We start from the raw sequence: 56,679 nt of genomic DNA on the forward strand, positions 1-56,679 counted from the left end.
TTCGAATTCACGTTGCAGGCCCGCTGCCAGTTGATTCTGCATTTCGGCTCGCAGACCGCGCAGTTCGCCGGCGATCTTGCCAACCATGGCGACACCATCTTCACGGCCACGCAAGTGATCTATGTCGCGCGCAATGGTTTGATAGTTCCGGTCCAGAGGCGGTGCCGGTTGTGGATTGCGAATCGGATCGTAGCTATGCGCTGGTGCCGCCGTTCGGGGCATCTCCAACGGCTTATCGCCATAGGGGCGCGCGCCGGGATAGTGCGGGGCGGCAGTTTTTGAACTGGTGGCGTTATGAGTAGCTGTTTCCTCGCGGCTCTGCTCCAGCCGTTCCTCGAGTGCCGAGAGCGAATGGTTAAGCTGTTCCAGCGTGGTGTGCGGTCGGCGCTGCCGGCCAGCATTGAGTGAATTGTGATAAGACCGTTTACTGCTCATCGCGACGCCCGCTTTCCGGAAGTGACTGGCCGTGGCCAGAATTTCCTCAAATTTTCAATCGGGATCGAAGGCGACCTGGCGCATGTGCCAGAACGGAAGACTGATTTCCGGGGTTTTCACCCACCTCCGAAAAACCGTGAACAATTCGATACAGGATAAACACGGATGACCGACATGCGCACATTTCCCCTAACGTGGTAAACAAGTTGTTAACCAACCTTAAGAACCTTCAATCTTTGTTCAGAAATGAACGAGAAAACGTCTGCGAGACCTTTTTACGCTGGCTCTTGAATTTTTCAACGGGCTGCTATATCTCTTACGTAAACGTAAGGAACATCACAATTTGTCCCTTGCAAACGAAACCAGTTCGGGAACTGCGTAATCGCTTCCCTTGCGTGACATAACTTTATGCTGCCACGCCTCCATCAGGAAATGTCCATGACCTTGAAATCAATCGTGGCCGCCAAAGCGGCGGCCAATACCAACGTTGTTGTTGACGAAACCGCCACCGAATTTACGCGAATTGGTGAAATGGCCAAAAATTTCGGCGTCACCTTGCGCACTCTGCGCTTCTATGAAGACAAAGGGCTTTTGAAGCCAATGCGTGATGGCGCGATGCGCCTTTACACACGCCGCGACAAGGCGCGTCTGAAATTGATCCTGCTTGGCCGCAAGGTTGGCTTCTCATTGCGCGACGTCAAGCAGATAATGGATCTTTATGACCCATCCGGCACCAATACCAAGCAGCTCAAGGTGACGCTCGGCAAATCCGAAAAGCAGCTTGCACGTCTGCAAAAGCAGCGCGAATTGATTGATGAAGCCATTGATGATCTAGGCACATTAATGACCAATGTTCGTGAGGCATTGACCGAGCCAGTCGCCAAGTTCAGCGCTGCCAACTGACGCCGTTTGCGCGGCGCATTGGCTTGAAGTTCACTGCATGAACCCCTTTAGACGCGATGTGTTTTGGAGCATCGCGTCATTGCGGTTGCAGAGAAAAATTGCCGGTTTAAAAAATTGACGTTTACGCAAACGTCAATTTTTGTTACTCGACTTTCCCAATGATGCCGTGTGCAATCTCGAATGAAACGCGGTGGGCGAAATGTGCAGGTGGAGGAAATATCAATGCCGATCTATACCGCGCCGATCCAGGACACGCTGTTCGTATTGAATGATCTCCTGGGCTATGAGCGCTATTCCAACCTGCCGGGCTTTGCCGACGCCTCGCCTGATGTTCTCGAGGCTATCCTTGCTGAAGGTGCCAAGCTGGCCGAAAATGTCATGCTGCCGCTAAATCGGGTGGGTGATATTGAAGGCTGCAAGCGCGGTGATGATGGATCGGTAACAACGCCTAAAGGCTTCAAGGAAGCGATTGGGCAATACCGCGAAGGCGGTTGGATGGGGTTGGCGGCACCCGCGGAATTCGGCGGTCAGGGCTTGCCCTATGTGCTCCACACCGCCATCGGCGAATATCTGTCCTCAGCCAATATGGCATTGATGATGTATCCTGGCCTCACTCAAGGCGCTATCGCTGCTATTGTGGCGCATGGCTCCGATGAGCAGAAGGCCACGTGGCTGCCAAAGATGATCGAGGGGGTATGGAACGGCACCATGAACCTCACCGAACCGCACTGCGGCACCGACCTTGGCCTGTTGCGGACCAAGGCTATCGCGAACGGTGATGGCACCTATAAGATTTCCGGCCAGAAAATTTTCATTTCGGCCGGCGAACACGACCTTGCCGATAATATCGTGCATCTGGTGCTGGCCCGCATTGAGGGCGCGCCAGAAGGTGTCAAAGGCATCTCCTTGTTCATCGTGCCGAAATTCGATTTGGACAGTGACGGCAATACCGGCAAACGCAATAATGTTTCCTGCGGCTCTCTCGAAGAGAAAATGGGCATTCATGGCAATGCCACCTGCGTCATGAATTATGACGAGGCCACAGGCACCCTGCTTGGTGAAGAAAACGGTGGTCTGAAGGCGATGTTCGTGATGATGAACGAAGCACGCCTCGCCGTTGGACTTCAAGGTCTTTCAATCGCCGAGGCCGCCTATCAGAATGCCGCAGCCTATGCGCGTGAGCGGCTTCAGGGGCGCTCACTTTCCGGGCCGAAAAACAAGGATGGCAAGGCCGATCCGATCATCGTCCATCCCGACATCCGTCGAAACCTGATGACCATGCGCGCATTCAATGAGGCAAGCCGGGCATTGCTATTATGGACGGCGCTGAAGTCCGATATCGCTCATCGCTCCAGTGATGAAAAAGAGCGGGGGGCGGCCGATGACTATCTTGGTTTGATGACACCGGTCATCAAGGGTGTGTTGACCGACAAGGGCTTTGATCATGCCGTGATGGCGCAGCAGGTCTATGGCGGCCACGGTTATATTGAAGAACACGGTATGAGCCAGTTCGTCCGCGATGCCCGTATCGCCATGATCTATGAGGGAGCCAACGGCATTCAGGCGCTTGATCTGGTTGGCCGTAAACTGGCTTTGAATGGTGGTCGTGCCGTACAGGTCTTTTTCAAGGAGGTGGACGAGTTCTGCGAAACGAACCGGGCAACCGAAGCAATGGCACCCTTCACCAAGGTGTTGAAAAAAGGCCTCAATGATCTGCAAACGGCAACCATGTGGCTTATGCAGAATGCCGTAAAGAAGCCTGATAATGCCGGTGCAGCTTCAACCGACTATTTGCATTTGTTCGGCTTGGTTGCGCTTGGCTATATGTGGGCGCAGATGGTGAAAGTATCGCAAGAAAAGCTGGATGAGGGGCTGGAAATGAACCATCCTTCTACGAAAACAAGATTGTCACGGGCCGTTATTTCATGGAACGTGTGATGCCGGAAACGGCCGCACACCTCGCCCGTATTTCTTCGGGAGCGGATACGATGATGGCGCTGCCGGCCGAGGCGTTCTGAGGAGGCTACCGGGCGCTGTTGCAGAGAAGGAATACGGCAAATGACTGCCTCTCCGTCAGATATCTTGTCCCTGCCCAAGCCTGCCTGGGCAAGTGAAGATGTGGCCATGTTGTATGACATGGCGCACCGGTTTATGGCCGACGAAATCGCGCCGCACTACGACGCCTATGAGAAGAACGAGATGGTCGATCGTGCGGCATGGGAAAAGGCCGGGCAAGCTGGGCTGTTGTGTGCCTCAATGCCGGAAGAATATGGCGGTTCGGGCGGTAGTTTTGCTCATGAGAGCGTCATTATTGAAGCGATTGCCCATGTTGGTGTGGACGGATTCGGCATCGGCCTGCACAACTCCATCGTCGCGCCCTACATTCTTCACTATGGCTCGAATGAGCAAAAGAAGAGATGGCTGCCGCGTCTGGCCAGTGGCGAACTGATCGGGGCTATCGCGATGACCGAACCCGGCGCGGGATCAGACCTTCAAGGGATAAGGACGCGCGCTAAAAAAGACGGCAATCACTATCTTATCAACGGATCCAAGACCTTTATCACCAATGGCCAGCTTGCCAATTTCGTCATCGTGGTGGCAAAGACCGATCCTGAAAAAGGTGCCAAGGGCACGTCGTTGATCGTGATTGAAACCGATGAGGTCGAAGGCTTCGAGCGCGGCCGTAACCTCGACAAGATCGGGCTGAAAGCCAACGATACCTCCGAACTGTTTTTCAACGACGTACGCGTGCCGACCGAAAACCTGCTCGGCCACGAAGAAGGCCAGGGCTTCGTCCACCTCATGCAACAATTGCCGCAAGAGCGCCTGCAAATCGGCACAACGGCAATCGCCGTGGCAGAGCGGGCACTGGCGCTCACCATAGATTACGTCAAACAGCGCAAGGCTTTTGGCAAAGCTATCATCGATTTTCAAAACACCCAGTTCAAACTGGCGGAACTGAAAACTGAAATCACCATTGGCCGTGTATTCTACAATGACTGCGTTTCGCGCCACATCGCTGGCGGTCTCGATCCGGTCACGGCGTCGATGGCAAAATACTGGCTTTCAGACCTGCAAGGAAAAGTCGTCGACGAATGCCTTCAATTGCATGGTGGCTATGGTTACATGAATGAGTATCCGATCGCCCGCATGTGGCGCGATGCCCGCGTCCAGCGCATCTATGGCGGTACCAACGAGATCATGAAGTTGCTGATCGGGCGCTCCTTGTGAGCAATCGATCACGAAAGCAAAGGAGTTAAAGATGGCTGACGCTTATGTCTATGACGCGGTGCGCACACCGCGTGGCAAGGGCAAGAAGGATGGGTCGCTGCACGAGGTGCCGGCGGTCAGGCTTGCGGCCAGAACACTTGAAGCAATCCGCGACCGCAACGGTTTGGATACCGGCAAGGTTGACGACATCATTTTCGGTTGCGTCGACCCGGTTGGCGAGGCAGGCGCTGTCATACCGCGTTCGGCAGCCTTCGAGGCCGGTTACGACGACAAGGCGCCGGGAATGCAGATCTCGCGGTTTTGCGCCTCGGGTCTCGATGCTGTCAATTTCGGCGCGGCCAAGATTGCGCAGGGTGCTGATGACATTGTCGTTGCAGGCGGCGTGGAATCCATGTCGCGGGTCGGCATGGGTGCTTCGGGTGGCGCCTGGTACATGGATCCATCTGTCGGCTTGCCGGGCTGGTTTGTCCCGCAAGGCATTTCGGCCGATCTGATCGCGACGAAGTACGGCTTTTCGCGGGACGATGTCGACGCTTATGCGGTAGAAAGCCAGAAGCGCGCCGCGCACGCCTGGGAAAAGGGGTATTTCAAGAACTCGGTCATTCCGATCAAGGACCAGAATGGGCTGACCATTCTCGACCATGACGAGCACATGCGACCCACCACCGACATGCAGTCGCTGGCGGCGCTCAATCCATCCTTCGTCATGCCGGGCGAGATGGGCGGGTTCGACGCGGTTGCCGTGCAAAAGCACCCCGAAGTGGAGGCGGTCAATCACGTTCACCATGCGGGTAATTCATCCGGCATTGTCGATGGTGCCGCGGCCATCCTCCTTGGCTCCAAGAAAGCCGGCAAGACACTTGGCATGAAACCACGCGCACGTATCAGAACATTTGCAAACATCGGCTCGGAACCGGTGCTGATGTTGACAGGCCCAGTCGACGTCACTGAGAAACTATTGAAGCGCGCCAAGATGAAACTGTCGGATATCGACCTGTTCGAACTGAACGAAGCATTCGCTTCCGTGGTGCTGCGCTATATGCAGGCGTTCGATATTCCTCACGACAAGATCAACGTCAATGGCGGAGCCATCGCCATGGGCCATCCACTTGGTGCAACCGGCGCAATGATTTTCGGCACCGTGCTGGACGAGTTGGAACGGCGAGACCTCAACACGGCATTGGTCACCTTGTGCATCGGCGCAGGCATGGGCACCGCCACCATTATCGAACGCGTCTGATCGGGAGGGCATGACAATGACCTACAAGAACTTCACGTTTGAGACCGACACCGATGGCATTGCGCTCATCACATGGGACATGCCGGACAGGTCGATGAATGTATTCACCGAAGAGGTGATGCGCGAGTTGGACAGCATCGTCGACAGGATCACCGGCGAAGCCGCGATCAAAGGCGCGGTCATAACGTCCGGCAAGGACACTTTTTCGGGAGGCGCCGACATTACGATGCTTCAGAAAACGCTGAAAGCCTTTGCCAAGGACAAGGTCGATAACGTCGAGAAAGCGACGCAAGCATTGTTCGAAACGGCAGGCTACATGACGGGTCTGTTTCGCAAGTTGGAGACATGCGGCAAGCCTTGGGTATCGGCAATAAATGGCACATGTATGGGCGGTGCATTCGAACTTTCGCTTGCGTGTCACGGCCGTGTAGCGGTCGACAATGGCAAGGTCAAAATGGCGCTGCCGGAGGTCAAGATCGGCATCTTCCCCGGTGCGGGAGGTACCCAGCGCGTGCCACGGTTGACTGATCAGCAGCAGGCTTTGCAAATGCTGACATCCGGCCAGATGCTCACCCCGCAAAAAGCCAAGGGCATGGGCCTGATCCATGAGATTGCCGAACCGGACAAGCTGGTTGAAACTGCAAAAGCCATGATCCGCAATGGCTTGAGCGCCGTTGCTCCGTGGGATCAAAAAGGCTTCAAGCTGCCTGGTGGACCGGTCTATTCAATGGCTGGTGCCAATCTGTGGCCAGCCGCAATCGCTATTTTGCGCCGCGAAACGCATGGCAATTATCCGGCAGCGAGCGCCATCCTCAAATGCGTCTATGAAGGTTTACTGGTGCCGTTCGATACCGCATTGCGCATTGAGCAACGCTATTTCACTGAAATCATGCAGACGAAAGAGGCGGCGGCGATGATCCGCTCGCTGTTCGTTTCGCTACAGGAACTGAACAAGGGTGCGCGTCGTCCCGAAGGCGTGCCGGAAACCAAGTTCAAAAAGATAGGTGTGCTCGGTGCAGGCTTCATGGGCGCAGGCATTGCCTATGTCACTGCCAAGGCTGGTATCCCGGTCGTGCTGCTTGATCGCGACATGGCGTCGGCCGAGAAAGGCAAGGCGCATTCTGCGGGCTTGATGGACACGCTTGTCAAGAAGGGCCGCGCCAAGGCAGACGACAAGGACAAGTTGCTGTCACTGATTACGCCAACAGCCGATTATGCGGAACTTACAGGCTGCGACCTCGTGGTCGAGGCCGTGTTTGAGGATTCAGGCGTCAAGAAAAGCGCCACCGAACAGGCTGAAGCCGTTTTGAAATCGTCGGCAATCTTTGCGTCGAACACATCGACAATTCCCATCACCGCCCTGGCCAAAAACTCGGCCCGCCCGAAGAATTTTATCGGTATCCATTTCTTCTCGCCGGTCGACAAGATGATGCTGGTGGAGATCATTCTCGGCAAGAAGACCGGCGACAAGGCGCTTGCCACCGCAATCGATTTCGTGCGCGCCATCAAGAAAACGCCAATCGTCGTCAACGACACGCGTGGCTTCTATGTCAACCGTTGCGTGCTGCGCTACATGTCGGAAGCCTACAAAATGCTGATCGAAGGTGTGCCGGCAGTGATGGTCGAGAACGCGGCCAAAGCTGCTGGAATGCCGGTTGGTCCACTGGCGCTCACCGATGAGACTGCGGTGGACCTTGCCCAGAAAATCATGAAGCAGACGATCCGCGATCTCGGCGAAAAGGCTGTCGATCCGAACCAGATGGCACTCATCGACACGCTGGTCGATACCCATCAGCGCTTCGGGCGCAAGAACGGCAAGGGCTTTTATGACTATCCGGCAAAACCGGCAAAAGAAGCTCTGGCCCGGCCTGAAAGACCTCTATCCGCAAAAGGCTGCCGATACCATCGACTTCGAAGAGCTGAAGCAACGCCTTCTGGTAACGATTGCCCTTGAAGCGGCGCGGGTAATGGAAGAACGAATTGTGACCGATCCGCGCGAGGCCGATGTCGGCTCGATCCTTGCATTCGGGTTTGCCCCTTATACGGGCGGTGCACTGTCATACATCGACGGCATCGGTGTCGCTGAGTTTGTTCAGCTATCCAAGCGTCTGCAGAAGAAATACGGAGCCGAGTTCAAGGTGCCGAAACTGCTGGTCGATATGGCTGCGAAAGGTGAAACCTTCTATCAGCGGTTCGATCCATATGGGGCAAAGCAAGCCATGAAAGCAGCCTGACCCGGTAAGATCAGACAATCGTCAAACCGGTGCAAAATTGTCCGTGGTGTCAAGCCTTGGATGGCGAGGCAGGGCGGATGACGTAGCATCGCCGTCAGGCAAGGATGGAAATTCGTGGAAAAGTGCGCTGCGGATTCTCGTCCGGGATCAAGTAAAACAAACACTTAATGCACGTCGCGTCTAAAGGGATTCATGCAGCGTGCTTTAAGCCATTGTTTTGTGCATGTCGTTGTCTGAAAAACCGCTGCACACTTTTGGGCGACATGCACTAGGCCTGAATATGCCATCGTCATGCTGCGCGTGCCAAACGCTCCGAACTCATGCGATAAGATATGGCTTCGGCAAGATGAATGCGCCCTACCGCCTCACTTGCGTCGAGATCGGCTAACGTCCTCGCCACCTTGAGGACTCGGTGGTAGGCGCGCGCCGAGAAATTCAACTTTTCACTGGCATCCCTGAGCAGGGCCAAACCAGCAGCGTCGGGTTTGGCTATTTCCTCGACGAGCGCCGGTGAACAATGCGCATTGGTCGTGGTGCCGGCAACTCCAAGCCACACGAACCGATCACGCTGAAGATTGCGCGCACGGGCCACGCGAATGGCAACGTCGGCGCTGGTCTCGGCCTTGTTCGGTTGAATCAGATCGCTTGCGGAAACGGCCGGAACCTCGACGCGAAGATCGATGCGATCTAGCAGTGGCCCTGAGATGCGCGCTTGATAGTCGCTTCTACAACGCTCACCACGCGCACAGCGATAGCCCGGCTCCCCCGCCATGCCACACCGACACGGGTTCATTGCAGCAACCAGTTGTATCCGGGCCGGATAGGTAACACGATGGTTCACGCGTGCGATCATGCATTCGCCCGTCTCAAGAGGCTGGCGTAACGCATCCAGTGTCTGCGGTGTGAATTCGGGAAACTCATCGAGAAACAAAACGCCATGATGGGCGAGGGAGACTTCACCCGGTCTGGCGCGTATCCCGCCGCCGACCATTGCCGCCATCGAAGCCGAATGATGAGGCTGGCGAAAAGGCCGGCGATCCGTCAGCTTTCCCTCGGCCAGTTCGCCAGCCACCGAGGCAATCATCGATACTTCCAAAAGCTCTTTCGGGTCCAGCGGTGGCAAGATCGAGGGCAGACGTTGTGCAAGCATCGATTTGCCTGAACCGGGAGGGCCGACCATCAGCAGATTGTGACCGCCAGCCGCAGCCACTTCCAATGCCCGCTTGGCACTTTCCTGTCCTTTGATGTCTGCGAGGTCAGGCAGATTGTTAGCATTTTCGCGGATGCCGGCCTCAGGTCGCGACAGGACTTGCGTGCCACGAAAATGATTGGCCACAGCGATAAGGCTGCGTGGTGCAAGAATGTCAATCTCGCTACCTGCCCAGGCGGCTTCCGGTCCGCAGCCGTGGGGGCAGATCAACCCCCTGCCGTCGGCATTTGCGCCAATGGCCGCCGGCAATGCACCGGCAACGGGTGCGATAGTTCCATCAAGTGACAATTCACCCAGTACGACATAGGACGCCAGCATATCGCCTGGAATGGCACCCAGCGCCGCCATCAAGCCAAGCGCTATTGGTAGATCGTAGTGGCTGCCCTCTTTTGGGAGGTCCGCCGGGGCTAGATTGATGGTGACTTTTTTGGCGGGCATCGAAAGCCCCGATGCGTGAAGTGCCGCCTGCACACGTTCACGGCTCTCGGCAACGGCCTTGTCAGGCAAACCGACGATCGACATACCGACCTTACCAGGTGCAACCATGATCTGGACATCAACAGGAATCGCCTCGATTCCTTGAAATGCCACCGTACGTACACGCGAAATCATTGTGCCCCATGCCCCCGGACGCAGGTGCCACCATCACCCGCTTGTTCATGTCAGTTTTACTGACAGGAAGAACACAACCACACATTGTCGATCAAATCAAGAACAATACAGGAACGAAATAAACGCAGTGGCTGTAATCCGGTTGTAGGTGGTTGTACGCACGGAACGCCAATCGAAATTTTGTCAGATAGACAGCACGAAACCTAGCTTCGTTTGCTTTCCACCGCATCCCAGAACAGCGCGGCAATATCGGCACCGCCGAAGCGGCTCACTTCCCGAATGCCCGTCGGAGAGGTGACATTAATCTCGGTCATGTAGTCACCGATAACGTCAATGCCGACGAGGGTGAAGCCACGTTCCTTCAATGAGGGGCCGATGGCACGACAAATTTCATGTTCACGTTTCGTCAGGTCCGATTTTTCGGCGCGGCCCCCGACATGCATGTTGGAACGCGACTCCGATGCCGCAGGAATACGGTTGATCGCGCCCACCGGTTCGCCATCGATCAGGATGATGCGTTTGTCGCCAGCGCGCACCTCTTTCAGATAGCGCTGCACGATAAAGGGCTCGCGAAACATCTGGGAAAACATTTCTAGCAATGAGGTCAGATTGCGATCCGCCTCGTGCAAATGGAAGATGCCTGCGCCGCCATTGCCGTAGAGCGGCTTGACAATAATGTCCCCAAACTCCTTGCGGAATGATGCGACTTCGAGAGGATCCTTCGTGATCAGTGTTTCCGGCATCAAATCCGCAAACTCGGTGACGAATATCTTTTCAGGACTGTTGCGTACCCACACCGGGTCGTTGACCACGAGTGTTTTAGGGTGGATGCGCTCAAGGATATGGGTTGTGGTGATATAATTCATGTCAAAGGGCGGATCCTGGCGCAGCAAGATGACGTCCATCTCGGCAAGATCGGTTCGCACGGGTTCCCCGAGAGAATAATGATTTCCCACCTCGTCGCGCAGGGTCATTTCTTCAATACACGCATAGACTTTCCCGTCCCGAAGTGAGAGGCGGTCAGGCGTATAGTGGAAGAGAGTGTGGCCGCGCCGTTGTGCTTCCAGAGAAAGCGCAAATGACGTGTCGCCGGCAATCGATACCGTAGAAACATGGTCCATCTGGACGGCAATTTTCATGGACATGGAAGTTCTCTTTCTTCGGCAAACGTCAACTTCTACCCAGATGACGTAGCCGTGTTACCCCTGTCAAGCTGGACTCAACAGACCCTGGCGGTCCCTGCAACAAAGATGCTTCAATTGGCGATTTAGAGTAGACCTGCCTGTTCGGCCTCGCGACGCAAATTCTGGCGCGGGCGCGGCCCCACTTGCTGAATCACCAGCCCCGCCGTCAGCGAGCCGAGATCGCCACAAGCCTTCAACTCCATGCCCTGCGTGTAGCCGTAGAGGAAGCCTGCCGCATAAAGGTCGCCTGCGCCGGTTGTATCGATCAGATCGCCGATCTCCGTTGCATCGATCACCACAGTCTCGTCACCACGCACGATAACCGAGCCTTTCTCGGAACGGGTGACCGCGGCAATGCGGCAATCCTTGCGGATTGCCTCGAGGGCGGCATCGAACGAAGCGGTTTGATAAAGTGCCTTGATTTCATGGCTGTTGGCAAAAACGATGTCGGCAGTGCCCGAACGCATCAGATCAAGAAACTCGTCACGATAGCGATCGACGCAAAAGGAATCCGACAGCGTCATAGAGACCTCGCGACCAGAGGCGTGAGCCAACCGGGCCGTTTGGCGGATTGCCTCCTTGGCACGTGGCGGGTCCCACAGATACCCCTCGAAATAGGTGACCTTGGCGCGGCTGGCCTTGTCGGCTTCGACATCTTCGGGTCCAAGTTCGACGCACGCTCCGAGATGGGTGTTCATCGAGCGTTCGCCGTCGGGGGTGACGAAGATCATCGACCGCGCGGTCGGCGGCTCTTTGTCAAGCGGCCTTGTATCGAAGGCAACACCTTGAGCGCGAATGTCGTGGGCATAGATGCGGCCCAACGGATCGTTCGCCACCTTGCCGAAGAAGGCCGCGCGACCGCCAAGACTGGCGATGCCGGCTGCGGTGTTGCCCGCACTGCCGCCGGAAGCTTCGATGGCCGGACCCATGCGGGAGTAAAGCAGTTCGGCGCGCTCGGCATCTATCAGGTTCATCGCCCCCTTGATGATGCCGTTGTCTTCCAAAAATGCTTCGTCGCATTGAGCAATGATATCGACAATGGCATTGCCAATGCACAGCACGTCATAGTCCGGCATTCATCTCTCCGCCTGTATTCCGGCGTCGTGGCATGCCGGTCCCAGATTGGGTCTAGTGTGGTGAATTTGAAGTTCGTTTCACTTGATTTTGAAACCCGCCTCGCAAACAGCGTGGCACTGGCTTCTGTTGAGAATTTCAGCGCAGCAGGAATCCCCGCCCCAACTCGTCGCCCGCTTCAAGCAGATATTCAGCCTTGCCGCAATAGAAGGCGCGGCCACCAACCCGCGCTATAACGGCGTCATGTGTGCCTGCCTTGCTCTGACGCGCAACAGCGCCAGCAAAATGGGAACCCGCAATACTCTCGAAACTGCGTGTCTGGCCAATGCCGATCTGGCCTTTGGCGTGCATTGCCGCCAACCGGGCGGTAACACCCGATCCCGTAGGTGAACGGTCAACTTCCGCATCGGCGAAGACGCAGATATTTCTTGTCGTTTCAGCCTCGAACGCATCCTTGCCGTCCGTCAAAATGGTTCCATAAAGAAAAGCCAGATCGTCATGATCGGGATGCGCCAAAGGCACTTCCGCTTTGAGCTTGTCGGTTAGTGCGGTTGCGGCATCGACAAAATCGCGTACCCGGCTCTTGCCGAATTCAAGCCCGAACTGATGACAGTCAGACAAAGCATAGAAGGCTCCACCGTAAGCGATGTCATAGGTCACGCTACCGAAATCCGGCAGGTCGACTGTATGATCATGGGTAAAAAGAAAAGCCGGAACGCTTTCAAAGGAAACAGCGCCCGCCTTGCCGTTCGTCACCTCGACAGAGGCTTTGACGAGGCCGCATGGCGCTTCGATGTTGACGATCGTCACCGGCTCCATTGCTGGAACCAGCCCTTCGTCCACCGCATAGCGGCCAAGCGCAATGACGGCATGGCCGCACATGGTCGAATAGCCTTCATTGTGCATGAACAGAACTGCGAGGTCCGCTCCGGGCAAATCAGGTTCAACCAACAGAGCGCCATACATGTCGTAATGGCCGCGCGGCTCGAAAATCAGCATCTTGCGCAAATGATCGAGATGATCGCGAACATAGGCGCGTTTCTCAAGAATAGTGCCCTTGGGTATCGGCGGGTAGCCGCCGGTAACGATGCGCACCGGTTCGCCGCCCGTATGCATGTCGGTGACGGTCAGCGCTTGCAAGGTCATTGCGGCGTCGAGAACATCTTTTGCAACCGGTCAAACGCCATCGCGTCATTACTGAAGCTGAAACTGCCGCCCTGCAGGATTTCATGCGACGCCCGTTCGAGCATGCCAAATGTGTAGTTCGTCAGCTTTGAGCCAAGCGAAATGCGTTTTGCGCCCGCTTCGGTCAGCTGCGAAACGGTGAAAGCAGGGGTTGCGAGAATGTTGACCGGCTTGCTAACCGAGTTACAGACGGTGCGCACAGTCTCGATATCGGCGAGACCCGGCGCATAGAGCACATCTGCACCAGCCTTTTCGAAAGCTTGAAGTCGCTTGATCGTGTCATCGAGATCGGGACGACCATGCAGGAAATTCTCAGCGCGCGCGGTGAAAACGAAATCGCGCTTCAGCGAACGTGTTGCTTCAACTGCGGCCGCCACGCGTTCGACCGCGTGCGAAAAGTCATAAATCGGCCGCTCGTCGTCTCCGGAAAAATCTTCGATGGAGCATCCGGCGAGACCTGCGGCTTCCGCCGCAAAAATTGTTTCGGCGGCACGCTCGGCACTGTCGCCCTTGCCCTTCTCAAGATCGGCGGCAACCGGCAGATCGGTTGCGGCGGCCATCTCCTTGCAATGAGCGATCATCGCTTCAAACGTCACGCCACCATCCGGCAGTCCGCGCGAAAAAGCGAAACCGGCGCTCGTCGTTGCCAATGCCTTGAAGCCAAATGAAGCCAACAGCTTCGCGGTGCCAATGTCCCAAGGATTCGGGATGACAAAAGTCGAAGCATGAAGATCACGAAAAACCTTGCCCGTATCCATCGCAGCCATCCTCTATGCGAAAATCACCGGAATGATCCTAGCCTTGTCACGAATAGCGGGCAAATGAATGCCATTGGGTCAGGCGCGGCTTTTTGCCTTACCAGAAACTTTCAGACTATGGGTGCCAACTTCGGCGGCTTCTCAGGCGGTGCCGGTAGAACCGAACCCGCCAGACCCGCGCGTCGTGTCACCGGCCAAGGCGCGCTCTTCGATCACCATTTGCGTGACTGGAGCAAAGACGATCTGAGCAATGCGCATACCACGACTTATCGAGAAATCCTCGTCGCCAAGATTGATCAGGAGAACATTGATCTCGCCGCGATAATCGCTGTCGATGGTTCCCGGCGTATTGAGGCAGGTGATGCCGTGTTTCAGCGCAAGACCGGAGCGCGGACGGACCTGGCCTTCCATACCTTCCGGAATTTCCATGACCAACCCGGTAGGCACCAACGCCCGCTTGCCCGGTAAAATGAGAAGCGCCCGGTCTTCGGGTATCGCTGCGCGCAAATCCATGCCTGCCGAACCGGCACTCTCATAGGCTGGCAACGGCAGATCGTGACTGTGGGGCAATCGAACGATGCCGACGGCCGGACCGATGACAGATGATTGGTGCTTTGTTGCTGGCATGAGTTGATCCTATCGACGTCGCAGTTGTGACCGTCAACCGCCACACCATTCTATCAACGGCTTTCTTTTGAGCGCAGCCTGCATCAACGCACCTCAACGGGAACAATCGTCGTTTCCTTTATTTCCTCCATGACGAAAGAAGCTGCGACATCCGAAAGCGCGACCTTGGCGATAAGCCGCTGATAGAGGCGGTCATACGCTTTCACATCGGCCACCCGGGCGCGTAGAACATAGTCGAGGTCACCCGACATGCGATAAACACCGGTGATCTCCGGAAGGCCGGATACTGCCGCGCGAAACTTTGCCAGCCAGTCCGGATCATGGTTGGAAGTGCGAACCAGAATGAATACGGAAAGACCGAGGCCAAGCTTGTCTGCGTCAACCAAGGCGACGCGCCCGAGGATGACGCCATCGTCTTCCAAGCGCTTGATGCGGCGCCAGCAGGCATTGCGTGAAAGCGCCACCCGAGCCGAGAGCTGATCGACTGAAAGCGTGCCGTCGCGTTGCAATTCAGCCAGGATTCTTCGATCTATTTCGTCTATTTCATTCATACAATGGGATATTTGTCCCAATAATAATGGATTTCAAGGGAATTTTGGGATCATCCACCCAATAGATCATGTCATTTTCCCGATTGGAGATCAGAATAACAGGGAGAACGGCTATGGCATCGCGCATGACGAGGATTTTCACCGAACATCCTGAAACGGTAGGCGAGACCTATCTTGGGCACATGGCGTTCGCGGGTTGGTTTTCTTCAAGGCTGTTCGCGGCCGCCTTCGCTGCCATCGTTCACGCATTCTTGCCTTTTATGTTTGAAACTACGGCAAGCAGAATAATCAAACAGCTTTACGAGCGGACACACAATCGAGGTCAACACGCATCCCTGCCCGATAAATCCGCTATCGTGACGGATCGCGCCTAGTGGTTCGATTCCGACATTTACATCCGCCTCGTGGACACGCCCGGGCAAATATCGGAATCAAAGAAACCACTAGCAACTTATTGACTCTCGTGGAACTTTTGAATTTGACATTTGAACGAGAGGCTGACGGAAGTGGGACTCAAATGTCATATTCGTTCCACTAGAAAAGCGAAACTCAATGTGCCGTTGGGCAGCCTATATTGGTGACACTGTTTTCCTTGAAGACATCGTGTCAGCGCCTTGCCACTCGCTTATTGCGCAAAGCCAATGCGCACATGAGGCCAAGACTGCAACCAATGCCGACGGTTTTGGTCTGGCCTGGTACGGGGAACGACCCGAACCGGGTTGCTATCGCGATATATTGCCCGCCTGGTCGGACCCCAATCTCAAGAGCTTGTGCCGGCAAATCAGGTCCGGTCTTTTCCTGGCCCATGTGCGCGCTTCGACCGGCGGCGCTACCAGCCGGGCAAACTGCCATCCCTTTGTCAATGGGCGCTGGTCATTCATGCATAATGGCCAGATTGGCGGCTTTGAGAAAGTTCGCCGCGCACTGGAAAGGGGGCTCTCCGACCCACTATACGACAGGCTTGAAGGTACGACAGATTCCGAACTCCTGTTCCTGCTGATGATCGAGAAGGGTCTTGCAGAAAACCCGCACGAAGCCGTCTCGCGTGCTATCACCCATGTTTTGCAAACGCAGCGTGAGGCAGGGATTTCACCAAATCTGAAGCTGACCGCCGCCTTTGCCGACGGCGAAGCGCTCCATGCGGTTCGTTACACCACCCACGACCACGCACCGACGCTCTACACGCGCGCATTCGGCTCCGGTCACTGTGTAGTTTCTGAACCGTTTGATGAAGAAAGTGAAGGCTGGCAGGCAATACCGCCTTCGAATTTCGTCTGCGTCACTCGAAATGACATTGTCATCAGACCACTTGCGACCAAGACGGATGAAATTGCGCTGGTCTGTTAGGCACAACCCGACATCAAGAGCGCCATTTCCATTCGACAGCTTTGCCTGCTGCTGCTAGTGGTTCGATTCTGACATTTGAACGAGAGGCTGACGGAAGTGGGACTCAAATGTCATATTCGTTCCACTAGAAGCCCGCGCACCACACAGGATTTCTGACATTGGCCGAGACAATCGAACATGCGGTGGCGCGACGCCGCACTTTCGCGATCATCGCGCATCCGGACGCGGGCAAGACGACGCTGACCGAAAAGTTGCTGCTTTTCGGCGGAGCCATACAACTTGCCGGTGAGGTAAAGGCCAAGAAAGATCGCATCCAGACCCGTTCGGACTGGATGAAGATCGAGCGCGAACGCGGTATTTCCGTTGTCACCTCGGTGATGACCTTCGAGTATGGCGACAATGTCTTCAATCTCCTCGATACGCCCGGCCATGAAGACTTTGCCGACGACACCTATCGGACCTTGTCGGCGGTCGATGCCGCCGTCATGGTCATTGATGCTGCCAAGGGCATCGAGCCGCGCACATTGAAATTGTTCGAGGTCTGCCGCCTGCGCGACATACCAATCGTGACTTTCATCAACAAAATGGACCGCGAGAGCCGCGACCCGTTCGAGATTCTCGATGAGATCGAACAGAAGCTGGCACTCGACACCGCTCCGATTACCTGGCCGATCGGGCGCGGCAAGACATTTTGCGGCACCTACAATCTGGCGCTGAACGCTGTGCGCAAGGGCGACGACGAGAAAGAACGGACGCCTGTCAACGGTCCCGATTCAAACCGTGTCGCCGGTCTGCTGCCCGAGAACGAACGCGAAGCATTTATCGAGGAACTGGAACTTGCCCGTGGAGCCTGCCGCCCATTCGACAAGGATGCGTTTCGCGAGGGTCATCTGACGCCGGTATATTTCGGTTCGGCGCTGCGTAATTTTGGCGTTCGCGACCTGATCGAGGCTCTGGGGGCCTTTGGACCTTCGCCGCGGGCGCAAGAAGCCGATACACGCACGGTCGAGGCGACGGAAAACAAGATGACGTCTTTCGTTTTCAAGATTCAGGCCAATATGGACCCCAATCATCGTGACCGCATCGCTTTTGTGCGGGTTTGTTCCGGCAAGCTGGAACGCGGCATGAAAGCCAAGCTGGTGCGAACCGGAAAACTCATGAGCCTGTCGGCACCGCAGTTTTTCTTCGCGCGCTCACGTATCACGGCTGATGAGGCGTTTGCCGGAGATGTCGTAGGGATTCCCAATCACGGGACGTTGCGCATTGGCGACACATTGACCGAAGGTGAGGAAGTCCTGTTTCGGGGCGTGCCGAATTTCGCACCGGAAATTCTGCGCCGCGTGCGCCTTGGAGACGCCATGAAGGCGAAAAAGCTGAAAGAAGCCCTGCAGCAAATGGCGGAAGAGGGCGTTGTGCAACTGTTCTCGCCGGAGGACGGCTCGCCGGCTATCGTCGGTGTGGTTGGCGCACTACAACTCGACGTTTTGAAGGAGCGGCTTAACGTCGAATATACGCTCCCCGTAGACTTTGAAATGGCGCGCTTTTCCATCTGTCGCTGGATCGCGGCGGACGACCGCGCAGAACTGGCGCGGTTTGTCGAGGCGCATCGCGGTGACATCGCCCGCGATCTCGACAATGATCCGGTTTTTCTTGCCCAAAACGAATTTTCCCTCAACTACGAAGCTGAGCGGTGGAAGGCGATCCGCTTTACCGCGCTGAAGGACTATCAGGTGCGCGCAGCCGCCTGAGCAGGTTAACTTGCGTTACGCTTCGCCTTTTGACGAATTTCACGAACCAGAGCGGTAATGCGGCGGATTCCATCCTCATCCAGCTTGTCGATGTTTTCGGCCAGAAGGTTCGCCAGTTCCGTGGCTGCTGGCGATAAACCCGATGTGTCCAGCTTGACCCGCGGTCTGGATGTTTCGGCAAGTTGTTGAAACTCTTCAGCCTCATCCCAGATGATGTTGAAGTAGCCGATGATTTTTTGAATGAGCGTCCAGGTCGGCACGCCGCGCCGACCATGCTCAAGGGCCGATAGATAGGCCGCACTGACGCCTATGGCCTCGGCCATGTCCTTTTGGTTCACGCCACGCTCTCGCCGGAGCGCGCGGATTTTTTCTCCAAGAGGGGTCATGACCAATTTCTCATTGGCGTACCCGGCGCAGCCGGATGTAAAGCGCGCCCGAACCACCGTGATGGCGGGCGGCGTGGTCATGGCTTGAAACGAGATGGCGGAAAGCTGGTGTCGACAGCCAGGCTGGAACCGAACGGCGCAGAATGCCATCCCCACCCGATGACGAACCCTTGCCAGTGATGACAAGAACATAGCGGACGCCGCCCGCATGGGCGCGATGAAGGAACGAGTAGAGCAGCGAATAGGCTTCATCCTGCCGCAAACCGTGCAGATCGACACGGCCTTCGATCGGCAGACGACCCTTCGACAACCGGTCCAGCGTCGGCCCGTCAAGAACTTGGGTTACATGCTGCGTTTTTGATTTTGGGGCTGCATGGCTTATCGCGGCTTGGGTGTTCATCCGTAGCGGCTCGTTTGCCACTTCGACGGTCGGAATTTCCACCGCCACCGTTCCTTTCAACGGTGTGGCGCTGCGCGCAACAAGGCTCCACAGTACGCGATCCTCATCGCTCAGCTTTTTTCAGGCATCCGGCTCATCGATTCACACCCGAAACGAGTTTACGCGGAACCAGAGCATAGAAGTCTGCTTCGTGACGAACGACCCCTGCGATCTCACCTGCTGTCGCGCCAGACCCGGCAAATAAATCGCCGCGCGCCGCTCCGGTTATCGCCGAGCCGGTGTCTTGCGCGATCATCAATCGATGGAATGATTCATTATCGAATGCCGTCAATTTCGGCGCGGTGACGTAAAACGGCGTGCCGAATGTGTGAAGCAAACGATCAACGGCGATGGATCGACCCGGTGTCAGCGGCACTTTTGCCGCGGCAATCGGGCCAAGTTGGGGATTGTCGACGGATGCTTCGCGAAAGAAGATATAGGAACGATTTTGCCAAAGAATTTCATCCACGCGCTGCGGATGATCTTTGAACCATGCGCGGATCGTCTGCATGGTCACGTCCTGTAGCGGTATCTCGCCGAGATCGGCCAGCAGTTTTCCAGGCCCGGTGAAACGCTGGCCGGATTTCGCCGCATAGGTGAGGCGAACGGTGTTGCGACCTTCCATCATGAGGCGCGCAGCACCCTGGACGTGGACAAAGAAGGCGTCGACCTTGTCCGCCAGCCAGGCGATTTCAAGGCCTTGTCCGTCCAACGCACCGCGCTCGATCTCACCACGGTCGAAATATTCGACGAGACCTGCCGCCGTTTCACGCGCGAAAGCAAGATAAGGGTCCATACCAGCGGGGCGGTTGTTGCCATCAATACCTACAAGGTCAGGCGGCTGGGACAGGAGCGGTACCGAAAACCGCTCTGTTCGTACCGGCGAAACTTCGACCTCCGGCTCATAAAAGCCGGTAACAAGACCCGCGCTACCTTGCTCGCCTGGAATATGGACAGGCGTAAAATGCCGCTCGAAAAACACCCGTGCCAGTGCTCGATTCGTTTCCGTAACGGATCTTGCCTCATCGTAGGCATCGGTAAAGGCAGCGAAATCTATTCCCAATGTGCCTGTGCGATAGGGTTTTGTCAGAACATGGAAAGCTGAGCGCCGAAAGGCTGCGAAAGCTGCCGCATGGTCGTCATCCTGCCAGCCGGGCAGGGCCGCGAAGTCACATTCGTTCGGTTGAAATGAAAGCGGCACGATCTCACGCGGCGTTCAGATTCAATCTTCTTCTTCGGTGGCAACCAGCTTCCAGTTCGGATCGCGTGATCGAGTGTCGCGCGCAAAAGTCCAGACATCCTTGACTTCGGCAACCGTCTCGGGATCACCATCGATGACAGTGCCAGCCATGTCGCGTGTCGCCGAAATCAACTCGCTGATGATGCGTAGGGTAAGATGAGCCTCGCCGTCTTTCATCTCCGCAGAGATAATGTCGGCCTTGTCGATGCCGACGAAGGACGACTGAATTTTCTCCGACCTCGCCTCCCTGTCGGCAATTGCGGCGACGAAACCGTCGTAAACTTCACGTGACAGAAGGTTCTTCAAGGTTTTCCGATCACCATCGGCATAGGCCATGACGATCATCTCGTAAGCCATCTTGGCACCGTCGGCGAAGGTCTTGGGATCGAAGGACGCATCGCTATCCTTGATCGAACGAAGCCCCTTGTTCAGATCGGTGTCGGGCTTCGCGTAGGCGTCGATGTCGGCGTAAATATCCGGTGGCGCCTCGCCGGGCGAACGCTTGCGGGGCAGTGAAACAACATTGTCGGGTGCATCGCCAGCATCCTTTTCGCTCGTGCGCTGGGCCGAGTAGGGGTCGACTGGCGGACGCTCGTTACCGGTGCGCCGGCCAAGCACATTGCGCAGCTGGAAGAAGATCACCACCGCCGCGACCAGGAAGAAAATCGTACCGAGGTCGAAAAATTCCATGTCTTGCGCCAACCAATCCCTGTCCTGGAACCGTTCCCTTTATCTTTGGACACGGTTCAACCTAATCTCTTTGCCCGCGGGTAACTCCGGTTGGAAATTCGATCTCCAAATTTCCTGGAATTACTTTACCGCCAGCCTTGCGGTCGCGCCATTTTCTGGCGCACCTTTATCAAAGCATATAGAACCCAAGATACAATCATTCAAATTAAAGGCACGCATACCTATCTGAAAGGCCTAGTGCCAGCGGCAAATGCGTGTCGAGGGCGAAACATCAAGCAAATGGTCCTGTTTTGCGTATTTCTTTCCTTCCTTTGTTGATTCTTGCACTTCCGCTTATGGAAATCGCAGGCTTTGTGGTCGTCGGGCAACAAATCGGCGCTCTTGCGACGATCGGGCTCGTTTTAGCGTCCGTCATTGCCGGAAGCCTCCTGTTACGGCACCAGGGTTTTGGCGTCATGGCCCGGGTGCGCAATGAATTGGATGCCGGGCGTGACCCAAGCAGGCAGCTTGCGCATGGGGTCATGATCCTGCTTGCTTCCATTTTACTCATCGCCCCCGGCTTCATCACCTCGTTTGTGGGGCTCTTGTTGTTCATACCGCCCGTGCGCGACCTGGCATGGCGATTTGTTAAAAATCGTGTCGGCGTCGTTTCCAGCTTCAGCATGGGCGGCTATCAACGCCGAGACCAAGGAACAACCATCGACCTCGACAGTGAAGACTACACCAAGAGCGATGACAATCCTCGAGGCGATAACAACAATTCGCCCTGGACGCGGTTGCCAAAAGAGTGAAACGCCGCAAACCTTGTCTTGTCATGCCTGCCATGATAGCGAACGCACGGATTTAATCGGGGCCATGTGGCCCGAATAAGGGAACAGGGCTCATGGCCGAGAAGAACGAGGCGCCAAGCGGCGCGGCAACGAACGGAACCGATGAGCATCCAACGCTCAACGTGCTTGCGCAATATGTGAAGGATCTTTCGTTTGAAAGTCCGGGCGCGCCTAACTCGCTGAAAGGCCGCGATCAGGCTCCAGGCATTGCCATTAATGTCAATGTCAACGCCAATCCGCTTTCGGACAACCAATATGACGTCAATCTGACGTTGAACGCGAAGGCCACTTTCGACAAGGAAGTTCTTTTCAACGTAGAACTCGTTTACGGCGGCGTTTTTAATATTAGCGGCTTTCCGCAGGAGCATATGCTTCCGGTGCTGTTTATCGAATGCCCCCGTCTGCTGTTCCCATTCGCGCGCCAGATTATTGCCGAAGCGACACGCAATGGCGGTTTCCCACCGCTTATGCTCGATCCCATCGATTTTGCGCAGATGTTCCAGCAAAAGATCGCGGAAGATCAGGCTGCATCCAAAGTTCAGGCGAGCTGAGGCTTTCTGAGCCGATTGCACTTTTTCAAAGATGCCATCCAGAGAAAACCCGGTTTGGACCGGGTTTTTTATTTGGCGAGAACGCTCAGCCAAATAGCCTTTTCGCCCAATGTCTCGACAAGGGCTGCATGTGCCTCGGTTTCGGTGACGCTCAGCCGTGGCGGCAATGGCGTCGGCCGCGCTCCTAGTGCCGGTTCAACTTGATCTGACCGCGTCGCTTTCACCGTTGCCGGAGCGCTGTCGAGAACAAGAGCAGATTGTTTGCCGCCAATAAGTTCAATATAGACCTCTGCCAGCAACTCCGAATCAAGCAATGCGCCATGCATGGTGCGGTGGCTGTTATCAATGCCGTAGCGGCGACATAAGGCATCAAGCGAATTGGGGCCCATCGGGTGCTTTCGCCGGGCAAGTGCCAATGTGTCGACAACACGATCCGGGTTGATGGCCGGTCGATCCAGCCGCGCGAATTCGGCATTAAGAAAACCGATATCGAATCCGGCATTGTGCGCCACCAGTTTTGCGTCATCGCTGAAGGCAAGAAATTCCTCGATGATGCCCGCAAAACCCGGCTTTTCAGCAAGATCGGCAGCACTGATACCATGAACGGCCTGCGCGTCGGGATGGATTTGGCGCCCTTGCGGATTGATATAGAAATGGAAGGTTCGCCCGGTCGCGAAGCGATTCACCAATTCGACGCCAGCAAGCTCGATGATGCGATCTTCGCGCGAATCAAGGCCAGTGGTTTCGGTGTCGAATATGATCTCACGCATCGATTCGCTCCATTTGGCGAACATGACAATGAGCAGCGAGGACAGCAAGTTTAGATGGGGCTGATGGCAGCTTTATCCCCCACGAGCTTGAAAATTATTTCGCTGACGGCGCGGCGCGCTTCATCCATGCCAAGGCCGGTATCAATTACAAAGTCGGCTGCCTGGCGTTTTTGCACATCCGCGACCTGCCTGGCCAAAATCGCTTCAAATTTTTCTTCTGTCATGCCGGGGCGGGCCAGCACACGGGCACGTTGAATCTCGCCAGAGGCGGTTACGACAACGATCTTGTCTACACGGTCACGTCCGCCGGTTTCAAACAGCAAAGGAATATCAAGAACGACAAGCGGTGTTTGTTCGGCCTTATGACGCGCCACAAAAGCATCGGCGTCGGCGCGCACCAGCGGGTGAATGATCGATTCCAGCTTCTTCAAGGCCGAAGGGTCGGCCAGAACATGTTTGCCCAAACGAGCGCGGTTGACCCCGCCTACAGATGTGGTGCCGGGGAAAGCGGCTTCGACCAGCGGCGCGGCCTTTCCCGCATAGAGGCGATGAACCGTTTCATCCGAATCGTGCACCGGTACGCCTGCGTCTGCAAACATGCGCGCCGTCGTCGATTTACCCATACCGATCGAGCCCGTCAGGCCAAGGACAATCATGTCCCGCTATCCAGATCAGCGACGACACGCGCGCGAAGATCGGGCGTAATTTTTGGCCGCACGCCAAACCAATGCTCGAAACCGGGCGCGGCCTGATTGAGCAACATGCCAAGCCCATCCACCGTTTTCAAACCACGTTGATGGGCCGCGGCCAGCAGGGGCGTTTGCAGCGGAACATATACAATGTCCGTAACAATGGCGCTATCTGGAAGCAGATTCGGATTAGCCGGCAAGCGCCCATTGCCATGCATACCAAGGGCGGTTGTGTTGATGAGCAGACCCGCATCGGCAAGCAACTCGTTTGTCGCCTCAAAGGGATGGGCCGAAACGCCTGTGCCAAAACGATCGCGAAGTTCCTTAGCCCGCGATAGTGTTCGATTGACCACGCGAATATCGCGAAGGCCCCGTTGTTTCAGCGCATGGATGACAGCGCGGCCCGCACCGCCCGCACCGAGCACCACAGCGGGAGCATTTTGTGCCCATCCCGGCGCATATTCATCCAGATTGGCGGCAAACCCGTAGGCATCGGTGTTTCCTCCGCACAGCACTCCGTCTTCAAACCAGAGTGTGTTGACCGCGCCTATCTCCTCGGCAGCCGCGTCACGCCGATTGATAAGCTTCGACACGGTTTCCTTATGCGGAATGGTGACATTGCCGCCGCACAGACCATTGCTTTCAAGGCAACCCAAGAAGCTGGAAAGCTCTTCCGATGCAACGTCGATGGCTTCGTAGCTGCCGGCAATGCCATAGATTTCCAGCCAAAAGCCGTGGATCATTGGTGAACGGGAATGGGTGATCGGGTGACCAATGACAAAAGCCTTCTTTTGAACCTCAACCATCAATCGCTCCAAGGCGGCGGAGTTCGCCAAGCACAGCCAGCAGCGGCAGGCCGACGATGGTGAAATAATCGCCATCAATCTTTTCGAATAGCTGGATGCCTTCCCCTTCGATCTGATACGCGCCGACGCTTGAAAGGGCTTTTTCACCGACACGGGCAAGGTGGTGTCCGATAAAGGCCGGTTCCAGCCTGCGCATTGTCAGATTGGCGATCCCGACATGACGCCAAAGAACCTTGTCGTCGCGGACAAGGACGGCAGCACTATTCAACTGGTGTGTTTTGCCTGACAGGGCAAGAAGGTGGCGACGTGCGCCTTCCATGTCAGCAGGCTTGTGAAAGACTTCATCGCCAAGTGACAAGGTCTGGTCGCAACCTAGCACCAGCAATCCCGATTGCTGCCCGCTGACATCCATGGCCTTTGCTTCGGCCAGAACCAGGGCAACATCTTCCGGTGAGACACCGCTGTCGTGGAGAGGAGCTTCAAGTGCCCGTTCATCAACCCTGGCAGGAACAGCATCGACATCAATTCCGGCATTGACGAGCATTGCCTTACGAAAAGGGCTGCCAGAGGCAAGCACGAGCTTTTCGGTCATCCACTTAAACTCCGTAGGATATTTAGGCACTTAGATCACGATGATTCAGGATCGAATCGATCCTAAATCATGAGCGTGATCGATTCCAATAAGTTAGAGCGGGATGCGGGCGGAAAATCCGGCCATTCTTCTGAATTTTCTCTATCTTGTCTTGCTTCTCAGGGCAACGATTGCTGCCGCTGTCTCTTCAATCGAGCGGCGGCTGACATCAATCATCGGCCACCCGTAGCGCGTACAGATCTGGCGGGCATAGGTGAGTTCCTCGGTTATCGAGGAGCGGTCGATATAGTCGTTTCCCTCATAACCGGCTGTGTTGCCAAGTATCCTGTTTTGCCGGACATGCGATATTCGCTCGGCTGTCGCGATCAACCCGACAACCAACGGTGTTTGTGCTTTGATCAGACTGTCGGGCATAGGCACACCGAGAACGACGGGAATGTTCGCCGTCTTGATGCCGCGGTTAGCAAGGTAAATGCTCGTCGGTGTCTTGGAAGTGCGTGAGATGCCAATCAGCACGATATCGGCATCTTCAATGTCGATGGGCAATTGGCCGTCGTCATGTTCCATCGTGAAATTGAGCGCATCAATGCGTCTGAAATATTCGGCGTCCAGCACATGTTGCGCGCCGACGCGGCGACCCGCAGGAGTACCCAGATAGGATTGGAATACAGTCAGCACAGGTTCCAGCACGGAGACACATGGCAAACCCATTGCCGTGCACCGGTTGTCAATCATGATGGCCAAGTTTTGATCAACAATGGTGTAGAGAACAATACCCGGCTCGGCGTCAATATCGTCGAACACTTTCAGCAACTGCTTTTCAGTGCGGATCAACGGGTAAATGTGTTCGATAGCGCGTGCGTCCTTGTACTGCGCGGAGGCTGCGCGACCGGCTGCCAGCAGCGTTTCACCGGTGGCATCGGAAATCAGGTGTAGATGAAAGAAGCTTTGGGGTTTGTTCACAGAGTTCGCCGCTTCATGTGGGATAATGTGGATAAGGTTGGACAAAGAGCGATGGTGCTGGCGGGGACTGTATCAGATGCTGACTTGTCCACAATTCGCCCTGATGTGAAGTCGGGAATCTGGCTGGGGACAAAAATGGGGATGGACAAATCAACTCATGAGTTTCTAGCAACGCAATTTCTATCAGTGTGTCGGGAAATAACTGAATCTATTCGTAATTTTATAGCTATCCCCATTATTCTCCCAATCACGAAACTCAACACGCGACAAATTGCTGGCTGGCTTTTTTTGCTGATGGGCGGGAGAGGTAGCAATCACCGATTCCCACAGACTCATAGAATCAAAAGATTCTTTTCAATAAGATATTTAATTATAGATAGACGTTTGAAAGTGAGTGCAGATGGCTGAAAACCGCACTGTGTTGAAGGCCTTGAAGGGAGAGACAGTCTTTCCGCCTCCCCTATGGATGATGCGCCAGGCTGGGCGATATCTGCCCGAATACCGGGAAACGAGAAAACGGGCAGGCTCTTTCCTCGACCTTTGCTACAATCCTGATCGGGCAGTCGAGGTAACGTTACAGCCCATTGAACGTTTTGGCTTTGATGCTTCGATCTTGTTTTCGGATATTCTGGTTGTTCCCCATGCGCTGGGGCGAGATCTTCGCTTCGAGGAGGGTCGCGGGCCTGTCTTGATGCCGATTACAGCTTCCGAGATTGCGGCGCTGGACACTGAATTGTTTCACGTGAATCTGGCACCGGTCTATGAAACTGTTCGTCAGTTGCGTGCCAAATTGCCGAGCGAGACGACACTTATCGGGTTTTGCGGAGCACCCTGGACGGTCGCAACCTATATGATCGCAGGTCATGGAACCCCGGATCAGGCGCCTGCGCGTTTGTTCGCCTATCGCGAGCCGAAGGCATTTGGTCAGCTTCTGAAAATTCTGGCGGATCAGTCTGCGGCTTATCTGATCAAGCAGATCGAGGCTGGTGCCGATGTGGTGCAGATATTTGATTCATGGTCCGGTGTTCTCGACGATGCTTCGTTCGAAGCGTTTTGTGTGGACCCTGTTGCCGAGATCGTCAGGCAGGTCAGGCGGGTTTATCCTGATGTTCCCATCATTGGGTTCCCGAAGGGTGCTGGCATGCGCTACGGGGCATACAGGGGAGCTACGGGCGTGACAGGACTTGGTCTGGACTGGACTGTGCCATTGATCGAGGCAAAAGCCCTGCAACACAGTGGTGCGGTGCAGGGCAATCTTGACCCGTTACGTTTGGCAGCAGGAGGAACCGCCTTGTTGGAGGGGGTGGATGCGATACTGAGCGCATTGAAGGATGGACCGTTTATCTTCAACCTCGGCCATGGAATTATTCCAGAAACACCGGTGGAGCATGTGAGTGCGATGATCAAGCAGGTTCGGAGCGCTGCTAGCTGATGTTTGGGTCAAGCAATGAACATAGTGGCCGCCATGCGTTGAAGCGGGCCGTTGTCTCGATCGTCGTTCTTATCGGTCTGGTTATTTGCGTGTTTTTGTTTGGGACTGAGGAATTCTACCCTTGGGCAAAAGCCATCCATGTGATCGCGGTCATCTCGTGGATGGCAGGCATGCTTTATCTGCCACGCCTGTTTGTCTATCACGTCGATGCTGAAAAAGGCTCGGTTCAGTCGGAGACCTTCAAGGTGATGGAGCGTCGTTTGCTGCGGGCGATCATCAATCCGGCGATGCTTGTCACATGGGCATTTGGCTTGTGGCTTGCCTGGAAAGGTTTCGGTTTTTCGGGTGGCTGGCTGCATGCAAAGATTGCGGCTGTGATTTTACTTTCCGGGGTGCATGGCTATCTGTCGGCAGGGGTTCGGAAATTCGCGGAAGACCGAAACGAGCGTTCGGCCCGTCATTGGCGTATGATCAATGAAGTTCCGACCGTGCTGATGGTTGTGATTGTCATACTGGTCATTGTGAAGCCGTTTTAATGGACCTGCGGGCGTAAAAGGCGTCTTGCTCTTTCTGTTGGCTGACGATAAAAGACAAGTCTTCCCTATCGCCATGCGTCGTCCACTTATGCTCGACCGCGCCAGGCAATCAGCAAATATGCCGATATATTCCCCCGCAAGCACAATCAGAGTCCGTTCATGCAGGAAATGAAACTCACAGAGTTCAAAAACAAGAAACCACCAGAGCTCATCGCTTATGCCGAAACGCTGGAGGTCGAAAACGCCAGTGTGATGCGCAAGCAGGAACTGATGTTCGCTATCCTGAAGAAGCTCGCGGCGCAGGATATCGAGATCATTGGTGATGGCGTGGTTGAAGTGTTGCAGGACGGATTTGGATTTCTGCGTTCCGCCAATGCAAATTATCTGCCCGGTCCGGATGATATCTACATTTCTCCGTCGCAGATCCGGCGATTCTCGTTGAAAACGGGCGATACGGTCGAAGGCCCAATCCGCAGCCCGAAAGAGGGAGAGCGGTATTTCGCATTGCTCAAGGTCAATACGATCAATTTCGATGATCCCGAGAAAATCCGACACAAGATTCATTTTGACAATCTGACGCCGCTTTATCCGACGTCGCGATTGAATATGGAAATGGAGGTTCCGACCTCCAAGGATATTTCACCGCGGGTGATCGACCTTGTGGCACCGCTTGGCAAGGGTCAACGCGCGTTGATCGTGGCGCAACCGCGCACCGGTAAAACAGTTCTTCTACAAAACATTGCGCATTCGATCACGACCAACCACCCCGAATGCTACCTGATCGTGCTGCTGATCGACGAACGTCCTGAAGAAGTCACGGACATGCAGCGCTCGGTCAAAGGCGAAGTTGTATCTTCGACATTCGATGAACCGGCTGTTCGACATGTGCAGGTTGCCGAGATGGTGATCGAGAAGGCCAAGCGCCTGGTTGAACATGGCCGTGATGTGGTCATCCTGCTCGATTCGATAACGCGCCTTGGCCGTGCCTACAACACGGTTGTCCCTTCATCGGGCAAGGTGCTTACTGGTGGCGTTGATGCCAATGCGCTGCAAAGGCCGAAGCGCTTCTTTGGCGCTGCGCGCAATATCGAGGAAGGCGGTTCGCTGACAATTATCGCGACGGCCCTGATCGACACCGGTAGCCGCATGGATGAAGTCATTTTTGAAGAGTTCAAGGGAACCGGTAATTCGGAAATCGTGCTGGACCGCAAGGTTGCCGACAAACGTATTTATCCTGCGATGGATATTCTGAAATCAGGTACGCGCAAGGAAGATCTTCTGGTGGCTAAAGCCGATCTTCAGAAGATCTTCGTGCTGCGCCGCATCCTCGCGCCCATGGGTACGACAGATGCGATTGAGTTCCTTATCGACAAACTCAAGCAGACCAAGACCAACGCAGACTTTTTCGATTCGATGAATACCTGATCGATGACGTTTATGTACGGCGCAGCATCCGCTCGAGTTCATCGGGATCGGTAACGCGCGGCCTGCAGGTCATGCCTGAACAATAATAGGCCCCAATCTGGTCCGTGGGGGTATTGTTCCATCGGGCAAAGCGGTCAACTTGCTCGGTTTCCCAAAGTCGATGACATGATCGACCCGGCGCGGGTCCGGTATTCGATTCGCCACCGGAACGAGACTCGGGTTTTCGAGATCATCGACAATTATCAGCTTTTGAGATTCGTTGACCAAGGCACATGCGTTGACGATTCCAGCTTGGCCATAAGCCTGCTGAGCGGCCCGGCCCGCAGCATGTTCGGCAACTGATATTGACGTTTCATGTAGAGTAATGCTTCCGGTAATCGCTGCCAGACGCGCAAAAGCTTCAATAATCTGGCTGGTTGCCGAAGGTATGGCTTCATCAACGTCCCCCCGGATACGGATCGGAATGTCGGTACTGTCGGATGCGGTGAGGTAGTAACCGGTGGCGACCGCATCGCAATGCCAGATATTTAATTGTTCAAGGAATTCTTCCGCATGGGCGATGTAGTTTGCATCTCTTGTGGCTTCATAGAGTGAGATCGCGGCGTTGATCATGGCCGCGTAGTCATTGGACAGTGCAGGGAACAGGCTTTTTTCGCCAAGCATTGAATGGGGCAATCTGCCGTCACGGCGCGATCTCAAAATATGGTCGAACGCATCGACAGCTGCGGTGACCCATTCAGGGTTGTCGAAGGCTCTCCCGCATTCAGCGAGGGCTGCAATAACAAGTCCATTCCAGTCGGTGAGAACCTTGTCATCACGGGCAGGCGCAATACGTGTGTCGCGCGCCATGCGTAGTCGATGCCGGATTGGAGTCAGGAGGTCATGGGCAATCGATGCTTGAGTAGATTGGGTGGCGGTTTGATGGACAATGGGGTTGCCTTCCCAGCTTGTTGGCTTGGTGAGCGTGAAATATTGGAAAAAGAGATCGCTATCGGCTTGAAGCGTTTCGTTTACCTGCTCGGCAGTCCAGGTATAGAAACTGCCCTCTTCACCGTTGCTGTCTGCATCCAGGCTTGAAGCGAAGGCACCTGACTTCGTGCGCATTTCTTTTAACAGCCACGCGACCGTCTCTTCGATTCGTATGCGAAACAATTCATTGTGGCTTTCAGCATGAGCCCAATTGCAGAGTCGCAAGAGCTGGGCATTGTCGTAGAGCATTTTTTCGAAGTGCGGCACTAGCCAGTCACTGTCAGTGGAATAGCGGCTGAGACCTCCACCGATATGATCGTAAATACCGCCTGACAGCATGCGTTCGAGGCTGGTGAGAACGTCCTGGCGATGATTTTCATTGCCGTCTCGTAGCCATGACAGCCAAAGGGTGTGCATGAACGGGGCATTCGGAAATTTTGGCGCTCCGCGAAGACCGCCAGTTTCCTTATCGACCATGTCATGAATGGCGCCGGCAAGCTTGGCCAATGCCGTGATATCCAACTGTCCGCTGGCATGAGCCCCGGCAAGGCGACTATGGACATGCGATGTAAGGGCGTCTGAACTTTGCATGAGGTCCTGTCTCTTCTCGCTCCATGCCTTGCCGACGGCTTCGAGAACCTGAACAAATCCCGGGCGGCCATATCTGGGGGTTGGCGGAAAGTAGGTTCCGCCCCAGAATGGCTTTGCATCTGGTGTCAGGAACATGGTCAACGGCCAGCCGCCCTGCTCTCCCATCGCCGACAATGCCGCCATGTAGATTTGGTCAATGTCTGGTCGCTCCTCCCGATCGACCTTGATATTGACGAAGAGACGGTTCATGACCGCAGCAATGGCTTCGTTTTCGAAACTTTCGTGCGCCATGACGTGGCACCAGTGGCATGCTGCGTAGCCAACTGATAGGAGGATCGGTCGATCCAGAGACTGAGCTTCCTCTAATGTCTGGGCCGACCAACCGCGCCAGTGGACCGGGTTCGTGCAATGCTGGCGAAGATAAGGGCTTGTTTCGTCGGCTAATAGATTTCGATTTGGCAAGATCATGTCGTGGCCTAAACTTGTGCGGCAGAATATGAGTTGAAGCTAAGGTGGTTCGCTCGATGGGGCAAACAATATTCCAGGATTCTGTGGTGGCGCTTTCCAGTGGCCGCTTGCCTACCGGTGTTGCGGTCGTGCGCATCTCGGGGCCGCATAGTCGTTACGTTCTTGAAATACTCACCGGCAGCGTGCCTCCAGAACGACGCGCCTGTTATCGAAAACTCACTGACCGGTCTGGTGATATACTCGACCGTGCGGTGGTGATTTTTTTGCCGGGCCAAACAGTTTTACAGGGGAGGATGTAGCGGAATTCCATCTGCACGGTGGCGTGGCGGTGGTGGCGGCTGTGTTGTCGGTACTGACGGGCGTTGATGGCGTGCGTCACGCAGAGGCTGGCGAGTTTACGCGACGAGCTTTCATTAATGGCAAGCTCGACCTCGTCGAGACAGAGGCGCTGTCCGATTTGATAAATGCGGAGACGGAGGGGCAGCGGCGGTTCGCGGTGATGAATGCCGGTGGTGCGCAAAGTGCGCTCTATATGCACTGGCGTGATCGGCTGACATATATTCGCGCCATGGTTGAGGCGCGGATTGACTTTGCTGATGAAGGCGATGTCCTGGAGACGATAGACGATAGTTTCGTCAACGGGATTAAAGATCTCGTTGAGGAGATCGGCTCTCATATAGGCGGATTTGGCGCGGCCGAGATTATCCGTGAGGGTTTTGAGATCGTTATCCTGGGGGCGCCAAATGCCGGTAAGTCCAGCCTGTTCAATGCTTTGGCACGCAGGGACGTTGCAATAGTAAATGAAGAGGCTGGGACTACGCGTGACCTCCTTCAGGTCAATCTGGATGTGAATGGCATAAAGATCAACATTACGGATACCGCTGGCATCCGTCATGGTGCCGGTGCTGTTGAGGCAATCGGAATAGCGAAAGCGAAGGATCGGGCCAAGGAGGCCGATCTTGTCCTTGTGTTGAAAGACCTTATAGATCCGGGAAGTGTTGAAATTGACTGGATATCTGCGCCAATTCTGATGATCGGGACAAAAAGTGATCTGGTCTCATCGTCTTCTACCCGAGACAGTGCATTGGAAAGCTATGACATCTGTGTCTCTGCGAAGAGCGGTGCGGGTCTGGCCCTGCTGATCGAAGAGATGGGGCGGCGAGCGGACACAAGCATCAAGTGTGTTGGCTCGGTTTTGCCGTTCCGGATGAGGCATGTTGAGTTTCTTGAGGACGCGAGAATGCATTTGATTGGAGCGGCCGATCTCGAAGGTAGCTCCGAGCCGGAATTGGTCGCAGAGGAACTTCGTCTCGCGGGTGACCGGTTGGGGCGGATTGTTGGGGCAGTTGATGTCGAGGATTTGCTCGATGTGGTCTTCTCGGAATTTTGCATCGGCAAATGATTCACGTGAAACGTCTGGAAGCGACCTGATATGATTCACGTGAAACGCCTACCACGGTTGGTCTTGACAGACGTATCATTGCGGCACATGTGTGCGGTTCCCAGCTATAGGAATGAAAATGAGTGATGGCTTTGATGTCATTGTTGTTGGTGGTGGCCATGCAGGCTGCGAGGCTGCCAGTGCGGCGGCTCGTTCGGGTGCTCGTACAGCTCTCGTAACAATTTCGGCGACCACAATCGGTGTGATGTCATGTAACCCGGCTATAGGTGGGTTAGGCAAAGGTCATCTCGTGCGTGAAATAGACGCGATGGATGGCTTGATGGGTCGTGTGGCTGACGCGTCCGGTATTCAATTTCGTATGTTGAACAGGCGCAAAGGTCCTGCAGTGCGCGGACCGCGTACACAGAGCGATCGTGCGCTGTATCGGCGTGCCATGCAGGATGCACTACGTGTCCAGTCCGATTTGACAATCGTTGAGGGTGAGGTCGCTGACTTTGGGCTTGTTGATGGCCGCTTGGCACACGTGGCGTTGACGGACGGACGACAGCTTGGTTGCGGCTCTGTGGTTTTGACAACCGGAACTTTCCTCAGGGGTCTTATCCACATTGGGGGGAAGACGATTGTCGCCGGGCGCATGAATGAACGCGCATCGCTGGAGCTCTCAAAGACTATAGCGCGGATCGGGTTTCAATTGGGACGATTGAAAACGGGGACGCCGCCGCGTTTGGATGGACGCACGATTGATTGGCAGTCTGTAGATAAGCAGGTTGCCGACGAACAACTGGTCCCGTTTTCATTAATGACCGATGAAATCAGCATACCCCAGGTCGCCTGTGGGATCACACGTACGACAGATGCGACACATCGTATTGTGCGCGAAAACCTTGGCCGTTCGGCGATGTATTCTGGTGCAATTGAAGGCGTGGGGCCAAGATATTGCCCATCAATTGAGGACAAGATCGTTAAATTTGGCGATCGAGACGGGCATCAAATTTTTTAGAGCCGGAAGGCTTGGACGACCATTCGGTTTACCCGAATGGTATTTCGACGTCCCTGCCGGAAGAGGTTCAACGTTCCATTCTTAAGACGATTCCAGGTTTGAGTGCTGCGGTGATGCTTCAGCCGGGCTATGCTATTGAGTATGATCACATTGATCCTCGGGAACTTGAACCAACATTGGAAACGAGGAAGGTGAAGGGGCTGTTTTTCGCCGGGCAAATTAACGGAACTACTGGCTATGAAGAAGCAGCAGCACAGGGTCTGCTTGCGGGTATCAATGCCGCGCGGCGGTCTTCGGGTGCTGACCAAATCACAGTCAGCCGAACAGAAGCGTATATTGGTGTGCTGATTGATGATCTCATTCATCGCGGTGTAACCGAGCCTTATAGAATGTTTACGTCGCGGGCGGAATTTCGCCTTTCCCTACGAGCAGACAATGCAGATGAACGACTTACGCCAAGAGCGATTGCATTGGGCATCGCCTCGACTGTACGGGCTGTTCGGTTTGGAAAATTCACGGCATCGGTCAAGACAGCGAGAACCCTGGCACATGAAATTTCGCTGACACCGAACGAAGTGGCCCGGGAAGGCGTCGCAATCAATCTCGACGGTGTTCGCAGGTCCGCATATGAGTTACTTTCCTATCCCGAGATTGATGTGAATTGGCTGAGGAGAGTTGATTCGCGTTTCGCGATGATTGACAAAAAGGCAGCGGAAGCATTGGAGATTGAAGCGAAATATGCGGTGTATCTTGATCGGCAACAGGCTGATGTGGCACGGCTTCGACTTGAAGAGACGCGACTTATCCCTGCAAATCTCGACTTTTCTGACGTGCCTGGTCTATCAAATGAACTCAAGCAAAAGATGCGCCAACGAAAGCCACGGTCAATCGCAGATGCGCACAAGCTTGACGGTATGACGCCAGCGGCCTTGGCTCTGATTGTTGCGTTTATTCGAAATAGCGAAAGTGCGGTGCGGCGAGGCGCTGCTTGACTATGCCGCTTTTTAGTCAGATTGGGGACGTGGCGGGGCCCGTTTCACGTGAAACATTTGACGCGTTGAGGTCGTTTGAACAATTGTTCCGCAAGTGGAATCAACGGATCAATCTTGTCGCAGCATCAACCGTTGATGATATTTGGCAACGTCACATATTAGATAGTGCACAATTGGCAAAGATTGAGCCAAAAGCGTTGCACTGGCTCGATCTGGGTTCCGGTGGAGGTTTTCCGGGATTGGTGATGGCATTCCTGCTCAAAGAGAGAGGCGGAATGATCGAGATGGTCGAAAGCAATCGAAAGAAAGCATCGTTTTTACAAACGGTTATAGGAGAGTTTGAGTTACCAGCACACGTCGTGGCGCGACGCATCGACGACTCTTATGCCCATGTTTTCAAGCCGGAAGTCGTCACAGCGCGGGCCCTCGCCTCTCTTCCTCATTTATTGGACCTTGCTGCGCCTTGGCTGACCACAGGTGCACGCGGTCTTTTCCACAAAGGGCGGGATTACCGCGTTGAAGTGGAAGAAAGCACTCACTACTGGCAATTTGATCTGTTAGAACACCAAAGTGCAGCCGACCCTCATGGCGTGGTTCTCGAAGTGCGCGATCTACGCCCGATTTAGATGAACATACTTGGCTATTGGAATGAATTTCTGGCAGAAAAGCATGACCAAGACTAGTCTCCGCATCATAACAGTCGCCAATCAGAAGGGTGGAGTGGGCAAGACCACGACGGCCATCAATCTGGCGACCGCCTTGGCGGCGATTGGTGAGCGCGTTTTGATCATCGATCTTGACCCGCAGGGAAATGCAAGCACTGGGCTTGGCATAGAGCGCCGTGACCGTACGGTTTCTTCCTATGACGTGTTGACGGGGAAGCTTACACTCGAGGAAGCGGCATTGCCGACTGCGGTGCCGGGCCTTTGGGTTGTGCCGTCGACACTTGATTTGCTCGGAGTCGAGATGGAAATCGCATCCGCACCGGACCGGGCATTGCGATTGAGAAATGCACTGGAAGCCTCCACAGAGCGCGCAGGGTTATACACCTACGTCCTTATCGATTGTCCGCCTTCATTGAACTTGTTGACGCTGAATTCGATGGCTGCGGCTGATTCCGTCCTTGTCCCTCTGCAGTGTGAATTTTTTGCACTTGAGGGGCTTAGCCAGTTGTTGGAGACGGTCGAGCAAGTGCGTTTGTCAATCAACCCGGAATTGGAGATTCAGGGTATTGTGCTAACGATGTTTGATGGTCGGAACAATCTGGCGAACCAGGTCGTGCATGATGTTCGGACCCATATGGGCGATAAGGTCTATGAGACTGTAATTCCAAGGAATGTGCGCATTTCCGAAGCGCCCTCTTATGGAAAGCCGGCTATTCTCTATGATCTGAAATGCTCAGGCAGCCAAGCCTACCTGCAGCTTGCTTCGGAAGTGATCCGGCGCGAGCGCAGGCTCCATGCAGCGTAAATTCGATTCGATAACGAAACAATCGGACTTAACCATGAACGAAGATCTTTCGAGAAAACGATTGGGCCGCGGATTGGCGGCGTTGATTGGCGAAATGGATCGCCCTGTCGTGGCGGAGAAAGAAACGGCAAGGCCAGATGGCGCGGTGCCCATTGAGTTTGTCACTCCCAATCCGAAAAATCCGCGGCGTCACTTCGGCGAATCCGACCTTACCGATCTTGCTCAGTCGATCCGCGAGCATGGCGTTGTTCAACCCGTTGTCGTGCGTCCATCGCCTTCTCAACAAGATCGCTATGAAATCATCGCAGGCGAGCGGCGCTGGCGCGCAGCGCAACGTGCCGGACTTGCGGAAATTCCGGTCATTGTCCGCGATGTAAATGACCGCACAGCGCTCGAATTGGCAATCATTGAAAATGTGCAGCGTGCCGATTTAAATCCGGTCGAGGAAGCACTTGGCTATCAGCAACTGATTGACGACCATAGCTATAGTCAGGCCGATCTCGGTCAGGTCATCGGCAAAAGCCGGAGCCATGTAGCTAACACATTGAGATTGCTCAAACTTCCGGACGTTATCAGGGATATGTTGGTCGATGGTGCGTTATCGGCAGGCCATGCGCGAACCCTTATTACAGCACAAGATCCCGCGCGCCTGGCGATGCGAATTGTTGAAGATGGACTTTCGGTCCGGCAGGCCGAGGCGCTCGCACAGGCCCCTAGTGTCTCCCCGCGTGAGGGTAAGGCCGCAAAGAAGATAGTCGAGAAGGATGCTGACACTGCGGCGTTGGAAAAACTGTTATCAGATGTCATCGGCATGAATGTCGCAATTGCGCATAAGAACCTCGGAGGCGAGGTGCGTATCAGCTATCGAACACTGGAGCAGCTTGACGATTTGTGCCGCCGCCTCAAAGGTGTCTAGTGCATGTTGCCCAAAAGTGCGCAGCGGTTTTGGGCGATATGCACAAAAATAAGGCTTTAAAGCACCCTCATGAATCCATTTAGACGCGATGTGCTTTAATGCCGCCACTCAACGATGAATGGCAACAGCGCGAGCTGGAAAGCCGGAGCCGCCTTTCGCTTTCGGCCACGACGCCATGATCAACGCGCCCACCTCAGGCACCTTGTTCAGATTGCACATGAGTTCGACCTGCCATCGATCGAGCGACAATAAATAGCGCTCGAGCCCATAGTCGCCGGCCGATGTGGATATGCCCGGATCAGTGTCGATCTGCTCATGCCCGACAGCGATGACCCCGCGTTCTTCCAGCAGGCACGCCAACACGTCTCTCGACCAGCCCGGAGTATGCGCGACACCGTCTGCGGACCGGTTGAACATGCTTTCGGCATCGGGCCAGCGCTTGGACCAGTCGGTGCGGAGTGCAACGAATGCGCCATCGGGAATTTTCCCGTTGCGCTTTTCCCATGCTTCGATGTCGTCGAGTCCGGGTACGGAATCCGGGCTCGACGCGACCTTGGAGGTCATGTCGATGACCACGAGCGGCAGCAGCATCTGGGAAACCGGGATATTGTCGAGCGTCCGTCCACCTTCGATGAAATGGACAGGCGGATCGACATGCGTACCCCATTGCCCGACGAAGCCATAGTGATGCACCTGAAAGGGATCACCATTCGGATAGTCGAACACCATTCGCCGTTCTTCGTTCGGGAAAGCCAGAAAGTGCGGCTGTCCAGGATAGAAGGCATGCGTCAGGTCGGTGAAGGTCGCTCCAGCCAAGCTGGATCGATAAAGCTCCCAAAGACTGCTGCCGGTCATGTTTATGGCTCCGCCACGAAGCTCGGAGCGGCCTCTTCAGCCAAGAAGAGCTTGCTATCCTTGACCCCAATGACCGACACGGACTTGTCGGGCACCGATACGCCGGGACGATACGTGATGGTTCCCGTGACGCCTTGCAGCCCGGAAGTCGCCGCTAGCGCGTCGCGGATCTTTGCCGGATCGGGTTCTCCGGCACGCTTGATCGCGTCGGCCATCAATTTCACTGCGTCGTAACCAAGCGGGGCGAAAGCGTTCTCCGGCTCGTTGCCGGTTGCCTTCTTGTAGGCATCGCCAAAGGCTTTGACCTTCGGAGAAGCCCCTCGCCGACGAAGGCATGGGTCGTGAAGTAGGTGTTGTTGGCCGCTTCGCCGCCGACCTCGATGAGAAGAGGTGAATCGTACCCATCACCACCTACCACCGGCAGGTCAATGCCGGCCTGGCGCAACTGCTTGAGGATGAGACCGACTTCCTCGGCAAGGGAAGATGAAAAGATGAAGTCTGGCTTCTGTGGCATCGCTTTCAATTTGGCAATTTGGGCAGTGAAGGTCTTGTCACCTGTTTTGTAGGTGTCGCGTTCGAGTATCTTGCCGCCGCCATGCTCGAAGGCAGTAACGAAATAGTCGGACAAAAGCGTCGTGTATTCCGCGCCGATGTCGGTCAGGAGGTAGCAGGTTTTCGCATTTAGCTTGTTCAGCGCGAATTCGGCCGCGACAGCAGCCTGTACATTGTCGCCAAAGGCCGCGAGGAATATCTCGTCGCCGATCTGGCTCGGTAGCTTGGGCGATGTCGCGCCCGGTGTGATGAACGGGATCTTTGCCGTCTGCACCTGTGGGCCGATGGCCAACACGGAATCGGAGTCAGCGAAGCCGATGATGCCGTCCACCTTATCGCTGTCGATCATCTGGCTGGCGACCGTGGAAATGGTCGTCGCGTCGCTCTTGGTGTCGTAGATGACGAGTTCGATCGGCCGTCCGAGAACGCCGCCAGCCTCGTTTATTTCGCTGGCTGCAAGTTTTGCGCCGTTGAGCATCGGTCCGTCGAGGGATGCCTGGATGCCGGTTACGTTAGCGGCATAGCCGATTTTTATAGGGTCTGCGGCCCATAGGGTGCGGGTCGTGGCAAGCGCGGCGGCTGCCGCGCCCAGGCCGAGACCGAGGGTGCTGCGTCTTGTGAGCGTGATCATGCGTTTTGTTCCTCTCGCTGCTGTTTCGCCTTTGCCGATTTTGTGGTGAACCCGAATGTCAATTCGCGGTCCCCCATGATCCCCTTCGGCCGGAAGATCATGATCAGGATGAAGATGAAGCCGAGAACGATCTGGCTGGCGCCAAACAAAGCCGGCACTGTAATGGCACCAATTGTGAAACCGCGTTCAACCGAGCGCAGAACCTCGGACATGATGGTCACGCAAACGACACCCACTATCGCGCCAGTCAGTGATTCCATGCCGCCCAACACCAACATGGTGATGAGATTGATCATCATGGCGAAGTAGAAGGTGTTGGGCGAGAATGAGCCCAGATAATGCGCGTAGAGTGAACCTCCGACACCGGAAAAGAACGCGCCGACCACGAAGGCAATGAGTCGCGTGCGCAGCATGCCAATGCCGATGGAGCTTGTGGCGATGGTGTCGTCGCGCACTGCTTTCATGGAGCGTCCGAAGGGCGAATAGACAAGCCGGACCAGCACGAACAGCGTCACGCCCAGCCAGGCAAATACCCAGGGTAAAGTCGTTTCCAGTGGAACGCCGGTGAATGTGCGGGCACCACGGGTAAAGTCGGAAGCGTTGATGAGCACGACGTTGACAATGATCAGGAAGCCCAACGTCGCCACCGAGACAAAGTAGCCGGATAGCCGCATCAGGGGGTAACCCACGATCACGGCGAGCACCGCCGTGAACAGGCCGGCCACGAGAGTGGCGGGCAGGAAAGGCAGGCTGAACCAGTTGAGGAAGGAAGGGAGATGCGGAAGCAGCGCCATCTTCTGCTGCACAGGGACGGACAGGATGCCCGAGACATAGGCCCCAACGCCAATGAAGCCAACATGGCCGAGTGAGAAGACCCCGGTAAAACCGTTACTGAGCGAAAGTGACAGGACGAGGATACTGTTGAGCGCGATCAGGAGGATAATGCGCACGAAATAGTCGCTCAGCATATACGGCGCGCCGTAGGCGACCGCCGCTGCGGCGACGCAGGCCACCAGCAGGACCAGGGGTATGCGCTTGTCGCCGCTCACAGTTTGATCTCCCTGTTTGGCTGAAGCAGCCCGCCGGGCCGCACCAGCAGAAACGCGATCAAAATGGTGAAGACGATGGCGTCTCGATAGGAGGATACGCTGCTCGGCAAGAACGCCACGATGAAGATTTCCAGCGCGCCGAGTACATAACCACCAAGCAGGGCCCCCGCTATCGAGCCAAAGCCGCCGATAATGGCCGCGACGAAAGCCTTGAGCAGCGGTGTGAAGCCCATCTGTGGTTGCACCACGCCGGCCTGCGCGGCCCAAAGCACCCCTGCTATACCCGCATAGGCCGACGCAACGAGGAAGGCCACGATTATCAGCCGGTTGACATCCAGCCCGACCAATTGGGCAGCTGACATGTCTTCGGCGGCTGCACGCATGCCGAGGCCCGTCGTGGTGCGGGTGATGAACCAGCCGAGCACGAGCAGCGAGATGAAGGTCATCGCGATGGTGAGCAGGTTGATGTTGGTGAAAGTGATGGCTCCCCCGACAATTGCCAGGAGTTGTTGAGCATCTCCGGCAGCGGGAAATTTCGAGGGAGGAAGTAAAGAGCAAAATGCCGAGATTTTCCAGGATGTAGGTCACGGCCAGGCTGGTGAGCAGCCGCGTCACATCCGGTGCATCGCGGACCGGTCGGTAGGCGATGCGCTCGATCAGGAAACCAGCTAGTGCCGCGCCAATCACGCCGGCCACCATTGCCGGCACAAAGGGCAGGCCGACTGCGTTGAGGAGCACGGTCGTAAAGGCGCCCACCATCATGACGTCGCCATGGGCAAAATTGGTCAAGCGCAGCACGCCGAAGACGATCGACAGGCCCACCGCAACCAGCGCGTAGAGGCTGCCAAGGCTAACTGCGTTGACGATCTGCTGGATGATGTATTCGTAGCCGCTCATTCGGCAGCTCCCAGATAAGCCTGGGCAACACGGTCGCTGTCGCGCAGTTCTGCGGAGGGGCCCGATAGCGCAACGCTTCCGGTGCGAAGGACGTAAGCGCGGTCGGCCAATTCCAGCGCGAGTTTGAGGTTTTGCTCGACCAGCAACATTGTCATTCCCTGCTGCTTGAGTTCAGCCAGTGCATCAAAAATGCCGCGTACCAGAAGAGGCGCGACACCCAGGGAAGGCTCGTCCAGCAATAGAAGCCGTGGTTTGGCCATCAGCGCCCTTGCAAGCGCCAGTTGCTGCTGCTCTCCGCCCGACAACGTTCCTGCAAGCTGACGCCAGCGCTGCTTCAAGATTGGAAAGAGGCCGCACATGCGCTCCATATCGGCAGCCACTCCGGCCCCATCGTCACGAGTACAGGCGCCGAGGCGCAGGTTCTCTGCCACTGTCAGGCCTCCAAACAGGCGCCGACCCTCCGGGCAATGGGCGATGCCGAGCTTGACGATCTGTGGCGGCTGGCGTCCCGCGATCGATTTGCCGGAGAAATCGATTTTGCCTGAGCGCGGCCGCGAGAGGCCCGATATTGTGCGCAAAGTTGTGCTTTTGCCCGCACCATTGGCACCAACAAGAGCGACAACTTCGCCCTCATGGACTTCTATGGACACGCCTTTCAGCGCCTTGACGGCCCCGAACCTGACTTCGAGTTGATCTATGTAGAGCAGTGGCATTGTGGGTTCAGGCATGGCCAAGATACGCCTCCCTCACACGCGGATTGTTACGCACCTGCTCGGGCGTGCCGATGCTGATCACCTCGCCGGTCGCAAGCACCTGAATGCGCTCGCACACGGCCATGATCAGGTCCATATCATGCTCCACTACCACCACAGTCACGCCGAACAAATCGCGTATTCTCTGGATCAACTCGACAAGCGCCCTCGTCTCGTTGGCATCCAGACCTGCCGCCGGCTCGTCCAGCAGGAGCAGAGCCGGTTCGGTGGCCAACGCGCGAGCAATCTCCAGTCGCCGCTGGTCGCCATAGGGAAGTTCGGAAGCCCGCCGATCGGCCTGAGACGTCAGTCCCATCAAGTCGAGAAGACGTTCGGCAATCGCCTCGGCCTTGTCGACGCGTGTCCGGTAGCGCGCCATGCGCAGCACTGAGTCGAGCGGGCCAATCGGGTGGCGCAGTTGTGCCGCCGCCAGAACATTCTCTTCCACCGTGAGGGAGGCAAACAGACGCGAGCCCTGAAAAGTACGCGCGATGCCAAGCGAGACGATCCGCTCCGTTGCCATGCCGATAATGGATCGACCCCTGAACTCGATCTGACCGGCATTTGGTCTGGAAAATCCGGTAATGAGGTTGAAGAACGTGCTTTTGCCCGAGCCATTGGGGCCGATTACCCCCATGATTTCCCGCTCGCGTAGTTCAATGGTGTGATCCTTGAGGGCGACGAGACCGCGGAACGCTTTGGTCAGACCGGACGTGCGCAAAATGAGTGGTGGCGGCGTCGCTTCAACTTGTAATGTCACCGCTTCGCCAGCCATCAATGCCTCCCGTCGATTGCGGCTTGCAATTCCGCGACCAGTTCAGCGGTAGTTGCCTGCCGGCAATACCCCTTGAATGCGGAGAGCGCCCGATCATGACGCTCCTGGCTATCGGTTGCGCAAGCGTCACCCGGACAGATCATGCGAAATCCCCGGTCGGCACCGTCACGGATAGTATGGTCGATGCATTGGTCGGTAAGGAAGCCGGTCACGACGACCGTGTCGAGACCGATATTGCGCAGGAGATATTCGAAAATCGTGGAGTTGAAGAGGCTGGACGAGGTCTTGGGCAATATGATGTCGTCCTCGCCGGGGCGCAGCTCCTCGATGACGTGGGTCTGCTGGCTGCCGGGCGCGAAATGAAAATCGGTTTGCTTGTAGTCGAGGCTGCGGTCACGGCCGTCGCGCGTCAGGCTTTCGATCACCGTGTAGACGACCTCGGTTCCGGCCACCCTTCCGGCGGCGATCAGGCGCGCCATGTTGGGAATGGCGATGTCTCGCGCCTGTTGAAAGAAGAACGGGCGGGTGCCTTCGGCCTCGGGATGGAAAATGCCGGCCTGCGTGTCGATCAAAAGGATGGCGGTTTTGGCTGGATCAATCGGCGTAGCGCGGTCGAGAGGATGGTTTCGGCTCATGGCGCACCTACCGCATAGGTTGCATAGGCCGCGTTCAGAACCCGGGCGATGCGCCCCGCCCATTCCGCCTGCTCGTTGATGCAGGTGATCAAATCTTGACGGATCTCGAACTCCACATAAGGCAGGCCTCGTTCCTCGCCATGAACCGGAACGGAATAGTCCACCATCATGTTTACGCCGTAGGGCTCGTTGCGACCGACGCTCAGACCAGGCTCCATGTCGAGCGCATCCAGCACAGGCATGGTGAAGCGCCGGTCGGCACCGTAGCAAAGGCCGACATGCCACGGGCGCGGTGACGGGTTTGCCAGCAGCGAAGGCGTGAACGAATGCATCGAGATCAGAATGGTTGGTCGGCCAGTCGCTTTTCTTTCATCGAGGCGCGAAACAATCTCATTGTGATAGGGCTCGGAAATTTCGCTTGCGCGGCGGGCGCGATCCTCGTCTGAAATACCGGCATTTTCCGGAATCCGGGTGCCATCGGAGACGGTGGCGACGAAATCAGGGGCGTTCGGCCGTCGGTTGCATTCCACGACCAGGCGTGAATAGCGCTGAAATACCAACGGCGCGCCAAGAATATCCGAAAGGCGCTCCGACACGCCGAGTATACCAATATCGATGCCGATGTGCCGATCAAGCTCTGCTCGTTCCAATCCGAGCTCATGGAGAGCGTCGGGAACAGCGTTACCGGCATGATCGCAGATGAGAAAAAACGGCGAATTCCTCTCGGAATTGCGCAAACCGACCGGCGCTGGATCAGTTTGGCCCAGAAGCGTCGGCGATCGTGCAAGCCTATTGGTCATCGTCAGTAGGCCTTGGCGTAAGTGCGACACAGCTCGTCGATGTCGGTGTCGGCCACCATCGCGATCTCACCACGCTTGTGCATGAGATAGGCTTTCGAAAGCGTCGGCCCGAGCCACTCCATGGCATCCGCATCCGCCTCCAATGCGTCAAGTGCTTCGCCAAGGTCGTGTGGCAAATCCTGAATCCCGAGCCGTGTACGTTCGCCATCCGAAAGCATGCCGGGATCGCCGCTCGAAATGTAGGGAGCGGGTAAGCCATCGCGAATACCGGCGAGCCCGGCAAACACCATCATTGCAAGTTGCAGATAGGGGCTCGCGGTGGCATCCGCCCCTCGATATTCGAGGTTGTAGCGCTTGGCGACATCGACGCCAGCCAATTCCGGATATGGGCAGATGCGCAGCAATGCTTCGCGGTCGCGATCCGCAAGATTGGCGTAGTAGGCCGACCAGGAATGCGGTTTCAGCCGCTCGTAAGAGATGACGCTGGGTGCTGTCACCGCGCAAAGGGCGCGGGCGTTGCGCAGGATACCGGCGGCGAAAGAGGCACCGACCACACTAAGGCCACCAGGCTTTCCGGCTTCATAGGCAACGGGGTTACCCTCGGCATCGACCAGACTGAAATGGATATGAACGCCATTGCCGACGATGCCGCGCGTCACAACTGGAGAAAAGCTGAGGTGGTAGCCGTGGCGGCGCGCGACAGAGCGGCCGATTTCACGCAACTTCACCGCTTGATCAGCGGCCAGAAGCCCTTCGGCTGGATCGACGGTGATCTCGTATTGACGCGGGCCGAATTCCGGCAGGAAGGTGTCGGGCGGGATGTCGTTGGCGCGCAGTGCGCCGACAAAATCGCCGATGAAGGGCTCCAGGCCTCGCAATGTGCTGGCAGCGTAGGAATCGCCGGACCGCTCCTCACCGCCATCGATCCAGAATTCATGCTCGAAGCTGGCAAGCAGCCCAAGGCCCGTCTCTTCCTTCAGTGTTGCGAGCGCGCGCTTGAGCAGGCCGCGCAAACAGCACTCCCACGGCTCACCGGACATGGTCAGGATATCGCCGAGTACGATATGCTCCACCGGTCCCCCATCGCCATAATCCAGTGTGATATCGCCGTCAGGAGAGGGTACAAGCATCAAGTCCCCTTCAGCGCCGAACGGCGTGGCGGGTATGCGGCCGAAGCAGTTGATCATGATGTTGGTGGGAGTCCAGCCAACGCCGAATCGGCGACGGTTTTCCATGTCCCTTTCCGGGAATCCCTTCCCGCGGACCTGGCCGGCGATGTCACTGCAGCAGACGGTAATGATCGTCTCGCGCTTGATTGTCATCTACCTCCCCCTCACAGAACCCCAGTCGCCTTGAAGCTAACATGATAGATTAAAATATTACAAGACGGCAAAGAACGTCAAATTATGTAATATTTAGCAACATATCGACATGCAGGCGTTTTCGCCAATACCTGGCGGTGTTCGGTGCTGCATTGTCGAATGTGAGCCTGCACAGCTTGAAGATGGCTGCTAGTGCGTGATGATCAGGAGTGGAAGCGACTTTCCGCCTCTAACCATCGTGATCTGGTGTGGTGGGCTTGGTGTTCGTTACATTTGATTTTGAGGTCTCCGATACGAACTTTAAATCCTAAAGCACATCGCATCTCAAAGGGATTCACGCAGGGTGCTTCAAGCCTTTGTTCTTGTGCATGTCGTTATCTGAAAAACCGCTGCACACTTTTGGGTGACATGCACTAGAACCGCGCTAGAATCATAAGTTTTCTAGTGTCCCTATCGAATCCGAAATTCGTACAGCATCCCTCGAACAATGATGCGAATTTTAGATACGTGATACTAGCGCAGCAGTTTTGCGCGCACGCTTTCGATCGTCTCGTAGCGGGCTTGGGCGACAGGCCACTTTCGGGCATCGACCGATAGTGCAACCAGCTCGACGATGCCGATCAACCCGATGAGGCTATCCCATGGCGAGGGTACATCCACGCGGGCACGCAGGACGATATCGGCCACCTGGGCGACGTCCGACATCCATTGGTCCGTGAATAGCACCACAACTGCACCAAGCTCCTTGGCCACCTCGGCAGTACGGGTGGTATCGGGCTGGTAGCGACGGATATCGAATAGAATTACAACGTCGCGCCGGCGAAGCTCGGCCAGTTCGTCGGCGCGGTGCGGCAGGCCTTGTGAAAACAGGCGAACGCGGCCACGCATCTTGCGCAGATGGAATTCCAGATGCCGGGCAGCGGGTTCGGTAAAATCTCCGCCAAACAGGAAAACCTGCCGCCGCTCGTCGATGAGCATGTCGGTCAGCCGCTCGACATCAGTTTCAATTGCCATGGCCAGAGAGTTTTCGACGACCTCAACAAGCCCGCGTGCAAGGGCACCGAATGCAGCCGGCTGATTTGCGTCGAACGGGCCGACCGCCTGACGCCTGGTTAGCGGATATTCGGTCTGCGCCTCCATTTCAACACGCAGGGCACGGCGAAAATCCGGATAGCCGGAGAAGCCAAGTTTTGCCACGAACCTCAGGATCGTCGGCGCGCTTACCTTGGCGCGCTCGGCAAACAATGCCACCGTTTCCATGCCGGTCGTCGGATAACGTGCCAGAAGGGCACGTGCGGCGCGGCGTTCGGCCGTGCTGAGCGAAGGCAGGCTTGCCACAACGCGGTCGGCCAGTGTGGCTCTTTCGACAGGGGCGTCGGGGCGACTCCCGCTCTTCTTTTCAGACTTGGTCATACCGCCCTCACTTCCTTCTGCGAAGGATAATTCAGAAACATCATCATGGTATCTTCCAACATTCGTAATTCCTATTACAATCCAATACCATATTCTTCTCTGACGAAGGAGCTTGCCTTGCCTGCCCTACCAGACATATTCGCACCGAACGGTGCTTATCGCGAGCGCGGTTTCGTTGCGACCCGTACGGCGGTTTTGAACATCGATATGCAAAATGGCGAGTTCAATGCCGATATTCTGGCTTCTGCACGCACACCGGGATCGATCCACGCCGACAAACGCGACTTTTATGAGCGCATCGCCGATGTCGTCATCCCCAATCAGGCGCGTCTGCAAGCAGCAGCCCGGCAAGCAGGTATCGAAATCATCTTTACGGTGATTGAAAGCCTCACTCGCGACGGGCGCGACCGCAGCCTGGACCACAAAATTTCCGGTCTGAACGTTCCCAAAGGCTCATGGGAAGCGAAGGTAATTGATGAGGTTGGCCCCCGCGGCGACGAAATCGTCATCCCGAAAACGGCGTCGGGTATCTTCAACTGCACCAACATTGAATATGTGTTACGCAATCTAGGCATCGAGTACCTGGTCGTCTATGGCGTCGTAACCGACCAATGCGTGGAATCCGCCATTCGTGATGCCGCCGATCGCGGTTTCCTGGTGACGCAGGTTGAGGACTGCTGCGCCGCCGAGACGGTCGAGAACCACGAGACCTCAATCGAATCCATGCGAGGCCATTATTGCCGCACCCGGTCCGCAGACGAGCTTATTAGCGAGATATTTGGCAAATGACGGCATCAAAAAGCACGGTCGAATTGCCGATGATGTGACCAAGTGGAGCATTTTCGTCACAAAATTGCCGCTACAAGGCCCCAATAAAGTGGCTGGTGGGAGCTTCGGGTCTCTTGCAGTAAGGAATTTTCAAGGTTAACGGGCATAGAGTCCGCCAACCCCAATTGTGGTATGCGCCGGTTATTGAAACGCGTCGCGAGAGCAAAAAGACGATATCTGGTCCATGTTAGCTTCGTTTGCCCGTGCAGGACTTCTGATTGCCGCCCTCGGCGTGGCCGGCTGTACCGAATCGTCAGTCGGTAATTTCGCGCCCCATCACGCCAACAAGCAATTGCCTGCCAGGATTCTGGCGCAAATGAAAAGCAAGGGCATGTCGCGGACATCGCCAGTGATGGCGCGTATCTTCAAGGAAGAAGGCAAGCTGGAGATATGGAAGGCCAAGAGCAATGGCCGCTACGACATCATCGCCAATTACGACATTTGCAAATGGTCAGGCCAGTTGGGGCCGAAATTCACCGAAGGCGACCGTCAGGCCCCAGAGGGGTTCTACACTGTCAGGCCTTCGCAGATGAACCCCAACTCCAGCTACCATCTTGCGTTCAATATGGGCTATCCCAACGCTTATGATCGGGCCAATGGGCGCACCGGCTCTAACCTGATGGTGCACGGTGCCTGCTCTTCGGCGGGCTGCTACTCCATGACCGATCCGCAGATTGAGGAAATCTATGCTTTCGGGCGCGATGCCTTCAAAGGCGGGCAGACCGAGTTCCAGATTCAGGCATTTCCGTTTCGCATGACTGCGGCCAATATGGCGCGATACCGCAACGACCCGAACTATCCCTTCTGGAAGATGTTGAAAGTCGGCTACGACAATTTCGAGGTCACAAAGGTGCCACCGAAAGTGGACGTCTGCGAGAAGCGCTATGTTTTCAACCAGATTGCAGCAGATGGCGCGACATTCAATCCAACCGGTACATGCCCGTCCTCAGTGCAACCGGAATCTCTGAAGACGGCGTATAGTGCTTACCAGAAACGCTATGATGCGGCCTTCAACAGTGCGATCAATATGTCGAGCCCGGCACTCAAGCCAACTATCGCGGGAATGAAGGAAGCCAGTATCGTTTCCGAATGGACCAGAAAGCGGGGGCGCGGCGAGCGCGTACCTGTGGAGCCTCCATCACTCGATGGGGCTGGCAAGATGACGGAAACGACGCGTATGGGCCGAATCGATTCGCCCGCGGGCCGCAAGATGGCGGAGCTGGACGCCGAAAAAGCCGCCAAGAAAAAGGCCGAGGAAGAAAAAGCTGCGGCGATTGTCGCGGCCAAGGCCGAAAAAGCGGCCGCCAAGGCACTGGCAGCGGCTGAAAAGGAAGCGGCCAAACAGGCGGTGGCCGAGAATGGTTCTGCAAATCCGTTGACGACAGCGACGGTTCCGGCTCCGGCGGGTGCTGAACCGCAGACGGCAGAGCCGAATGGCACGGTCTCAAAGCTGAAAAACCGCCTTCTCGGCATGTTTGGCGGCTGAATTGACCCGTGACTGACAGCGTTGCCATTTATGATCTCAAAGGGCTCAATTGTCCGCTGCCTGTGCTCAAAGCGCGCAAGCGCCTCGACGCGATGGCACCTGGTAGTCGGCTTTGGCTCGAAACCACAGATCCGCTTGCCACAATCGACGTGCCGATGTTCTGCACTGAAAAGGGCCATCGTCTGATCGAGACAATTGTGGTCGATGGCGGCCATCGGTTTCTGGTCGAACGCGGAGCGTAATCGCTCTATCGCCCGGCGATCGCCAAAGGGTTATCGCTCAAGGCGGCACGGTCTGGTGTGTCAATCGAAGGCTGGTTGGTAAGCGCCGAAAATAGCCGGCTAATATAATCTTCCGGCATGTCTATTGTGATCAGCACCAGTCGTGTGCCACGCCGCTCGTCAGGCCATGCCATGAGTCTTGCCGGGGGATGCAGAGTTTTTTGAACACCGTGAATAACAAGTGGTCGTGACGGGTCTTCGGCAAGTTCGATGATGCCCTTCATGCGAAGCAGGCTGTCTCCATGTGTGGAGCGCAACAGATCGAGAAACATCTCGATAGCAGAAAACGGAACCGGTCCATCGTGAATGAGCGAATGTGTGCGCACACGCGTGTCATGATGGTGATCATGATCGTGGCCATCGTGGTGGTGGTGATGCTCATGATCGTGCGCGCCGTTGTCTGCCTCACCTAGCCAGCGACGAACGTCAGCGGATTTGGTGGCGGGATTGTAAAGCCCGCAGTCAAAAAGCTCGGCCACGCCAGCTTGCGCAACATCGTGCATTGTTGCGCCTTCATTGAGATGACGCAACCGCGCACGCAGGCTGTCAATCTCGCCTCGATCGGTAACAAGATCGGACTTGGTAATAACAATGCGGTCCGCAACTGCTGCTTGCTTCACCGCTTCGATATGGGCATTGAGCGTTGCTTCACCGTTGACGGCATCCACCATGGCGACAACTCCATCCAGACGCAACGCTTGTGCCAAAGCAGGATGGGCCATGATCGATTGAAGAACCGGGATCGGATCGGCAAGGCCTGTGGTTTCGATGATAATGCGCGCCAATCGCGCGATGCGGCCGGTTTGAACCCTGTCGACCAGTTCCGCCAACGTGTCGACCAATTCACCACGCACGGTACAGCACAGACACCCATCCGACAGTTGGATAATCCCGTCCGACGCCTGTTCGACCAGAAGATGATCGATCGCCACATCGCCGAACTCATTGATGATAACAGCGGTGTCAGAAAGCAGAGGCTCCTTGAGCAGCCGGTTAAGCAATGTCGTCTTGCCGGACCCAAGGAAGCCCGTAATCACCGAGACAGGAATGGGGAATGCTGCTTCCATTGCCGTCAAAAATCCTTTGCCGTTTCGTCACCTTCGGCGGTTGCCTCACTAATCGATGGTGGCGGCAGATCGGGTCGCCAGTCGGGAATCGGCACATCCGCATATTCTACTCGCCCGATCATGGCTTTAGGCAACGGGCCGCTGGCATCACCAACTCCCACAGCAACCAGCTTTGGTGCTTTAAGTCTTACCCGGTAGATAGATTTTGGTTCACCCTTCTTGGCTGCTGCTGCCGCCTCGGATTGCTTTGATGCCGGTTTTTTCGTGCAGATTTCCGCCCGCAAATTGTTGACGGAAAGCCTGTCGCCATATGGCTGGAGTGATGAAATCGTAGTTGACCCGCCAGCCGGCGCGGCAAATCCTCGATCGAGCAGAGCTGCGGCTGCTTCGGCACGGCTGATCGCCGAGCGTTCGCCAAGCACGACAGCAACCAGCGTTCGCCCATTGCGAGTGGCCGAGCCAATCATGTTGAAGCCCGATTCGCAGACAAAACCGGTTTTCATTCCATCCGCGCCGGGATAGCGCCCGACGAGCAGATTATAGTTCGGAATTTTGCGTTTGCCGATAGCAAGCCCTTCGATTGAAAACCACGAAGTGTATTGCGGGAAATCCCGGCGAAGTGCGGTGACGAGCAAGGCAAGGTCGCGTGCGGTCGTGTAATTTTCGGGCGCAAACAATCCGTTGGGATTGACGAAATGCGTTCCCGTCATACCAAGGCGATGCGCTTCGGCATTCATGCGTTCGGCAAATTCCGCCTGTGACCCGCCGATATTCTCACCAATGGACATGGCGACATCGTTGGCCGATTTGACCAACATCATCTCGACTGCATTGTCGAGCCGCATGACCACACCCGCCTTGAACCCCATCTTGCTCGGTGGCTGGCTGGCAGCGTGTCGCGTCATCTTGATTGGCGAATCGAGAGCCGCTTCACCGGCGGCAACCGCGCGAAACGTAACATAAGCAGTCATCAGTTTGGTCAACGAAGCTGGATACCAGCGCTTGAATGCCTCCTGATGCTGAATAACATCACCGCTCTTGAGATCGAACAGAATTGTGGGATTGGCAAACGCAGGCACTATATTTGCCGCCAGCGCGATCACGCCCGAAAGAATCAGTTTCAGAAAATGCCTGCTTGTCATCATGAAATCCGAAATCGCCTCTTGCCGTATTCGCCTTCGGCTCCGTAATATCCCATAGTCGAGTTGCCGAAGTCTTGAGCCCACATATGGTTGCCGGTGCTATTTAGCCTATGTGACGCCAACATGGCAAAGTGAACGCCTATCACGATTGCGGAGAATTGTGCCGCACCCAATGCGAGTTTGATAAGAACATGCCAATCCTCAACCGCGCCGCTGAAATGCAGGCCGAAATTACGGCCTGGCGACAACACTTGCACCAAAACCCCGAGCTTGATTTTGATGTGCTGGAAACGGCCGCCTTCGTTACCGGGAAGCTGAAAGAATTCGGCTGTGACGATGTTGTCACCGGATTGGGCAGGACAGGTGTGGTCGGCGTCATTCGCGGGCGGACGGGGAATGGCCCGACGATCGGCCTGCGCGCCGATATGGATGCCCTGCCGATCAATGAGATCACCGGAAAGCCCTACGCATCGGTCAATGCAGGCAAAATGCATGCCTGCGGTCATGACGGTCATACGGCAATGCTGCTCGGCGCAGCCAAATACCTCACCGAAACACGTAACTTTGCGGGCGACGTCGCGGTGATTTTCCAGCCAGCTGAAGAGGGCAGCGGCGGCGGTAACGAGATGGTCAAGGACGGCCTGATGGAACGTTTCGGTATCGAAAAAGTATTTGGAATGCATAATCTACCGGGTCTGCCGATTGGCCAGTTCGCCATCCGTCCAGGTCCGATCATGGCGGCGACTGCCGAATTCACGATACGTGTCAAGGGTCGAGGCGGTCATGCAGCCATGCCGCAAGCCACGATCGACCCGATTGTTATCACCAGCCATCTGGTGGTGGCCTTGCAGACCATCGCTTCACGCAATGTCGATCCGGTCGAGTCTGTGGTTGTTTCAGTGACCAAATTCCATGCGGGCGATGCTTATAATGTCATTCCGGGGGCTGCCGAAATCGCCGGCACTGTTCGTACGTTGAGAAAGGAGGTCGCCAGACACGCCGAGGTGCGTCTGCGTGGCATCTGCGCCGGTATCGCCGCGACCTTCGATGCAATCATCGAGGTCGATTTCGACGCCAATTATCCCGTCACCTTCAACCATCCCGAGGAGACCGCTTTTGCCAGTGACATTGCAGCAGACGTTGCCGGCGAGGCGCATGTTCACCGCGCTATGCCTCCGGTGATGGGCGGTGAGGATTTTTCCTACATGCTCGAGGCTCGACCTGGCGCTTTTATATTTATCGGCAATGGCAGTAGTGCCGGTCTCCACAATGCCGAATACGACTTCGATGATGAAGCGATTGCCCATGGCGTGAGCTACTGGGTCAAGCTGGCTGAAACCGCGCTCTCCAGTTAAGGTTGCCGTATCGCGTTATTTTCGATTATAAGTTGCGGCCAGCATTTTGCTGAAATTTGGAGATGACGCCTGCCTTGAAGCTTGGTACAAGCCGCTCAAGTCCACGTAGCTCAGTCGGATAGAGCACAGGATTCCTAAAGGAAATTGGGCACCGCGTCAGGAAACGATGCGGTGAATCCGCTCAAAGTCGGGGAACGCTCAAGCTGCGCATGCGGCCAGCCAATCCCGAGCCAAGCCCGGTTGCCGGGAAGGTGTAGAGACTGGACGGGTGGCGCCTAATGGCCATTGGCCTATGGTGAAGGGACAGTCCAGACCACAAACGCCTCCATCTGGAAGGCGGCGGCGGAAGCCGAAGTGGTATGAATCCTGGGGTCGCAGGTTCGAATCCTGCCGTGGACACCAATTTGCTCGTACGAGCAGTCGGTATTGCTTTGGCCAAACGTGGCCGGTATCGGAATTTCTGAAAACTTGCATTGCTTCGGAGACGCAACATGGTCATTGCAGAACTCACCAAAGCGGAATGTACTGCAATCCTGTCATCTGCACGATTGGGTCATCTGGCCTGTAGCAGGGATGGCCAACCCTATGTCGTACCAATCCATTTCGCCCTGGAAGGCGTTTATCTCTACGGCTTTTCCCTTATCGGCCAGAAAATCGACTGGATGCGCACCAACCCGCTCGTCTGTGTCCAGGTGCATGAATCTGGCGTACAGCGCGAATGGAGCAGCGTCGTCGTAAATGGCCGCTATGAAGAATTACCTGATAGAATCGGCTGGAAACGCGAGCGTGATCACGCTTGGTCACTATTGAGCAAACATGCGAATTGGTGGGAGCCGGGTGGTATGAAGCCGATTACAGAAGGTCCTACACCGCATCTTTTTTACCGAATCCTTATTGAACAGATGACCGGCAGACGTGCCAAATCCGAATAACAACACGTCTCTCTTTGCTGCGCATCGGCGGTGCGCAGGATGAGGAAGATGGTTGAAGGTTCGTTAACGAAGCGACCCCTAATGTCGATACCGAATGTTTGACAGCCAGAATTCGAATTTGGGCGTTTGGTTGGTCCGCTGCGGCACGGCAGCGGCTGCGCTTGCCTTGTGCCTTGGGGCTGCGGTCGCGCAATCCCCCCTCAACGACGATACACCTGATCCTGACCGCAGCAGGGCCGAATATGAACGGGTTTCGAATGAAATCACGCTTTCTTCGGAACGGCTATCGAAACTTGCCGCAGACATTGCTTCTGTCAGGAAGGATTATGCGAGCATCACCTCAGCCCTGATCCAGTCGGCCAAAACCGAGCAGAAGCTCAGTCAGGACATTGGCGATATTGGCGACAAGCTTGAAAGACTGAAAGATCAGGAAAAGAAGATCCGGGTTCTTCTCGCTTCCCGGCGCGATGTGCTGGCTGAAGTTCTTGGCGCGCTGCAACGCATGGGCATAAACCCGCCGCCCGCAATTCTGGTAACGCCGGAAGATGCCTTGTCTTCGGTGCGCAGCGCCATCCTGCTTGGTGCTGTGGTCCCCGAACTGAGAGAGCAGGCGGATATATTGGTGGGTGATCTAAAAGAGCATGCGCGTGTCACCGCCTCCATTGAGACGGAGCGGGTAAGGCTTACCGAAGCGGTCACCGATCAGGTCGAAGAAAAAAAGCGCCTCACGATGTTGTTGGAGGCCAAGAAACGATTCCAGGCCGATACACAGTCTGCGCTTGCCGCTGAACAGGCCCATGCGCAGGAACTAGCCGCAAAAGCCCAAAGCTTGAAAGACCTGATCGCATCGCTGGAACAGAACGCACAAAGGCAGCGCGAATCAGCTGAGCAGGCCGGCAAGCCCGAAGCTCCGATACCCAAAGCCAATCAACTTGTCCAACAAGCGCCGTTTTCTACGCTTATCGGTCAGGTTGCTCTGCCCGTCTTCGGCAAGATAAAGCGCCAATTCGGTGCCGATGACGGTAACGGAGCAGTGATGCTCGGTGACATGGTTGCGACACAATCAGGCGCAATCGTCACCGCGCCAGCGGATGGGAAAGTACTTTATGCGGGACCATTTCGCTCTTATGGTCAACTCTTGATCCTCGACGCCGGCGACGGTTATCATGTCGTGTTGGCGGGAATGGGTAAATTGACCGTCGCGTCCAGCCAAGCTGTGCTCGCGGGAGAGCCAATTGGAACTATGGGTGAGGCTAGGGTGGCAAGCACCTCTGCAGCACAGAATGTGAATCTCACGCCGGAGCTCTATGTCGAGTTTCGCAAAGATGGAAAACCCGTCGATCCGACCCCGTGGTGGGCGGATCGATACTCTGGAAGGACGTGAAATAATGCGGAAAATCTCGCTACTATTTGCCGGTGTGCTGATGGGCGCATCAGCAATGAGCCTGGTTTATGGCACTTCTGGCTCGGCAGCGAATGCAGCGAGCTCGCAAACCTACAAGCAATTGGCGATCTTCGGTGACATTTTCGAACGCGTGCGGGCGCAATATGTGACCCCGCCCGACGACAAGGCACTGGTTGAGAACGCGATCAACGGCATGTTGACTTCGCTCGATCCTCATTCATCCTACATGAACGCCGAACAAGCTCAGGATATGCGTGTCCAGACCAAGGGCGAATTCGGCGGTCTTGGCATCGAAGTGACCATGGAAAATGATCTCGTCAAGGTCATTACGCCGATTGACGACACGCCGGCAGCCAAGGCTGGTGTGCTCGCGGGCGACTATATCGCCAAGATCGATGGCGAAGAGGTGCGCGGGCTTACACTCAATGATGCCGTCCAGAAGATGCGCGGGCCAGTCGATTCGCCAATCAAGCTGACCATCCTGCGCGAAGGTGCGGACAAGCCGATCGAAGTGAGCGTTGTGCGCGCCATCATCAAGGTCAAGGCGGTCAAGTACCGTGTCGAAAATGACATCGGTTACATGAAGATCACGTCCTTTACCGAGAAGACCTATGACGATCTCGAAACGGCAATCGAGACGATCAACAAGCAGATCCCAAAAGACAAGCTGAAGGGCTATGTTCTTGACCTGCGCCTTAATCCCGGTGGCCTGCTCGATCAGGCCGTAAGCGTTTCGGATGCGTTCCTGGACCGCGGCGAGATTGTTTCGACGCGTGGACGCGATCCCAAGGACGTGACCCGGTTTGACGCCAAGGCTGGTGACGACATCAACGGTAAGCCGCTGGTGGTGCTGATCAATGGTGGCTCGGCCAGCGCTTCGGAAATCGTTGCCGGTGCATTGCAGGATCTGCGCCGCGCGACGATTGTCGGCACACAGTCGTTCGGCAAGGGGTCTGTGCAAACCATTATCCCGCTCGGCGAAAATGGCGCGTTGCGCCTGACAACG

Annotated in this window: 52 protein-coding genes and 6 pseudogenes (2 of these 58 only partly in view); 26 read left to right on the forward strand and 32 right to left on the reverse strand. The window is 55.8% G+C overall.

The window, feature by feature from the left end:
- A protein-coding gene (locus AC0L7S_RS07405) for a peptidoglycan-binding protein (RefSeq protein ID WP_473473742.1) crosses the window boundary here: on the reverse strand, positions 1–435 show its 5' portion. The gene continues 3,402 nt to the left of window position 1, outside the view; 435 of the gene's 3,837 nt are visible here — the first part of the coding sequence; the start codon lies at positions 433–435; the stop codon falls past the left edge of the window.
- A gap of 438 nt (positions 436–873) precedes the next feature.
- On the opposite strand from AC0L7S_RS07405, the gene AC0L7S_RS07410 reads away from it, so the two are divergent.
- From AC0L7S_RS07410 to AC0L7S_RS07430, 5 genes and pseudogenes are all read left to right on the forward strand, one after another.
- Positions 874–1,338 carry a MerR family transcriptional regulator gene (locus AC0L7S_RS07410; protein ID WP_473473743.1) on the forward strand — a complete coding sequence of 155 codons (465 nt, stop codon included), beginning with the start codon at positions 874–876 and terminating at the stop codon, positions 1,336–1,338.
- Positions 1,339–1,560: 222 nt separating this feature from the next.
- A pseudogene (locus AC0L7S_RS07415) lies at positions 1,561–3,356 on the forward strand (acyl-CoA dehydrogenase C-terminal domain-containing protein).
- A gap of 40 nt (positions 3,357–3,396) precedes the next feature.
- Positions 3,397–4,569: an acyl-CoA dehydrogenase family protein gene (locus AC0L7S_RS07420; protein WP_473473744.1), complete on the forward strand. Its 1,173-nt coding sequence runs from the start codon at positions 3,397–3,399 to the stop codon at positions 4,567–4,569.
- 31 nt (positions 4,570–4,600) lie between these two features.
- Positions 4,601–5,809, forward strand: a complete 1,209-nt coding sequence (locus tag AC0L7S_RS07425) for an acetyl-CoA C-acetyltransferase (RefSeq protein WP_473473745.1) — start codon at positions 4,601–4,603, stop codon at positions 5,807–5,809.
- Positions 5,810–5,825: 16 nt separating this feature from the next.
- Positions 5,826–8,043: pseudogene (locus tag AC0L7S_RS07430) on the forward strand (3-hydroxyacyl-CoA dehydrogenase NAD-binding domain-containing protein).
- 289 nt (positions 8,044–8,332) lie between these two features.
- Here the strand turns inward: AC0L7S_RS07430 and AC0L7S_RS07435 are convergent.
- From AC0L7S_RS07435 to AC0L7S_RS07465, 7 genes are all read right to left on the reverse strand, one after another.
- Complete coding sequence (locus AC0L7S_RS07435) at positions 8,333–9,865, reverse strand: YifB family Mg chelatase-like AAA ATPase (RefSeq protein ID WP_473473746.1); 1,533 nt, start codon at positions 9,863–9,865, stop codon at positions 8,333–8,335.
- A 203-nt stretch (positions 9,866–10,068) separates the two neighbouring features.
- Positions 10,069–11,010: a glutathione synthase gene (gene gshB, locus AC0L7S_RS07440; RefSeq protein WP_473473747.1), complete on the reverse strand. Its 942-nt coding sequence runs from the start codon at positions 11,008–11,010 to the stop codon at positions 10,069–10,071.
- A gap of 122 nt (positions 11,011–11,132) precedes the next feature.
- Positions 11,133–12,125 carry an adenosine kinase gene (locus tag AC0L7S_RS07445; RefSeq protein WP_473473748.1) on the reverse strand — a complete coding sequence of 331 codons (993 nt, stop codon included), beginning with the start codon at positions 12,123–12,125 and terminating at the stop codon, positions 11,133–11,135.
- 136 nt (positions 12,126–12,261) lie between these two features.
- Positions 12,262–13,269, reverse strand: a complete 1,008-nt coding sequence (locus AC0L7S_RS07450; protein ID WP_473473749.1) for a proline racemase family protein — start codon at positions 13,267–13,269, stop codon at positions 12,262–12,264.
- Positions 13,266–14,066 carry an isocitrate lyase/PEP mutase family protein gene (locus AC0L7S_RS07455; protein WP_473473750.1) on the reverse strand — a complete coding sequence of 267 codons (801 nt, stop codon included), beginning with the start codon at positions 14,064–14,066 and terminating at the stop codon, positions 13,266–13,268. Before AC0L7S_RS07455 ends, AC0L7S_RS07450 begins: the two co-directional genes overlap by 4 nt.
- Before the next feature lie 141 nt (positions 14,067–14,207).
- Entirely contained in the window at positions 14,208–14,693 is a 486-nt protein-coding gene (gene dut, locus AC0L7S_RS07460) for a dUTP diphosphatase (RefSeq protein WP_473473751.1), read from the reverse strand.
- Between the two features lie 83 nt (positions 14,694–14,776).
- Positions 14,777–15,244 (reverse strand): Lrp/AsnC family transcriptional regulator, encoded by a 468-nt coding sequence (locus tag AC0L7S_RS07465; protein ID WP_473473752.1) that lies wholly within the window; start codon positions 15,242–15,244, stop codon positions 14,777–14,779.
- 113 nt (positions 15,245–15,357) lie between these two features.
- Between AC0L7S_RS07465 and AC0L7S_RS07470 the strand changes: the two genes are divergently transcribed.
- The 3 genes from AC0L7S_RS07470 (at position 15,358) to AC0L7S_RS07480 (ending at position 18,339) form a co-directional block, all read left to right on the forward strand.
- Positions 15,358–15,618 (forward strand): DUF6356 family protein, encoded by a 261-nt coding sequence (locus tag AC0L7S_RS07470; protein ID WP_473473753.1) that lies wholly within the window; start codon positions 15,358–15,360, stop codon positions 15,616–15,618.
- A 178-nt stretch (positions 15,619–15,796) separates the two neighbouring features.
- On the forward strand, positions 15,797–16,591 hold the full coding sequence (locus AC0L7S_RS07475; protein WP_473473755.1) for a class II glutamine amidotransferase: 795 nt from the start codon (positions 15,797–15,799) through the stop codon (positions 16,589–16,591).
- A gap of 158 nt (positions 16,592–16,749) precedes the next feature.
- Entirely contained in the window at positions 16,750–18,339 is a 1,590-nt protein-coding gene (locus AC0L7S_RS07480; protein ID WP_473473756.1) for a peptide chain release factor 3, read from the forward strand.
- Between the two features lie 5 nt (positions 18,340–18,344).
- Here AC0L7S_RS07480 and AC0L7S_RS07485 read toward each other — a convergent pair whose 3' ends face one another.
- From AC0L7S_RS07485 to AC0L7S_RS07500, 4 genes are all read right to left on the reverse strand, one after another.
- Positions 18,345–18,725 (reverse strand): helix-turn-helix domain-containing protein, encoded by a 381-nt coding sequence (locus tag AC0L7S_RS07485; protein ID WP_473473757.1) that lies wholly within the window; start codon positions 18,723–18,725, stop codon positions 18,345–18,347.
- Positions 18,726–18,735: 10 nt separating this feature from the next.
- Positions 18,736–19,125: a Smr/MutS family protein gene (locus AC0L7S_RS07490; protein WP_473474216.1), complete on the reverse strand. Its 390-nt coding sequence runs from the start codon at positions 19,123–19,125 to the stop codon at positions 18,736–18,738.
- Between the two features lie 133 nt (positions 19,126–19,258).
- Entirely contained in the window at positions 19,259–20,365 is a 1,107-nt protein-coding gene (gene mltA, locus AC0L7S_RS07495; RefSeq protein WP_473473758.1) for a murein transglycosylase A, read from the reverse strand.
- A 21-nt stretch (positions 20,366–20,386) separates the two neighbouring features.
- Positions 20,387–21,094, reverse strand: a complete 708-nt coding sequence (locus AC0L7S_RS07500) for a Tim44/TimA family putative adaptor protein (protein ID WP_473473759.1) — start codon at positions 21,092–21,094, stop codon at positions 20,387–20,389.
- A 290-nt stretch (positions 21,095–21,384) separates the two neighbouring features.
- On the opposite strand from AC0L7S_RS07500, the gene AC0L7S_RS07505 reads away from it, so the two are divergent.
- Both AC0L7S_RS07505 and secB read left to right on the forward strand, forming a co-directional pair.
- Positions 21,385–21,885: an FxsA family protein gene (locus tag AC0L7S_RS07505; protein WP_473473760.1), complete on the forward strand. Its 501-nt coding sequence runs from the start codon at positions 21,385–21,387 to the stop codon at positions 21,883–21,885.
- A gap of 92 nt (positions 21,886–21,977) precedes the next feature.
- Positions 21,978–22,475 (forward strand): protein-export chaperone SecB, encoded by a 498-nt coding sequence (secB, locus tag AC0L7S_RS07510; RefSeq protein ID WP_473473761.1) that lies wholly within the window; start codon positions 21,978–21,980, stop codon positions 22,473–22,475.
- A 68-nt stretch (positions 22,476–22,543) separates the two neighbouring features.
- On the opposite strand, the gene dnaQ is transcribed toward secB, so the two are convergent.
- The 5 genes from dnaQ to AC0L7S_RS07535 form a co-directional block, all read right to left on the reverse strand.
- Positions 22,544–23,245 (reverse strand): DNA polymerase III subunit epsilon, encoded by a 702-nt coding sequence (gene dnaQ, locus AC0L7S_RS07515; RefSeq protein ID WP_473473762.1) that lies wholly within the window; start codon positions 23,243–23,245, stop codon positions 22,544–22,546.
- A gap of 50 nt (positions 23,246–23,295) precedes the next feature.
- Positions 23,296–23,901 carry a dephospho-CoA kinase gene (gene coaE / locus AC0L7S_RS07520; protein ID WP_473473763.1) on the reverse strand — a complete coding sequence of 202 codons (606 nt, stop codon included), beginning with the start codon at positions 23,899–23,901 and terminating at the stop codon, positions 23,296–23,298.
- Complete coding sequence (locus tag AC0L7S_RS07525) at positions 23,898–24,740, reverse strand: shikimate dehydrogenase (RefSeq protein ID WP_473473764.1); 843 nt, start codon at positions 24,738–24,740, stop codon at positions 23,898–23,900. The genes coaE and AC0L7S_RS07525 overlap by 4 nt, the downstream gene beginning before the upstream one ends.
- Entirely contained in the window at positions 24,733–25,332 is a 600-nt protein-coding gene (locus AC0L7S_RS07530; protein ID WP_473473765.1) for a Maf-like protein, read from the reverse strand. The genes AC0L7S_RS07525 and AC0L7S_RS07530 overlap by 8 nt, the downstream gene beginning before the upstream one ends.
- Before the next feature lie 141 nt (positions 25,333–25,473).
- Positions 25,474–26,295, reverse strand: coding sequence for a pyruvate, water dikinase regulatory protein (locus AC0L7S_RS07535; RefSeq protein ID WP_473473766.1), 822 nt, complete (start codon positions 26,293–26,295; stop codon positions 25,474–25,476).
- On the opposite strand from AC0L7S_RS07535, the gene AC0L7S_RS07540 reads away from it, so the two are divergent.
- The 4 genes from AC0L7S_RS07540 to rho all read left to right on the forward strand — a co-directional run bounded on the left by AC0L7S_RS07540 (position 26,269) and on the right by rho (position 29,688).
- On the forward strand, positions 26,269–26,703 hold the full coding sequence (locus AC0L7S_RS07540) for a hypothetical protein (protein ID WP_473473767.1): 435 nt from the start codon (positions 26,269–26,271) through the stop codon (positions 26,701–26,703). The genes AC0L7S_RS07535 and AC0L7S_RS07540 overlap by 27 nt on opposite strands.
- Positions 26,696–27,727 carry a uroporphyrinogen decarboxylase gene (gene hemE / locus AC0L7S_RS07545; protein ID WP_473473768.1) on the forward strand — a complete coding sequence of 344 codons (1,032 nt, stop codon included), beginning with the start codon at positions 26,696–26,698 and terminating at the stop codon, positions 27,725–27,727. The genes AC0L7S_RS07540 and hemE overlap by 8 nt, the downstream gene beginning before the upstream one ends.
- Positions 27,727–28,263, forward strand: coding sequence for a protoporphyrinogen oxidase HemJ (gene hemJ / locus AC0L7S_RS07550; protein ID WP_473473769.1), 537 nt, complete (start codon positions 27,727–27,729; stop codon positions 28,261–28,263). Before hemE ends, hemJ begins: the two co-directional genes overlap by 1 nt.
- 159 nt (positions 28,264–28,422) lie before the next feature.
- A complete protein-coding gene (rho, locus tag AC0L7S_RS07555) occupies positions 28,423–29,688 on the forward strand; it encodes a transcription termination factor Rho (RefSeq protein WP_473473771.1) in 1,266 nt (421 codons plus the stop codon).
- Positions 29,689–29,757: 69 nt separating this feature from the next.
- Here the strand turns inward: rho and AC0L7S_RS07560 are convergent, their stop codons facing one another.
- Complete coding sequence (locus tag AC0L7S_RS07560) at positions 29,758–31,716, reverse strand: thioredoxin domain-containing protein (RefSeq protein WP_473473772.1); 1,959 nt, start codon at positions 31,714–31,716, stop codon at positions 29,758–29,760.
- A gap of 56 nt (positions 31,717–31,772) precedes the next feature.
- On the opposite strand from AC0L7S_RS07560, the pseudogene mnmE reads away from it, so the two are divergent.
- From mnmE to AC0L7S_RS07585, 5 genes and pseudogenes are all read left to right on the forward strand, one after another.
- Positions 31,773–33,118 (forward strand): annotated as a pseudogene (gene mnmE, locus AC0L7S_RS07565) (tRNA uridine-5-carboxymethylaminomethyl(34) synthesis GTPase MnmE).
- Positions 33,119–33,236: 118 nt separating this feature from the next.
- Positions 33,237–35,110 (forward strand): annotated as a pseudogene (gene mnmG / locus AC0L7S_RS07570) (tRNA uridine-5-carboxymethylaminomethyl(34) synthesis enzyme MnmG).
- Positions 35,111–35,112: 2 nt separating this feature from the next.
- Complete coding sequence (rsmG, locus tag AC0L7S_RS07575; RefSeq protein WP_473474217.1) at positions 35,113–35,736, forward strand: 16S rRNA (guanine(527)-N(7))-methyltransferase RsmG; 624 nt, start codon at positions 35,113–35,115, stop codon at positions 35,734–35,736.
- Positions 35,737–35,779: 43 nt separating this feature from the next.
- Positions 35,780–36,580 carry a ParA family protein gene (locus AC0L7S_RS07580; protein ID WP_473473773.1) on the forward strand — a complete coding sequence of 267 codons (801 nt, stop codon included), beginning with the start codon at positions 35,780–35,782 and terminating at the stop codon, positions 36,578–36,580.
- A gap of 34 nt (positions 36,581–36,614) precedes the next feature.
- Positions 36,615–37,496, forward strand: a complete 882-nt coding sequence (locus AC0L7S_RS07585; protein WP_473473774.1) for a ParB/RepB/Spo0J family partition protein — start codon at positions 36,615–36,617, stop codon at positions 37,494–37,496.
- 108 nt (positions 37,497–37,604) lie between these two features.
- Here the strand turns inward: AC0L7S_RS07585 and AC0L7S_RS07590 are convergent, their stop codons facing one another.
- The 12 genes and pseudogenes from AC0L7S_RS07590 to AC0L7S_RS07645 form a co-directional block, all read right to left on the reverse strand.
- Positions 37,605–38,351 (reverse strand): cyclase family protein, encoded by a 747-nt coding sequence (locus AC0L7S_RS07590; RefSeq protein ID WP_473473775.1) that lies wholly within the window; start codon positions 38,349–38,351, stop codon positions 37,605–37,607.
- Between the two features lie 2 nt (positions 38,352–38,353).
- Positions 38,354–38,605, reverse strand: a pseudogene (locus AC0L7S_RS07595) (ABC transporter substrate-binding protein); the annotation flags it as partial.
- On the reverse strand, positions 38,572–39,534 hold the full coding sequence (locus tag AC0L7S_RS07600; RefSeq protein WP_473473776.1) for an ABC transporter substrate-binding protein: 963 nt from the start codon (positions 39,532–39,534) through the stop codon (positions 38,572–38,574). The pseudogene AC0L7S_RS07595 and the gene AC0L7S_RS07600, both read right to left, overlap by 34 nt.
- Positions 39,531–40,583 carry a branched-chain amino acid ABC transporter permease gene (locus tag AC0L7S_RS07605; protein WP_473474218.1) on the reverse strand — a complete coding sequence of 351 codons (1,053 nt, stop codon included), beginning with the start codon at positions 40,581–40,583 and terminating at the stop codon, positions 39,531–39,533. The genes AC0L7S_RS07600 and AC0L7S_RS07605 overlap by 4 nt, the downstream gene beginning before the upstream one ends.
- Positions 40,580–41,029, reverse strand: coding sequence for a branched-chain amino acid ABC transporter permease (locus AC0L7S_RS07610; RefSeq protein WP_473474219.1), 450 nt, complete (start codon positions 41,027–41,029; stop codon positions 40,580–40,582). The genes AC0L7S_RS07605 and AC0L7S_RS07610 overlap by 4 nt, the downstream gene beginning before the upstream one ends.
- A 175-nt stretch (positions 41,030–41,204) precedes the next feature.
- A pseudogene (locus AC0L7S_RS07615) lies at positions 41,205–41,480 on the reverse strand (ABC transporter permease subunit); the annotation flags it as partial.
- Entirely contained in the window at positions 41,477–42,208 is a 732-nt protein-coding gene (locus AC0L7S_RS07620; RefSeq protein WP_473473777.1) for an ABC transporter ATP-binding protein, read from the reverse strand. The pseudogene AC0L7S_RS07615 and the gene AC0L7S_RS07620, both read right to left, overlap by 4 nt.
- Positions 42,201–43,007, reverse strand: coding sequence for an ABC transporter ATP-binding protein (locus AC0L7S_RS07625; protein ID WP_473473778.1), 807 nt, complete (start codon positions 43,005–43,007; stop codon positions 42,201–42,203). The genes AC0L7S_RS07620 and AC0L7S_RS07625 overlap by 8 nt, the downstream gene beginning before the upstream one ends.
- Positions 43,007–43,642: a cysteine hydrolase family protein gene (locus AC0L7S_RS07630; protein WP_473473779.1), complete on the reverse strand. Its 636-nt coding sequence runs from the start codon at positions 43,640–43,642 to the stop codon at positions 43,007–43,009. The genes AC0L7S_RS07625 and AC0L7S_RS07630 overlap by 1 nt, the downstream gene beginning before the upstream one ends.
- The gene (locus tag AC0L7S_RS07635) at positions 43,639–44,442 is read right to left on the reverse strand and encodes an N-formylglutamate amidohydrolase (protein ID WP_473473780.1); all 804 of its coding nucleotides are present in this window, start codon (positions 44,440–44,442) and stop codon (positions 43,639–43,641) included. The genes AC0L7S_RS07630 and AC0L7S_RS07635 overlap by 4 nt, the downstream gene beginning before the upstream one ends.
- A gap of 2 nt (positions 44,443–44,444) precedes the next feature.
- A complete protein-coding gene (locus AC0L7S_RS07640) occupies positions 44,445–45,764 on the reverse strand; it encodes a type I glutamate--ammonia ligase (RefSeq protein ID WP_473473781.1) in 1,320 nt (439 codons plus the stop codon).
- Positions 45,765–46,277: 513 nt separating this feature from the next.
- A complete protein-coding gene (locus AC0L7S_RS07645) occupies positions 46,278–47,177 on the reverse strand; it encodes a MurR/RpiR family transcriptional regulator (RefSeq protein WP_473473782.1) in 900 nt (299 codons plus the stop codon).
- A gap of 135 nt (positions 47,178–47,312) precedes the next feature.
- On the opposite strand from AC0L7S_RS07645, the gene AC0L7S_RS07650 reads away from it, so the two are divergent.
- The 3 genes from AC0L7S_RS07650 (at position 47,313) to AC0L7S_RS07660 (ending at position 49,733) form a co-directional block, all read left to right on the forward strand.
- Positions 47,313–47,966, forward strand: a complete 654-nt coding sequence (locus tag AC0L7S_RS07650) for a cysteine hydrolase family protein (RefSeq protein ID WP_473474220.1) — start codon at positions 47,313–47,315, stop codon at positions 47,964–47,966.
- A gap of 223 nt (positions 47,967–48,189) precedes the next feature.
- The gene (locus AC0L7S_RS07655; protein WP_473473783.1) at positions 48,190–49,491 is read left to right on the forward strand and encodes a L,D-transpeptidase family protein; all 1,302 of its coding nucleotides are present in this window, start codon (positions 48,190–48,192) and stop codon (positions 49,489–49,491) included.
- Between the two features lie 8 nt (positions 49,492–49,499).
- Positions 49,500–49,733 (forward strand): sulfurtransferase TusA family protein, encoded by a 234-nt coding sequence (locus tag AC0L7S_RS07660; protein WP_473473784.1) that lies wholly within the window; start codon positions 49,500–49,502, stop codon positions 49,731–49,733.
- Positions 49,734–49,738: 5 nt separating this feature from the next.
- On the opposite strand, the gene AC0L7S_RS07665 is transcribed toward AC0L7S_RS07660, so the two are convergent.
- Positions 49,739–50,839 (reverse strand): CobW family GTP-binding protein, encoded by a 1,101-nt coding sequence (locus AC0L7S_RS07665; RefSeq protein ID WP_473473785.1) that lies wholly within the window; start codon positions 50,837–50,839, stop codon positions 49,739–49,741.
- Positions 50,840–50,844: 5 nt separating this feature from the next.
- Positions 50,845–51,981 carry a D-alanyl-D-alanine carboxypeptidase family protein gene (locus tag AC0L7S_RS07670; protein WP_473474221.1) on the reverse strand — a complete coding sequence of 379 codons (1,137 nt, stop codon included), beginning with the start codon at positions 51,979–51,981 and terminating at the stop codon, positions 50,845–50,847.
- A 191-nt stretch (positions 51,982–52,172) separates the two neighbouring features.
- Between AC0L7S_RS07670 and AC0L7S_RS07675 the strand changes: the two genes are divergently transcribed.
- The 4 genes from AC0L7S_RS07675 to AC0L7S_RS07690 form a co-directional block, all read left to right on the forward strand.
- On the forward strand, positions 52,173–53,336 hold the full coding sequence (locus AC0L7S_RS07675) for a M20 aminoacylase family protein (RefSeq protein WP_473473786.1): 1,164 nt from the start codon (positions 52,173–52,175) through the stop codon (positions 53,334–53,336).
- A 491-nt stretch (positions 53,337–53,827) separates the two neighbouring features.
- Entirely contained in the window at positions 53,828–54,268 is a 441-nt protein-coding gene (locus AC0L7S_RS07680; RefSeq protein ID WP_473473787.1) for a pyridoxamine 5'-phosphate oxidase family protein, read from the forward strand.
- 94 nt (positions 54,269–54,362) lie between these two features.
- The gene (locus tag AC0L7S_RS07685; protein WP_473473788.1) at positions 54,363–55,652 is read left to right on the forward strand and encodes a murein hydrolase activator EnvC family protein; all 1,290 of its coding nucleotides are present in this window, start codon (positions 54,363–54,365) and stop codon (positions 55,650–55,652) included.
- 1 nt (position 55,653) lies between these two features.
- A protein-coding gene (locus AC0L7S_RS07690) for a S41 family peptidase (RefSeq protein ID WP_473474222.1) crosses the window boundary here: on the forward strand, positions 55,654–56,679 show its 5' portion. Its footprint extends 300 nt past the window's final position; the window shows 1,026 of its 1,326 coding nt (coding positions 1–1,026); the start codon lies at positions 55,654–55,656; the stop codon falls past the right edge of the window.

The sequence above is a fragment of the Mesorhizobium sp. G2-6-1 genome, assembly GCF_055809095.1.

What these genes read in the sequence shown, in the direction of transcription:
- AC0L7S_RS07490 (WP_473474216.1), bottom strand. Translation starts at nt 19,125, where the DNA reads ATGAACACCCAAGCCGCGATAAGCCATGCAGCCCCAAAATCAAAAACG.
- rho (WP_473473771.1), top strand. Translation starts at nt 28,423, where the DNA reads ATGCAGGAAATGAAACTCACAGAGTTCAAAAACAAGAAACCACCAGAG.
- AC0L7S_RS07640 (WP_473473781.1), bottom strand. Translation starts at nt 45,764, where the DNA reads ATGACAATCAAGCGCGAGACGATCATTACCGTCTGCTGCAGTGACATC.
- AC0L7S_RS07600 (WP_473473776.1), bottom strand. Translation starts at nt 39,534, where the DNA reads ATGATCACGCTCACAAGACGCAGCACCCTCGGTCTCGGCCTGGGCGCG.
- AC0L7S_RS07580 (WP_473473773.1), top strand. Translation starts at nt 35,780, where the DNA reads ATGACCAAGACTAGTCTCCGCATCATAACAGTCGCCAATCAGAAGGGT.
- AC0L7S_RS07665 (WP_473473785.1), bottom strand. Translation starts at nt 50,839, where the DNA reads ATGGAAGCAGCATTCCCCATTCCTGTCTCGGTGATTACGGGCTTCCTT.
- AC0L7S_RS07450 (WP_473473749.1), bottom strand. Translation starts at nt 13,269, where the DNA reads ATGACCTTGCAAGCGCTGACCGTCACCGACATGCATACGGGCGGCGAA.
- gshB (WP_473473747.1), bottom strand. Translation starts at nt 11,010, where the DNA reads ATGTCCATGAAAATTGCCGTCCAGATGGACCATGTTTCTACGGTATCG.
- AC0L7S_RS07540 (WP_473473767.1), top strand. Translation starts at nt 26,269, where the DNA reads ATGAAAGAAGCTTTGGGGTTTGTTCACAGAGTTCGCCGCTTCATGTGG.
- AC0L7S_RS07685 (WP_473473788.1), top strand. Translation starts at nt 54,363, where the DNA reads ATGTTTGACAGCCAGAATTCGAATTTGGGCGTTTGGTTGGTCCGCTGC.
- AC0L7S_RS07625 (WP_473473778.1), bottom strand. Translation starts at nt 43,007, where the DNA reads ATGGCTGGCGAAGCGGTGACATTACAAGTTGAAGCGACGCCGCCACCA.
- AC0L7S_RS07410 (WP_473473743.1), top strand. Translation starts at nt 874, where the DNA reads ATGACCTTGAAATCAATCGTGGCCGCCAAAGCGGCGGCCAATACCAAC.
- hemE (WP_473473768.1), top strand. Translation starts at nt 26,696, where the DNA reads ATGGCTGAAAACCGCACTGTGTTGAAGGCCTTGAAGGGAGAGACAGTC.
- AC0L7S_RS07530 (WP_473473765.1), bottom strand. Translation starts at nt 25,332, where the DNA reads ATGACCGAAAAGCTCGTGCTTGCCTCTGGCAGCCCTTTTCGTAAGGCA.
- rsmG (WP_473474217.1), top strand. Translation starts at nt 35,113, where the DNA reads ATGCCGCTTTTTAGTCAGATTGGGGACGTGGCGGGGCCCGTTTCACGT.
- AC0L7S_RS07455 (WP_473473750.1), bottom strand. Translation starts at nt 14,066, where the DNA reads ATGGATACGGGCAAGGTTTTTCGTGATCTTCATGCTTCGACTTTTGTC.
- AC0L7S_RS07445 (WP_473473748.1), bottom strand. Translation starts at nt 12,125, where the DNA reads ATGCCGGACTATGACGTGCTGTGCATTGGCAATGCCATTGTCGATATC.
- AC0L7S_RS07670 (WP_473474221.1), bottom strand. Translation starts at nt 51,981, where the DNA reads ATGACAAGCAGGCATTTTCTGAAACTGATTCTTTCGGGCGTGATCGCG.
- AC0L7S_RS07585 (WP_473473774.1), top strand. Translation starts at nt 36,615, where the DNA reads ATGAACGAAGATCTTTCGAGAAAACGATTGGGCCGCGGATTGGCGGCG.
- AC0L7S_RS07610 (WP_473474219.1), bottom strand. Translation starts at nt 41,029, where the DNA reads ATGACCTTCATCTCGCTGCTCGTGCTCGGCTGGTTCATCACCCGCACC.
- AC0L7S_RS07420 (WP_473473744.1), top strand. Translation starts at nt 3,397, where the DNA reads ATGACTGCCTCTCCGTCAGATATCTTGTCCCTGCCCAAGCCTGCCTGG.
- AC0L7S_RS07620 (WP_473473777.1), bottom strand. Translation starts at nt 42,208, where the DNA reads ATGCCTGAACCCACAATGCCACTGCTCTACATAGATCAACTCGAAGTC.
- dut (WP_473473751.1), bottom strand. Translation starts at nt 14,693, where the DNA reads ATGCCAGCAACAAAGCACCAATCATCTGTCATCGGTCCGGCCGTCGGC.
- AC0L7S_RS07560 (WP_473473772.1), bottom strand. Translation starts at nt 31,716, where the DNA reads ATGATCTTGCCAAATCGAAATCTATTAGCCGACGAAACAAGCCCTTAT.
- hemJ (WP_473473769.1), top strand. Translation starts at nt 27,727, where the DNA reads ATGTTTGGGTCAAGCAATGAACATAGTGGCCGCCATGCGTTGAAGCGG.
- AC0L7S_RS07465 (WP_473473752.1), bottom strand. Translation starts at nt 15,244, where the DNA reads ATGAATGAAATAGACGAAATAGATCGAAGAATCCTGGCTGAATTGCAA.
- AC0L7S_RS07675 (WP_473473786.1), top strand. Translation starts at nt 52,173, where the DNA reads ATGCCAATCCTCAACCGCGCCGCTGAAATGCAGGCCGAAATTACGGCC.
- AC0L7S_RS07680 (WP_473473787.1), top strand. Translation starts at nt 53,828, where the DNA reads ATGGTCATTGCAGAACTCACCAAAGCGGAATGTACTGCAATCCTGTCA.
- AC0L7S_RS07425 (WP_473473745.1), top strand. Translation starts at nt 4,601, where the DNA reads ATGGCTGACGCTTATGTCTATGACGCGGTGCGCACACCGCGTGGCAAG.
- AC0L7S_RS07655 (WP_473473783.1), top strand. Translation starts at nt 48,190, where the DNA reads ATGTTAGCTTCGTTTGCCCGTGCAGGACTTCTGATTGCCGCCCTCGGC.
- AC0L7S_RS07485 (WP_473473757.1), bottom strand. Translation starts at nt 18,725, where the DNA reads ATGACCCCTCTTGGAGAAAAAATCCGCGCGCTCCGGCGAGAGCGTGGC.
- AC0L7S_RS07645 (WP_473473782.1), bottom strand. Translation starts at nt 47,177, where the DNA reads ATGACCAAGTCTGAAAAGAAGAGCGGGAGTCGCCCCGACGCCCCTGTC.
- AC0L7S_RS07435 (WP_473473746.1), bottom strand. Translation starts at nt 9,865, where the DNA reads ATGATTTCGCGTGTACGTACGGTGGCATTTCAAGGAATCGAGGCGATT.
- AC0L7S_RS07590 (WP_473473775.1), bottom strand. Translation starts at nt 38,351, where the DNA reads ATGACCGGCAGCAGTCTTTGGGAGCTTTATCGATCCAGCTTGGCTGGA.
- AC0L7S_RS07470 (WP_473473753.1), top strand. Translation starts at nt 15,358, where the DNA reads ATGGCATCGCGCATGACGAGGATTTTCACCGAACATCCTGAAACGGTA.
- dnaQ (WP_473473762.1), bottom strand. Translation starts at nt 23,245, where the DNA reads ATGCGTGAGATCATATTCGACACCGAAACCACTGGCCTTGATTCGCGC.
- AC0L7S_RS07500 (WP_473473759.1), bottom strand. Translation starts at nt 21,094, where the DNA reads ATGGAATTTTTCGACCTCGGTACGATTTTCTTCCTGGTCGCGGCGGTG.
- AC0L7S_RS07525 (WP_473473764.1), bottom strand. Translation starts at nt 24,740, where the DNA reads ATGGTTGAGGTTCAAAAGAAGGCTTTTGTCATTGGTCACCCGATCACC.
- AC0L7S_RS07475 (WP_473473755.1), top strand. Translation starts at nt 15,797, where the DNA reads ATGTGCCGTTGGGCAGCCTATATTGGTGACACTGTTTTCCTTGAAGAC.
- secB (WP_473473761.1), top strand. Translation starts at nt 21,978, where the DNA reads ATGGCCGAGAAGAACGAGGCGCCAAGCGGCGCGGCAACGAACGGAACC.
- AC0L7S_RS07630 (WP_473473779.1), bottom strand. Translation starts at nt 43,642, where the DNA reads ATGAGCCGAAACCATCCTCTCGACCGCGCTACGCCGATTGATCCAGCC.
- coaE (WP_473473763.1), bottom strand. Translation starts at nt 23,901, where the DNA reads ATGATTGTCCTTGGCCTGACGGGCTCGATCGGTATGGGTAAATCGACG.
- AC0L7S_RS07635 (WP_473473780.1), bottom strand. Translation starts at nt 44,442, where the DNA reads ATGACCAATAGGCTTGCACGATCGCCGACGCTTCTGGGCCAAACTGAT.